50 protein-coding genes (1 of these 50 cut by a window edge) are annotated in these 55,504 nt (G+C 73.0%); 28 read left to right on the plus strand and 22 right to left on the minus strand.

Features of this window, described 5'->3' with window-relative positions:
• Positions 1-155: 155 nt before the first annotated feature.
• Entirely contained in the window at positions 156-1,460 is a 1,305-nt protein-coding gene (locus ABTX81_RS36285) for a SigE family RNA polymerase sigma factor (RefSeq protein WP_350554685.1), read from the minus strand.
• A gap of 1,341 nt (positions 1,461-2,801) precedes the next feature.
• Here ABTX81_RS36285 and ABTX81_RS36295 point away from each other — a divergent pair.
• On the plus strand, positions 2,802-4,226 hold the full coding sequence (locus ABTX81_RS36295; RefSeq protein WP_350554589.1) for a cell division protein PerM: 1,425 nt from the start codon (positions 2,802-2,804) through the stop codon (positions 4,224-4,226).
• A 6-nt stretch (positions 4,227-4,232) separates the two neighbouring features.
• Here ABTX81_RS36295 and ABTX81_RS36300 read toward each other — a convergent pair whose 3' ends face one another.
• Positions 4,233-4,889 carry a hypothetical protein gene (locus ABTX81_RS36300; RefSeq protein ID WP_350554591.1) on the minus strand — a complete coding sequence of 219 codons (657 nt, stop codon included), beginning with the start codon at positions 4,887-4,889 and terminating at the stop codon, positions 4,233-4,235.
• Positions 4,890-5,269: 380 nt separating this feature from the next.
• Between ABTX81_RS36300 and purN the strand changes: the two genes are divergently transcribed.
• Both purN and purH read left to right on the plus strand, forming a co-directional pair.
• Positions 5,270-5,929: a phosphoribosylglycinamide formyltransferase gene (purN, locus tag ABTX81_RS36305; protein WP_350554593.1), complete on the plus strand. Its 660-nt coding sequence runs from the start codon at positions 5,270-5,272 to the stop codon at positions 5,927-5,929.
• The gene (gene purH, locus ABTX81_RS36310) at positions 5,926-7,506 is read left to right on the plus strand and encodes a bifunctional phosphoribosylaminoimidazolecarboxamide formyltransferase/IMP cyclohydrolase (RefSeq protein ID WP_350554595.1); all 1,581 of its coding nucleotides are present in this window, start codon (positions 5,926-5,928) and stop codon (positions 7,504-7,506) included. Before purN ends, purH begins: the two co-directional genes overlap by 4 nt.
• A gap of 109 nt (positions 7,507-7,615) precedes the next feature.
• On the opposite strand, the gene ABTX81_RS36315 is transcribed toward purH, so the two are convergent.
• Positions 7,616-8,398 carry an RDD family protein gene (locus ABTX81_RS36315; RefSeq protein ID WP_350554597.1) on the minus strand — a complete coding sequence of 261 codons (783 nt, stop codon included), beginning with the start codon at positions 8,396-8,398 and terminating at the stop codon, positions 7,616-7,618.
• Positions 8,399-8,993: 595 nt separating this feature from the next.
• On the opposite strand from ABTX81_RS36315, the gene ABTX81_RS36320 reads away from it, so the two are divergent.
• The 6 genes from ABTX81_RS36320 to ABTX81_RS36345 all read left to right on the plus strand — a co-directional run bounded on the left by ABTX81_RS36320 (position 8,994) and on the right by ABTX81_RS36345 (position 14,636).
• Complete coding sequence (locus ABTX81_RS36320; RefSeq protein WP_350554599.1) at positions 8,994-9,848, plus strand: bifunctional methylenetetrahydrofolate dehydrogenase/methenyltetrahydrofolate cyclohydrolase; 855 nt, start codon at positions 8,994-8,996, stop codon at positions 9,846-9,848.
• A gap of 44 nt (positions 9,849-9,892) precedes the next feature.
• On the plus strand, positions 9,893-10,312 hold the full coding sequence (locus tag ABTX81_RS36325) for a DUF3017 domain-containing protein (protein WP_350554601.1): 420 nt from the start codon (positions 9,893-9,895) through the stop codon (positions 10,310-10,312).
• A gap of 246 nt (positions 10,313-10,558) precedes the next feature.
• Positions 10,559-11,551, plus strand: a complete 993-nt coding sequence (locus tag ABTX81_RS36330; RefSeq protein WP_350554603.1) for a malate dehydrogenase — start codon at positions 10,559-10,561, stop codon at positions 11,549-11,551.
• A 137-nt stretch (positions 11,552-11,688) separates the two neighbouring features.
• A complete protein-coding gene (locus ABTX81_RS36335) occupies positions 11,689-13,014 on the plus strand; it encodes a hemolysin family protein (RefSeq protein ID WP_350554605.1) in 1,326 nt (441 codons plus the stop codon).
• A 30-nt stretch (positions 13,015-13,044) separates the two neighbouring features.
• Complete coding sequence (trpS, locus tag ABTX81_RS36340; protein WP_350554607.1) at positions 13,045-14,085, plus strand: tryptophan--tRNA ligase; 1,041 nt, start codon at positions 13,045-13,047, stop codon at positions 14,083-14,085.
• Positions 14,082-14,636 (plus strand): 2'-5' RNA ligase family protein, encoded by a 555-nt coding sequence (locus tag ABTX81_RS36345; protein WP_350554609.1) that lies wholly within the window; start codon positions 14,082-14,084, stop codon positions 14,634-14,636. The genes trpS and ABTX81_RS36345 overlap by 4 nt, the downstream gene beginning before the upstream one ends.
• On the opposite strand, the gene ABTX81_RS36350 is transcribed toward ABTX81_RS36345, so the two are convergent.
• Both ABTX81_RS36350 and ABTX81_RS36355 read right to left on the minus strand, forming a co-directional pair.
• On the minus strand, positions 14,621-17,161 hold the full coding sequence (locus ABTX81_RS36350; protein ID WP_350554611.1) for a CDP-glycerol glycerophosphotransferase family protein: 2,541 nt from the start codon (positions 17,159-17,161) through the stop codon (positions 14,621-14,623). The two genes, ABTX81_RS36345 and ABTX81_RS36350, sit on opposite strands and share 16 nt — an antisense overlap.
• 210 nt (positions 17,162-17,371) lie before the next feature.
• A complete protein-coding gene (locus tag ABTX81_RS36355; RefSeq protein ID WP_350554613.1) occupies positions 17,372-20,947 on the minus strand; it encodes a bifunctional glycosyltransferase/CDP-glycerol:glycerophosphate glycerophosphotransferase in 3,576 nt (1,191 codons plus the stop codon).
• Between the two features lie 149 nt (positions 20,948-21,096).
• On the opposite strand from ABTX81_RS36355, the gene ABTX81_RS36360 reads away from it, so the two are divergent.
• Together ABTX81_RS36360 and ABTX81_RS36365 are read left to right on the plus strand one after the other, a co-directional pair.
• Complete coding sequence (locus tag ABTX81_RS36360; protein ID WP_502892933.1) at positions 21,097-22,095, plus strand: glycosyltransferase family 2 protein; 999 nt, start codon at positions 21,097-21,099, stop codon at positions 22,093-22,095.
• Positions 22,096-22,150: 55 nt separating this feature from the next.
• Complete coding sequence (locus ABTX81_RS36365) at positions 22,151-23,119, plus strand: YihY/virulence factor BrkB family protein (protein WP_350554615.1); 969 nt, start codon at positions 22,151-22,153, stop codon at positions 23,117-23,119.
• A gap of 1 nt (position 23,120) precedes the next feature.
• On the opposite strand, the gene ABTX81_RS36370 is transcribed toward ABTX81_RS36365, so the two are convergent.
• Positions 23,121-24,338 (minus strand): D-alanyl-D-alanine carboxypeptidase family protein, encoded by a 1,218-nt coding sequence (locus ABTX81_RS36370; RefSeq protein WP_502892934.1) that lies wholly within the window; start codon positions 24,336-24,338, stop codon positions 23,121-23,123.
• Between the two features lie 146 nt (positions 24,339-24,484).
• On the opposite strand from ABTX81_RS36370, the gene ABTX81_RS36375 reads away from it, so the two are divergent.
• Together ABTX81_RS36375 and ABTX81_RS36380 are read left to right on the plus strand one after the other, a co-directional pair.
• Positions 24,485-24,742 (plus strand): SCO4848 family membrane protein, encoded by a 258-nt coding sequence (locus ABTX81_RS36375; RefSeq protein ID WP_350554617.1) that lies wholly within the window; start codon positions 24,485-24,487, stop codon positions 24,740-24,742.
• A 107-nt stretch (positions 24,743-24,849) separates the two neighbouring features.
• A complete protein-coding gene (locus ABTX81_RS36380; protein ID WP_350554619.1) occupies positions 24,850-26,508 on the plus strand; it encodes a hypothetical protein in 1,659 nt (552 codons plus the stop codon).
• A 63-nt stretch (positions 26,509-26,571) separates the two neighbouring features.
• Here ABTX81_RS36380 and ABTX81_RS36385 read toward each other — a convergent pair whose 3' ends face one another.
• From ABTX81_RS36385 to sdhC, 4 genes are read right to left on the minus strand one after another with little or no spacing between them, the layout of a single operon-like run.
• Positions 26,572-27,345 (minus strand): succinate dehydrogenase iron-sulfur subunit, encoded by a 774-nt coding sequence (locus ABTX81_RS36385; RefSeq protein ID WP_350554621.1) that lies wholly within the window; start codon positions 27,343-27,345, stop codon positions 26,572-26,574.
• Entirely contained in the window at positions 27,345-29,087 is a 1,743-nt protein-coding gene (sdhA, locus tag ABTX81_RS36390; RefSeq protein ID WP_350554623.1) for a succinate dehydrogenase flavoprotein subunit, read from the minus strand. The genes ABTX81_RS36385 and sdhA overlap by 1 nt, the downstream gene beginning before the upstream one ends.
• Before the next feature lie 54 nt (positions 29,088-29,141).
• Positions 29,142-29,633, minus strand: a complete 492-nt coding sequence (locus tag ABTX81_RS36395; protein ID WP_030300556.1) for a succinate dehydrogenase hydrophobic membrane anchor subunit — start codon at positions 29,631-29,633, stop codon at positions 29,142-29,144.
• Between the two features lie 8 nt (positions 29,634-29,641).
• Complete coding sequence (sdhC, locus tag ABTX81_RS36400) at positions 29,642-30,022, minus strand: succinate dehydrogenase, cytochrome b556 subunit (protein WP_093861779.1); 381 nt, start codon at positions 30,020-30,022, stop codon at positions 29,642-29,644.
• Positions 30,023-30,286: 264 nt separating this feature from the next.
• Between sdhC and ABTX81_RS36405 the strand changes: the two genes are divergently transcribed.
• Positions 30,287-31,075, plus strand: coding sequence for a hypothetical protein (locus ABTX81_RS36405; protein ID WP_350554626.1), 789 nt, complete (start codon positions 30,287-30,289; stop codon positions 31,073-31,075).
• A gap of 13 nt (positions 31,076-31,088) precedes the next feature.
• Here the strand turns inward: ABTX81_RS36405 and ABTX81_RS36410 are convergent, their stop codons facing one another.
• The 3 genes from ABTX81_RS36410 to ABTX81_RS36420 all read right to left on the minus strand — a co-directional run bounded on the left by ABTX81_RS36410 (position 31,089) and on the right by ABTX81_RS36420 (position 34,382).
• Positions 31,089-31,574 carry a 2-oxo-4-hydroxy-4-carboxy-5-ureidoimidazoline decarboxylase gene (locus ABTX81_RS36410; protein WP_350554628.1) on the minus strand — a complete coding sequence of 162 codons (486 nt, stop codon included), beginning with the start codon at positions 31,572-31,574 and terminating at the stop codon, positions 31,089-31,091.
• A 318-nt stretch (positions 31,575-31,892) separates the two neighbouring features.
• Positions 31,893-33,560 carry an alpha/beta hydrolase gene (locus tag ABTX81_RS36415; RefSeq protein ID WP_350554630.1) on the minus strand — a complete coding sequence of 556 codons (1,668 nt, stop codon included), beginning with the start codon at positions 33,558-33,560 and terminating at the stop codon, positions 31,893-31,895.
• A gap of 78 nt (positions 33,561-33,638) precedes the next feature.
• Positions 33,639-34,382, minus strand: coding sequence for an SDR family oxidoreductase (locus ABTX81_RS36420; protein WP_350554632.1), 744 nt, complete (start codon positions 34,380-34,382; stop codon positions 33,639-33,641).
• Between the two features lie 106 nt (positions 34,383-34,488).
• Here ABTX81_RS36420 and ABTX81_RS36425 point away from each other — a divergent pair, with 106 nt between their 5' ends.
• The 8 genes from ABTX81_RS36425 (at position 34,489) to ABTX81_RS36460 (ending at position 45,043) form a co-directional block, all read left to right on the plus strand.
• The gene (locus ABTX81_RS36425) at positions 34,489-36,117 is read left to right on the plus strand and encodes an acyl-CoA mutase large subunit family protein (protein WP_350554634.1); all 1,629 of its coding nucleotides are present in this window, start codon (positions 34,489-34,491) and stop codon (positions 36,115-36,117) included.
• Positions 36,118-36,349: 232 nt separating this feature from the next.
• Positions 36,350-37,603 carry an amidohydrolase gene (locus ABTX81_RS36430; protein WP_350554636.1) on the plus strand — a complete coding sequence of 418 codons (1,254 nt, stop codon included), beginning with the start codon at positions 36,350-36,352 and terminating at the stop codon, positions 37,601-37,603.
• Positions 37,604-37,874: 271 nt separating this feature from the next.
• A complete protein-coding gene (locus tag ABTX81_RS36435) occupies positions 37,875-38,936 on the plus strand; it encodes a BMP family lipoprotein (RefSeq protein ID WP_350554637.1) in 1,062 nt (353 codons plus the stop codon).
• A 349-nt stretch (positions 38,937-39,285) separates the two neighbouring features.
• A complete protein-coding gene (locus tag ABTX81_RS36440) occupies positions 39,286-40,812 on the plus strand; it encodes an ABC transporter ATP-binding protein (protein ID WP_502892935.1) in 1,527 nt (508 codons plus the stop codon).
• A 5-nt stretch (positions 40,813-40,817) separates the two neighbouring features.
• Entirely contained in the window at positions 40,818-41,999 is a 1,182-nt protein-coding gene (locus tag ABTX81_RS36445) for an ABC transporter permease (protein ID WP_350554639.1), read from the plus strand.
• Entirely contained in the window at positions 41,996-43,264 is a 1,269-nt protein-coding gene (locus ABTX81_RS36450; protein WP_350554641.1) for an ABC transporter permease, read from the plus strand. Before ABTX81_RS36445 ends, ABTX81_RS36450 begins: the two co-directional genes overlap by 4 nt.
• Entirely contained in the window at positions 43,261-43,659 is a 399-nt protein-coding gene (locus tag ABTX81_RS36455) for a cytidine deaminase (protein ID WP_350554643.1), read from the plus strand. The genes ABTX81_RS36450 and ABTX81_RS36455 overlap by 4 nt, the downstream gene beginning before the upstream one ends.
• A 106-nt stretch (positions 43,660-43,765) precedes the next feature.
• The gene (locus tag ABTX81_RS36460) at positions 43,766-45,043 is read left to right on the plus strand and encodes a thymidine phosphorylase (RefSeq protein ID WP_350554645.1); all 1,278 of its coding nucleotides are present in this window, start codon (positions 43,766-43,768) and stop codon (positions 45,041-45,043) included.
• A gap of 26 nt (positions 45,044-45,069) precedes the next feature.
• On the opposite strand, the gene ABTX81_RS36465 is transcribed toward ABTX81_RS36460, so the two are convergent.
• The 3 genes from ABTX81_RS36465 to ABTX81_RS36475 form a co-directional block, all read right to left on the minus strand.
• The gene (locus ABTX81_RS36465) at positions 45,070-45,624 is read right to left on the minus strand and encodes a Uma2 family endonuclease (protein ID WP_350554647.1); all 555 of its coding nucleotides are present in this window, start codon (positions 45,622-45,624) and stop codon (positions 45,070-45,072) included.
• Between the two features lie 39 nt (positions 45,625-45,663).
• Positions 45,664-46,344 carry an alpha/beta fold hydrolase gene (locus ABTX81_RS36470; protein WP_350554649.1) on the minus strand — a complete coding sequence of 227 codons (681 nt, stop codon included), beginning with the start codon at positions 46,342-46,344 and terminating at the stop codon, positions 45,664-45,666.
• A 287-nt stretch (positions 46,345-46,631) separates the two neighbouring features.
• On the minus strand, positions 46,632-47,957 hold the full coding sequence (locus ABTX81_RS36475; protein WP_350554651.1) for an MFS transporter: 1,326 nt from the start codon (positions 47,955-47,957) through the stop codon (positions 46,632-46,634).
• A gap of 106 nt (positions 47,958-48,063) precedes the next feature.
• Here ABTX81_RS36475 and ABTX81_RS36480 point away from each other — a divergent pair, with 106 nt between their 5' ends.
• The 3 genes from ABTX81_RS36480 (at position 48,064) to ABTX81_RS36490 (ending at position 50,888) form a co-directional block, all read left to right on the plus strand.
• Positions 48,064-49,017 (plus strand): LysR family transcriptional regulator, encoded by a 954-nt coding sequence (locus tag ABTX81_RS36480; protein ID WP_350554653.1) that lies wholly within the window; start codon positions 48,064-48,066, stop codon positions 49,015-49,017.
• A gap of 157 nt (positions 49,018-49,174) precedes the next feature.
• Positions 49,175-50,323: an adenosine deaminase gene (locus tag ABTX81_RS36485; protein WP_350554655.1), complete on the plus strand. Its 1,149-nt coding sequence runs from the start codon at positions 49,175-49,177 to the stop codon at positions 50,321-50,323.
• Between the two features lie 205 nt (positions 50,324-50,528).
• Positions 50,529-50,888 (plus strand): ATP-binding protein, encoded by a 360-nt coding sequence (locus ABTX81_RS36490; protein WP_350554657.1) that lies wholly within the window; start codon positions 50,529-50,531, stop codon positions 50,886-50,888.
• A gap of 76 nt (positions 50,889-50,964) precedes the next feature.
• Here ABTX81_RS36490 and ABTX81_RS36495 read toward each other — a convergent pair whose 3' ends face one another.
• Positions 50,965-51,147 carry a PspC domain-containing protein gene (locus ABTX81_RS36495; protein WP_350554659.1) on the minus strand — a complete coding sequence of 61 codons (183 nt, stop codon included), beginning with the start codon at positions 51,145-51,147 and terminating at the stop codon, positions 50,965-50,967.
• Between the two features lie 272 nt (positions 51,148-51,419).
• Positions 51,420-52,343 (minus strand): quinone oxidoreductase family protein, encoded by a 924-nt coding sequence (locus ABTX81_RS36500; protein WP_350554661.1) that lies wholly within the window; start codon positions 52,341-52,343, stop codon positions 51,420-51,422.
• A gap of 94 nt (positions 52,344-52,437) precedes the next feature.
• Here ABTX81_RS36500 and ABTX81_RS36505 point away from each other — a divergent pair, with 94 nt between their 5' ends.
• Entirely contained in the window at positions 52,438-52,872 is a 435-nt protein-coding gene (locus tag ABTX81_RS36505) for a MarR family winged helix-turn-helix transcriptional regulator (protein ID WP_350554663.1), read from the plus strand.
• A 3-nt stretch (positions 52,873-52,875) separates the two neighbouring features.
• Here the strand turns inward: ABTX81_RS36505 and ABTX81_RS36510 are convergent, their stop codons facing one another.
• Positions 52,876-53,706, minus strand: coding sequence for a MerR family transcriptional regulator (locus tag ABTX81_RS36510; RefSeq protein WP_350554665.1), 831 nt, complete (start codon positions 53,704-53,706; stop codon positions 52,876-52,878).
• A 122-nt stretch (positions 53,707-53,828) separates the two neighbouring features.
• Here ABTX81_RS36510 and ABTX81_RS36515 point away from each other — a divergent pair, with 122 nt between their 5' ends.
• Entirely contained in the window at positions 53,829-54,299 is a 471-nt protein-coding gene (locus ABTX81_RS36515) for an Lrp/AsnC family transcriptional regulator (protein ID WP_350554667.1), read from the plus strand.
• Between the two features lie 60 nt (positions 54,300-54,359).
• Here ABTX81_RS36515 and ABTX81_RS36520 read toward each other — a convergent pair whose 3' ends face one another.
• Genes ABTX81_RS36520 through ABTX81_RS36530 form a run of 3 tightly spaced genes read right to left on the minus strand, consistent with a single transcriptional unit; the run spans position 54,360 to position 55,077 of the window.
• A complete protein-coding gene (locus ABTX81_RS36520) occupies positions 54,360-54,482 on the minus strand; it encodes a hypothetical protein (RefSeq protein WP_350554669.1) in 123 nt (40 codons plus the stop codon).
• Positions 54,479-54,715, minus strand: a complete 237-nt coding sequence (locus tag ABTX81_RS36525) for a hypothetical protein (RefSeq protein WP_350554671.1) — start codon at positions 54,713-54,715, stop codon at positions 54,479-54,481. Before ABTX81_RS36525 ends, ABTX81_RS36520 begins: the two co-directional genes overlap by 4 nt.
• On the minus strand, positions 54,712-55,077 hold the full coding sequence (locus ABTX81_RS36530) for an ATP-binding protein (protein ID WP_350554673.1): 366 nt from the start codon (positions 55,075-55,077) through the stop codon (positions 54,712-54,714). Before ABTX81_RS36530 ends, ABTX81_RS36525 begins: the two co-directional genes overlap by 4 nt.
• A 212-nt stretch (positions 55,078-55,289) precedes the next feature.
• Here ABTX81_RS36530 and ABTX81_RS36535 point away from each other — a divergent pair, with 212 nt between their 5' ends.
• A protein-coding gene (locus ABTX81_RS36535) for a helix-turn-helix domain-containing protein (RefSeq protein ID WP_350554675.1) crosses the window boundary here: on the plus strand, positions 55,290-55,504 show its start. The gene runs 679 nt beyond the window's last position; the window shows 215 of its 894 coding nt (coding positions 1-215); it begins with the start codon at positions 55,290-55,292; its stop codon lies beyond the right edge, outside the window.

Below are 55,504 nucleotides of genomic sequence, written 5' to 3' on the forward strand. Positions count from 1 at the left end.
CTCCGGGTCGCTCCGGCCCGGTGCCGACGGTCGGCGGGCGCGGCGCCACCTCCTTCGTCGGCGGCTTGGCCCTTCTCCCTTTCGGCACCGGCGCGCCCCTTCGGCTCGGGGCGGTGTTGTTCGCCCGTTCGCCTCCGGGGCGCTCCGTGATCCGCTCAGTAGTCCGTCGCGCACGGGTGCAGCGCCAAGGGGGCGCAGCCGGGCCGGGGGGCGGCGGCCACCGTGCCCGGCGGGGGCAGCGCCTCGGCGGCGCGCCCGCCCGTCGGCGGGCTGTACGGCCCGCCGCCGGGCGGCGGAGGATCCACCACGACCGGTTCCAGCCCCGGTGTCGGCGAGCACCAGTGGCTCTGGATCCCCGACGGCGGCCCGTCCGGCAGCAGCGGCAGCAGCGCGTCCCGCGCGGTCACCAGGGTGGGGACCGGCGCGCAGAGCGCGGGCGGCGGCGGAGCCGGCGGCCGGAACAGCTTGCCCGGCCCTCCGCCCGCCAGCGTCGCCACCACCGCCCCGCCGACCGCGGCCGTCAGCAGCGCCGCCGCCCCCGTCCGGCCCGCGTTCACCAGCCCGTGCCGGGCCCGCAGCAGCGGCACCGGGGGCCGGTGCGGCTCCGGCGCCCCACGCACCGCCGCCCGGTGCATCAGCGCGCAGAGCCGGTCGGCGAACCCGTCCGCCGCCGGATCCGTCCCGACGAGCTCCGGCACCCACTGCGCCAGCGCCGCCCGGGCCGCCCACACCCGCCCCTCGGCGGCCGCCACCGTCGACTCCACCTCCAGCGCCACCGCGGCGGCCGGCACCCCCAGGCCGTCGTGCAGCACCAGCGCCCGGCGCTGCGGCCGGGACAGCCGCCGGAGCGCCTTGAGCAGCGCGCGGTCCCGGTCGGTGAGGCGGTCGTGGTCCGGCAGCACCGCCTGGGCCTCGTCCGCCGGCCGCACCTTGATCCGGCGGTGTGGCAGCCGCCACACATGGCTGCGCCGCGGCCCGCCCCGGTGCCACGGCGACAGCGCCAGCTCGAACGCCCGGGCCCGCACCCACGTCTCCGGCTCACCCCCGGCGACCACCTCCGCCCACCGCCGCCGCGCCTCCCCGAACGCCCGCCCCACGCAGTGCACGGCCCGGTGCTTGCACGCGGTGAGCAGGAACACCTGCTGCACCAACCGGGTGTGGGTGGCCTCGTACTGCTCCTCGAACCCCACCTCCCACCCCCCGCCGTCCCCCGGCACCGTCTCCCGCCCGTCGGCCGCCTCGGCTGCCCGCGCTGCGGGCGCTCGCCGACTGTCGGGCTCCGCCGGCACCTGCTTGGCGTCGAGTTCGGCGCGCTGCTTTGCCGCCCGGTTGCCGCAGTGGCCCGTGGCTGCTTGTCCGGTCGCCGCCTGGTCGTCGTCGGGTGCCGATGTAGTTGCCGGCCCGCCGGCCTTCTCGGCCGCTTGCTCCGTCGTCCGGCGGCTGTCGGGTCCCTTGGGCATCTGCTTGGCGTGGTGTCCGGCTGTGGCCTCTTCGCCGTTGGGCGCTGGGGCTGCCGGCTGTCCCGCTGGGGCCGTTTGCTGCGGCGTCCGGGGGCTGTCGGGCCTTGGGGGTTGGTGTGCCGTCCGGTTGCCGTGGCGTCCTGTGGTCGCCTTTCCGGTCGCTGCCTGGTTGCCGTCGGGTGCCGATGCCGGTCCGCCGGCTGCCTCGGTCGCTGCGGCCGCCTGCTCCGTCGTCCGGCGGCTGTCGGGTCCCGAGGCCGTCCGTGCGGCGGCGCTTTCGGCCGGCTGCTTCGCCGTCGCCCGTCGGCCACGGAGGTCTGTCGTCAGCCCGTCGGCCGTCCGCCGGTCGTCGTGGTCCGACCCGCGCTCGGCGCCGCTGCCGACGGCCTGATCCGCCGACGCCCGGTCGGCGGCCTGCGCTTCAGCCGACGGCGCTTGCGCACCAGCGTCGGCGGCTCGGCCGGCGCGCACGCCCTGCGGCCGGTTCACGCCGACGGCTGCCACCGGGCGGCGGACGGCCCCCTGCCGGGACGGCGGGGCCGCTGCGTTCGCATGATCGGCCTGCGGGTCGACCGGGGGCTGCTCGCCGCCGGCTGTGTTCGTCGCTGTGGCGGTCTGCTGCGGCGGCTGCGTCTTCGCCGGGCCAGCGTGCGGATCGCCCGGGAGCTGCTGGCCGTCGGCCGTGGTCGTCGTCGTGGTGGGTTGCCGCGAGGTTCGTGTCTCCGTCGGGTCGCTGGGAGGGCCGCTCGGTGGCTGCTGGCCACCAGCAGCCGTCACCGCAGCGGTCTGCTGCGGGGTTCGTGCCGTCGCCGGATCGGCGGGTCGGCCGTCGGTGGGCGGGGGGCCGGTGGGCGGCTTGGCCGCGGGGGCCTCCGGGGCGGGCAGTAAGGCGGCGAGGGCGGTGATCTCGTCCTGGGTGCGGATGCCGAGCTTGCGCAGGGCCCGGCGCTGGTGGCCGCGGGCGGTGGCGGGGGTGACGCCGAGGGCGGCGGCGGTCTCGGCGAGGTCGCGGCCGGCCGCGAGGTGGGCGACGGCCTCTGCCTCACGCTCCGTCAGGCGGTGCAGTGGTCCGGCGTCCTCGCCCTTCCCGGCGGCGGCCCGGCCGCCTCCGGTCCCGGCCTTGGCGGGGCGCCCCTTCCCGCTGCGGCGCTGTGTCGCGGGGGCGGGCTGGTTGCCAGGGTGTGCGGCGGTCGGGGGCTTGGTCATCAGACGCTCCTGGCCGGGTCGGTCGCGGCGGCGAGAGGGCATGGTCTGAAAATGCGCATAAGCCAATAATCTGGGACACCCCGGCGGTTTGCCTCTTCACGGAGCATGGCGAGTCGCCTTGGCACGATGTGGGCCATGACGCAGCTGACGGGTCGTCCGATTCTGGGAGCGCCGGGCGAACTGGGCGCCGGGCCCGTCGTGCCGGCCCTGCTCGTCGGGGTCCGGACGGCCCTGCTCGGGCTCTTCGTCATCGCCGTCCCGGTGCTCGGGCTCTGGGTGGTGACGCCGTACGCGGACGGCGGCGCGTCCGGGGCGCTGCGGCTGGTGGCGGCGCTGTGGCTGCTCGGGCACGGCGCGCCGGTGCTGCGCGGGGCGGCGGAGGCGCCGCTGTCGGTCACGCCGCTGCTGCTCGGTCTGCTGGCGGTGGGCCAGCTGTCCCGGGCGGCGGGCCGGGTGGCGGCGCGGGGTGCGGGACGGCTCCGGCGCAGCGGTGCGCCGGCGGTGTGGGCGGGGTACTGCGCGGTGGCCTGCGGGGTGGTGGCGCAGTGCGCGGGGGCGGGGGAGTTCCGGGCCCGGGTGCTGCTGGACCTCGCCGTGGTCGCGCTGGTGGCCGGGGCGGCGGTGGCGGTCGGGGCGCGGGGGCGCGGGGTGGTCCCGACGGTGACGGGGCTGCTGGAGCGGGCGCTGGCGCGGCTGCCGCGGTGGGCCCGGCCGACGGACGGCGCGGTGGTGGTCCGGGTGGCCGCGCTGGCGGCCGGGGCCGGGTTGCTGGCGGCCGGCGGAGTGGTGGTGGCGGGGGCGGCGGTGCTGGCCGCGGTGTCCACGAGCGGTGCGCCGGAGGTGTTCACGGGCGGGCCGGCGGCGGTGGCGGGGGCGCTGCTGGTGACCCTGGTGCTGCTGCCGAACGCGGTGCTGTGGGGCGCGGCGTACGCGCTCGGGCCGGGGTTCGCGGCGGGGGAGGGGACGGTGGTGTCGCCGGTGCGGACGGTGCTGGGGCCGGTGCCGGAGTTCCCGCTGTTCGCGCTGCTCCCGGAGCCGGGTGCCGGCGGCTGGCGGCTGGTGGTGTGCGCGCTGCCGGCGCTGGCGGGCGTGGTGCCGGGGCTGCTGCTGGGGCGGGCGGCCGCCGCCGGCGGCGGGCGGGCCGCCCGGCGGACCGGTCGGGCCGGGCCGTGGCCGGTGCCGGCGACCGCGGCGGCGGCGCTGGCGGCCGCGCTGCTGGTCGGGGCGGTGGCGGCGGGGTTCGGCGGGCTCTCCGGCGGGGCGCTGGCGGCGGGCCGGATGGCCTGGCTGGGGCCGGTGCCGTGGTGGACGGGGCTGGCCGCGGCGGCCTGGGTGGCGGTGGTGGCCGCCCCGGCCGCGCTGCTGGCCCGCTTCCGTTTCCTCCGTGCGGCCGACGGTCGCGCCCGGCGCGCATCGCTCGCATCGCTCGCGCCGACCGGGGCGCTCGCCCTGGCCGCACGCCGGGGCGCGCTCCTTCTGCGCGCCCGCGCCTACGGAGTCGTCAGCAGCCTCTCGGGCGGCGGCTCCGACGGCGCGGACGACGCCGGCCCGGCCCGCTGAGCGCGCCTACTCGCCCGCCCTGGTGATGTCCACGTACCACTGCGGCGCGAGCCGCTCGCAGCCGTCGGCGGCGCCGGCGGTGAGCGAGTCCTGCACGCAGCTGACGTAGTCGTTGTAGTAGAGCGCCAGGCCGAGCACGGCGGAGACGAAGACCACCGTCATGGCGCCGGTGAGGATGCCGGCCAGGGCGGCCGGGGTGAGCGGGTTCGAGGTGGTGGGGCCGGCGGCCGCGGCGGGTGGCGGGGTGCCGGTCGCGGCGTCGGCCGGGGCGGGCTTGGGGGCGCGCATGGCGGAGACGCCCCAGGCGATGGCGAGCGCGCCGAGGAACAGGGCGACGTAGTGCACCGCGGCGAAGGCGCAGACCAGGGCGCCCATGCCGGCCAGCGCGGCGTTGCGGGCCTTGCGCTGGGCGGGGTCGGTCGGGTCGAGCCGGGGCGGCTGCGGCGCGGGCGGGCGGGGGTGCCAGCCGCTGCCCTGGTAGCCGGGGCTCCAGGGGTGCGGCGGCGGGACGAGCGGGCGCTCGTCCGGGTCGCCGTCCTGGCCCTCGGGGCGGTCGGAGCCCTCGGAGGAGTGCGGAGCGCGCGGCCGCCACGGCTGGTCGGGGGCATCCGCCGGCGGCGGCGCGAAGGGGTTGCGCTCGCCGGTGTCGTCACCGCTGCTCATGGTTCAGCCATTCCTTCTCGGTCGGTGGGGCGGGTGCCCGCGCCACCCTATGATCCCGCAGGCCCCGGTGGGGGCTGCGGGCGCGTCCGGGATTGGCCGGTCGTCGGGCCGCCGCCGGGTCCGGTCGGGACCCGGTGACGGCCCGGGGACGGCCCGGCGAGATCCCGGTCTCAGCTACGCGCGTAGCCCGCGACGGTGTTTCGGAGGCCGTCCGACCAGCCGTTATGGTGGTGACGGTCAGCAGCTCCCACGGGTTCCCCGGGCGCCCGCGTCGCGGCGGGTTCTCCAGGAGTTCCCCCTCGCTCGACCTGCCGTTCGTAGTGGCCCCACCGCCGGTGGACGTACCAGCGCACGGCGCCCGACCTACGGAGAATCGCGCAGTGGCCGCCGCCCCCGCTCAGCTCTTCCCGCCCCGCACGCCCGGACCGGCCCGCCTGGTGGTGCTGGTCTCCGGCTCCGGCACCAACCTCCAGGCGCTGATCGACGCCACCGCCGACCCCGCGTTCGGTGCCCGGATCGTCGCCGTCGGCGCGGACCGTGAGGCCATCGCCGGCCTGGAGCGCGCCGAGCGCGCCGGCCTGCCGGTCTTCGTGCACCGGGTGAAGGACCACGCGGACCGCGCGGACTGGGACCGCGCGCTGACCGCCTCCGTGGCCGGGTACCAGCCGGACCTGGTCGTCACGGCCGGCTTCATGAAGATCCTCGGCCCCGCGTTCATCGAGGCCTTCGCCGGACGGATCGTCAACACCCACCCCGCGCTGCTGCCCTCCTTCCCCGGCGCCCACGGCGTCACCGACGCGCTGGCGTACGGGGTGCGGGTCACCGGCTGCACCGTCCACCTGGTCGACGCCGGCGTCGACACCGGGCCGATCATCGCGCAGGGCGTCGTGGAGGTCCTCGACGCCGACCACGCCGATGGCGGCGAGGCGCTGCACGAGCGCATCAAGACTGTCGAGCGCAAGCTGCTCGTCGACGTCGTGGGCCGGCTGGCCCGCGAAGGTCACCGCATCGAGGACCGAAAGGTATGGATTCCGGCATGAGCGCCGCTCCCACCACGCCCCCTGTCTCCGAGAACGTCCGGCCGATCCGCCGCGCCCTGATCAGCGTGTACGACAAGACCGGCCTGGAGGAGCTGGCCCAGGGCCTGCACGCCGCCGGGGTCGCCATTGTCTCGACCGGCTCCACCGCGGGCCGGATCGCCGCCGCGGGCGTCCCGGTGACCGAGGTCTCCGAGCTGACCGGCTTCCCCGAGTGCCTGGACGGGCGCGTGAAGACGCTGCACCCCCGCGTGCACGCCGGCGTGCTGGCCGACCTGCGCCTGGAGTCGCACCGCGCGCAGCTGGCCGAGCTGGGCGTCGAGCCCTTCGACCTGGTCGTGGTGAACCTCTACCCGTTCAAGGCGACCGTCGCCTCCGGCGCCACCCCGGACGAGTGCGTCGAGCAGATCGACATCGGCGGCCCGAGCATGGTCCGCGCCGCCGCCAAGAACCACCCCTCGGTGGCCGTCGTGGTCGACCCGGCCCGCTACCAGGACGTGCTCGCCGCCGTCCAGCAGGGCGGCTTCGACCTGCTGACCCGCAAGCGGCTGGCCGCCCAGGCCTTCGCGCACACCGCCGCCTACGACGTCGCGGTGGCCAACTGGTTCGAGGAGTCCGGCTACACCGGGAGCGAGGACGCTTTCCCGGCGTTCCTGGGCTCCGCGTTCGAGCGTCAGAACGTGCTGCGCTACGGCGAGAACCCGCACCAGGGCGCCGCGCTGTACACCGACGGCAGCGGCGGCCTGGCCGGTGCGCGGCAGCTGCACGGCAAGGAGATGTCGTACAACAACTACGTCGACACCGACGCCGCCCGCCGCGCCGCGTACGACCACGCCGAGCCGGCCGTCGCGATCATCAAGCACGCCAACCCGTGCGGCATCGCGACCGGCGCCGACGTCGCCGAGGCGCACCGCAAGGCGCACGAGTGCGACCCGGTCTCCGCGTACGGCGGCGTGATCGCCGTCAACCGCCCGGTCACCGTGGAGCTGGCCGAGCAGATCGCCCCGATCTTCACCGAGGTCGTGGTGGCCCCCGGCTACGAGGACGGCGCCGTCGAGGTGCTGGCCCGCAAGAAGAACCTGCGGGTGCTGCTCGCCCCCGAGGCCCCGGCCAACCGCCAGGAGGTGCGCCCGATCTCCGGCGGCGTGCTGCTCCAGGACGCCGACCGGGTGCACGCCGAGGGCGACGACCCGGCGACCTGGACGCTGGCCACCGGTGAGGCGCTCTCCGAGGCCGAGCTGGCCGAGCTGGCCTTCGCCTGGCGGGCCTGCCGGGCCGTCAAGTCCAACGCGATCCTGCTGGCCAAGGACGGCGCCTCGGTGGGCGTCGGCATGGGCCAGGTCAACCGGGTCGACTCCTGCAAGCTCGCGGTCGAGCGGGCCGGCGAGCGGGCCAAGGGCGCGTTCGCGGCCTCCGACGCCTTCTTCCCGTTCGCGGACGGCCCGGCGATCCTGATCGCCGCCGGCGTCCGGGCGATCGTCCAGCCGGGCGGCTCGATCCGCGACGAAGAGGTGATCGCGGCCGCCGCCGAGGCCGGGGTGACCATGTACTTCACCGGTACCCGTCACTTCTTCCACTGATCAGCGGATCTGCTGACCGGCTGATCCGCTGATCGGCTGACGGAACGACGCAGCGGCCCGGCTCCCTCCACCGAGGGAGCCGGGCCGCTCCGTTCGTCCGCCCCGCGCGTTACTTCTTGATCACCAGGGTGCCGGCGGCACGGTCGTGCCAGCCCTGCAGCTTCCCGGAGTTGTCGAAGAACGGCGACAGGTAGACCAGCAGCGCGCCGATGTAGCAGACGAAGGCGCCGACGACCGGGATGATGAAGCGGATGAAGCCGCCGCCCAGGCCCGGGGTCTGGCCGGTGTTCTCCTTGACCACGCGCAGGCCCATGGCCATCTTGCCCAGGGTGGCGCCGACGAAGGAGACCATCAGCCACTCGTAGAGCAGGTTGAACACCGACAGCACGCCGATCATGATCATCATGGTGGCGAAGATGCCGGCTGCGGCGTCGTTCTGCTGCTGGATGCAGTCGCTGTAGCTGATGCTCCCGTAGGAGTACTGGGAGCAGTCGTCGGTGTCCTTGACGATGCCGAGCGTGCCGGCCAGGCCGAGCGCCATGACCAGGGCGATGACCGCGCCGACCGCCAGGCCGTCGATCAGCCGGGCCAGGAAGCGCTGGCCCATGGAGGCGAGCTTCACGGTGCCGAGCTGGGCGATGTTGATGTAGCCGTTGTTCGCCTGGAGGGTGCCCGGCATCGCCTGGTACCCGTACGCCTGCTGCGGCGGCACGCCGTAGGCCGGCGGCTGCTGCTGCGGGTAGCCGTAGCCGGGAGCGGCCGGGGGCTGCTGGGGGTAGCCGTAGCCGGGAGCGGCCGGCGGCTGCTGCGGGTAGCCGTACGCCTGCTGCGGCGGCTGCTGGGGCTGCTGGGGCTGCTCGTACGGGTTGTTCGGGTCGGGCGGGTAGCTCATCGATGCCTCCGGGCAGATGGGGACAAGTGGGGACGGGACAGAGGACCCGGAACGGACCGGCGGGTCGGGCGGCCGGTCGGACGGGACGTTAGCGGAGCGCACTGACACCGGCAGGTGCGACCGGGTGCGCGCCTCCGCTCAGGGCCGTGGGAAGCGGGCCGACGGCATTCGGGACGGCCGGTCGGCGAGGGGCGTGCCGCGGCGGCGGCGGACGGTCGTCGGCGCGGTGCGGTCTGGTCGGCTCACTTCGTTCTTCCCCCGGGTACGCCCCCGCCGGGTCTGTCCGTCGGCCCGTCACCGGGCCGGATGCGGCGGGGAATGCCCGCTTATCGTCGGACGCCCGGCCGCGCCGTGTCCAGCCGCGTCCGCGCGTCGCGCCGGACTGTGGCGCAACCGCAATACGACCCGAACGTTCCGTACCCGTTCGTCCACCCCCTCCGCACCGGCCGCCACCGGTCTCCCCGCCGCTCCGGCCACCTCCCGCCGCCGTCCCGCCGCCGTCCCGCCGCCCTCCCGCGGCCGTGCCGCCGTCGTCCCCCTCCGGCCCCGGGGACCGGTGGCGCGGACGCCGGTCCGGATCCGGGAGAATGGGGTCATGACTGCCCAGATTCTCGATGGCAAGGCCACCGCGGCCGCGATCAAGTCCGAACTCGCCGCCCGCGTGGCGGCCCTCCAGGCGAAGGGCGTCGTGCCCGGCCTCGGCACCGTCCTGGTCGGCGACGACCCGGGCAGCCGCTGGTACGTCAACGGCAAGCACCGGGACTGCGCCGAGATCGGCATCGCCTCGATCCAGCGCGAGCTGCCCGCCACCGCCACCCAGGAGGACGTCGAGAACGTCGTCCGCGAGCTCAACGCCGACCCGACCTGCACCGGCTACATCGTCCAGCTGCCGCTGCCCAAGGGCCTCGACCAGAACCCGGTCCTGGAGCTGATGGACCCGGACAAGGACGCGGACGGCCTGCACCCGACCTCGCTCGGCCGCCTGGCGCTGGGCATCGAGGGCCCGCTGCCCTGCACCCCGCTCGGCATCGTCGAGCTGCTGCGCCGCCACGACGTGCCGATCGACGGCGCCGAGGTGGTCGTGGTCGGCCGCGGCGTCACCGTCGGCCGCTCGATCGGCCTGCTGCTCACCCGCCGCAGCGAGAACGCCACCGTCACGCTCTGCCACACCGGCACCCGTGACCTCGCCCACCACCTGCGCCAGGCCGACATCATCGTGGCCGCCGCCGGGGTGCCGCACCTGGTCAAGCCGGAGGACGTCAAGCCCGGCGCGGCCGTGCTGGACGTCGGCGTCAGCCGCAGCGAGGGCAAGATCGTCGGCGACGTCCACCCGGGCGTGGCCGAGGTGGCCGGCTGGATCTCCCCGAACCCCGGCGGCGTCGGCCCGATGACCCGCGCCATGCTGCTGAACAACATCGTGGTGGCGGCCGAGCGCCGCGCCGGCGTCTGATCCGCCCCCGACCGACGAACGACGATCCCGAAGGACGGGAAGCCATGACCGAACCGCGGCGGACCCGGCGCAGGCCGGTCAAGACCACCGGCACCCTGCCGCCCGAGGGCTCGTCGGCCGCGCTCGGGCGCGACCACGCGCTGCCGGTCCGGCAGTGGCCGATAACGGTGGTCCTGCTGGTGGTCGGCGCAGGCCTCGCGGTCACCTGGTTCGCCGACTTCCAGGACGGCTTCAAGTACGGCCTCCTGATCGTCGGCGGCGGGGTGCTGCTCGGCGCGCTGCTGCGGCTGGTGCTGCCGGAGGTCGGCATGCTGGCCGTGCGCAGCCGGTTCACCGATGTGATCGTGCTGACCTTCCTGGGCGTGTCGATCACGCTGCTGACCCTGATGGCCCAGCCCAACCCGTGGCTGGAGTTCCCGGTGCTGGACAACGTCGGCCAGCTGATCGGCCGTCCGCGCCGGTAGCCGGTAGCCGGTAGCCGGTAGCGGCCCAGCCGGTGGCGTCGGCCCGCAGGTCGGCGAACGGCCCCCGCCCGAGCGTCCCGGGCGGGGGCCGTCATCGTCTGTGACCAACCAGTCACGACCTCGCCCGAGGCGTACGCTTCCCTTTGCGATACCCTGACGCCGGTTCTCTCGATGTCGAGAGACCGTCCTCGGCTCCAGCGCGCCGACGTGCCTGGGGCACCTGGCGATTTGCTGGAGAAGGTAGAAATGACCCGCACCCCCGTCAACGTCACCATCACCGGAGCCGCCGGCCAGATCGGCTACGCGCTGCTCTTCCGCATCGCCTCGGGCCACCTGCTCGGCGCCGACGTCCCGGTGAACCTGCGCCTCCTGGAGATCCCGCAGGGCCTCAAGGCCGCCGAGGGCACCGCCATGGAGCTCGTCGACTGCGCCTTCCCGCTGCTGCGCGACATCACCATCACCGATCAGCCGAACGTCGCCTTCGACGGCGCCAACGTCGCGCTGCTGGTCGGCGCCCGTCCGCGCACCGCGGGCATGGAGCGCGGCGACCTGCTGCAGGCCAACGGCGGCATCTTCGGCCCGCAGGGCAAGGCCATCAACGCCCACGCCGCGGACGACATCAAGGTCCTGGTCGTCGGCAACCCGGCCAACACCAACGCCCTGATCGCCCAGCGCAACGCCCCGGACGTGCCGGCCGAGCGCTTCACCGCGATGACCCGCCTGGACCACAACCGCGCCGTCGGCCAGCTCTCCGCCAAGACCGGCGCCCTGGTCTCCGACATCAAGCGCGTCACCATCTGGGGCAACCACTCCGCCACCCAGTACCCGGACATCTTCCAGGCCGAGGTCGCCGGCAAGCCGGCCTTCGAGGCCGTCGGCAGCGACCAGGCCTGGCTGGAGAACGACTTCATCCCGACCGTGGCCAAGCGCGGCGCCGCCATCATCGAGGCCCGCGGCGCCTCCTCGGCCGCCTCGGCCGCCAACGCCGCCATCGACCACATGTACACCTGGGTCAACGGCACCGCCGAGGGCGACTGGACCTCCATGGGTGTCGTCTCCGACGGCTCCTACGGCGTCCCGGCCGGCCTGATCTCCTCCTTCCCGGTCACCACCAAGGACGGCAAGTTCGAGATCGTCCAGGGCCTGGAGATCTCCGACTTCTCGCGCGCCCGCATCGACGCCTCGGTCAAGGAGCTGACCGAGGAGCGCGACGCGGTCCAGGAGCTCGGCCTCATCTGAGTCCGACCCCCGGCGTTTCCCACGGCGGCCCGTCGTCCCCTCCCCGGGGACGGCGGGCCGCCGTGCGACCGGCCGGCACGTGGGGGGCGGCGCCGCGACGTCACCCTCCACGTGCCGGCCGGTCCTACACTCCCGCTGTGAACGAAACCCTCGAGGACGCCGCGCTCGTCCTCGTCTTCATCGTCCTGGGCGGCCTGTTCAACGTCGCCGAGATCTCGCTGATCTCGCTGCGCGAGGGCCAGATCCGGACGCTGGAGGCCCGCGGTACCCGGCGGGCGGCCCGGGCCGCGCACCTCGCGGCCGACCCGAACCGCTTCCTGGCGGCCGTCCAGGTCGGCGTCACCTGCATGGGCTTCCTCTCCGCCGCCTTCGGCGCCGACACGCTGGCCGGCAAGGTCGCCCCGCTGTTCGTCCGGGCCGGGCTCTCCGCGGGCGTCGCCGACGCCACCGCCCTGGTCGGCCTCACCCTGGTGATCAGCTACATCTCGCTGGTGCTCGGCGAGCTCACCCCCAAGCGGATCGGCCTCCAGCGGGCCGACTCCATCGCCGTGCTGGCCGCGCCGGTGGTGGACGTCATGTCGGTGGTGCTGCGCCCGGCGATCTGGCTGCTCGGCCACTCCACCGATCTGATGGTCCGGCTGCTCGGCGGCGACCCCACCGCCGGACGCGGCTCGATGAGCTCCGAGGAGCTCCGCGGCCTGGTCGCCGCCAGCACCGAACTCGGCAGCGACGAAAGGGCGTTGATCGCCGACGTGTTCGCCGCCGGGGAGCGCCAGCTGCGCGAGGTGATGGTCCCGCGTACCGAGGTGACCTTCCTGGACGCCGAACGCCCGCTCACCGAGGTCCGCGCCCAGGCGGACTCCTCGCCGCACTCCCGCTACCCGGTGATCGAGGGCAGCTACGACGCGGTGACCGGCTTCGTGCACGTCCGCGACCTGTACGGCGCGCGCGGCGAACGGGCCGCCAAGGTCCGCGACCTGGCCCGTCCGGTCAAGCTGCTGCCCGGCACCAAGCGGGTGCTGGAGGCGATGGGCGAGATGCGCCGCGAGGGCCACCACCTGGCGATCGTGGTCGACGAGTACGGCGGCACCGCCGGCATCGTCACCCTGGAGGACCTCGTGGAGGAGGTGATCGGCGAGATCCGCGACGAGTACGACACGCCCGAGCCCGCCCCCACCCGGCGGCTGGCCGGCGGCGGTGTGGAGCTCGACGGCCTGCTCAACCTGGCCGACTTCGCCGAGGAGACCGGCGTCACCCTCCCCGAGGGCCCGTACGAGACGGTGGCCGGCTGCCTGGTCGCCGCGCTCGGCCGGCTGCCCGCCGACGGCGACCGGGTGCGGATCCCGGCGGGCCCCGGCGAGGAGGTGCTCCTGACGGTGGCCAGGCTGGAGGGCCGGCGGATCGCCCGGGTCGGGGTGAGTGCGGTCACACTGGCGCGACCGCCGGGGCCGGAGGTTTCCTGACCGGTCGGTGGAGCTGGAACAATGGCCCGCATGGTCAACGCAGCGGTCACTGGTCCGGTCAAGGACCGTCCCCGGGTGCTCTCCGGGATCCAGCCCACCTCCGGCTCGTTCCACCTCGGCAACTACCTGGGCGCGGTGCGCCAGTGGGTCGACCTGCAGAAGGAGAACGACGCCTTCTACATGGTCGTCGACCTGCACGCGATCACCGTCGAGCAGGATCCGGCGACGCTGCGCCAGAACACCCGGATCTCCGCCGCCCAGCTGCTCGGCGCGGGCCTGGAGCCTGAGCACTGCACGCTGTTCGTCCAGTCGCACGTGCCCGAGCACGCGCAGCTCGGCTGGGTGATGAACTGCCTCACCGGCTTCGGCGAGGCCTCCCGGATGACCCAGTTCAAGGACAAGTCGGCCAAGCAGGGCGCCGCCGGCACCTCCGTGGGCCTGTTCACCTACCCGATCCTCCAGGTCGCCGACATCCTGCTGTACCAGGCGGACGCCGTCCCGGTCGGCGAGGACCAGCGCCAGCACGTGGAGCTCACCCGCGACCTCGCGGAGCGCTTCAACACCCGCTACAGCCCGACCTTCACGGTCCCCAAGCCGTACATCCTCAAGGAGACGGCCAAGATCCAGGACCTCCAGGATCCGGCCATCAAGATGAGCAAGTCGGCGTCCTCCACCAAGGGCCTGGTCAGCCTGCTCGACGAGCCGAAGGCCAGCGCCAAGAAGTTCAAGAGCGCCGTCACCGACACCGGCACCGTGGTCTCCTACGACGAGCAGGAGAAGGCCGGCGTCTCCAACCTGCTGCGGATCCACTCCGCGCTGAGCGGGCAGTCGATCGAGCAGCTGGTGGCGCACTTCGAGGGCAAGATGTACGGGGCCCTGAAGACCGAACTGGCCGACCTGTTCACCGAGTGGGTGACGCCGTTCCAGGAGCGCACCAGGAGCTTCCTGGACGACCCGGCCGAGCTGGACCGCGTCCTCGCGCTGGGCGCCGAGAAGGCCCGCGCGGTGGCCTCCGAGACGCTGGCCCAGGTGTACGACCGGATCGGCTTCCTCCCGGCCGCCAAGCGGTGACTCCGCTGACGAGCCTGCCCGGTGGTGACCGCCTCCCCGAGGTGGTCACCATCGGCGTGTCCGTCAGCGTCCCGGATCCGTACGGCGCGGCGATCCAGGACGCGCGGGCGGGGCACGGCGATCCGCTGGCCCGGTCGATACCCACGCACGTCACGCTGCTGCCGCCCACCGAGGTGCCGGCCGAGGCGCTGCCGAAGATCGAGGAGCACCTGGCCGCGGTGGCCGTCGCGCACCGGCCGTTCCGGATGGTGCTGCGCGGCAGCGGCAGCTTCCGCCCGGTCTCCCCGGTGGTGTTCGTCCGGGTCGAGGAGGGCGAGCGGGAGTGCCGGCTGCTGGAGGCGGACATCCGCTCCGGCCCGCTGGCCAGGGAGCTGGCCTTCCCGTACCACCCGCACGTGACGGTGGCGCACGGGCTCTCGGACGACGTGCTGGACCAGGCCCACGAGCAGGCCCGGTCCTTCCACGCGGCCTTCCCGGTGCCCGGGTTCGGCCTCTCCCGGTTCGACGCCGACGAGGTCTGGCGTCCCTGGCGGACCTACGGCTTCGGCTGACCGGCGCGCCCGGCCGGGCGGCCGAGCTCCAGCATCCGGTCGACCACCCGGCGGGCGGCGGCGCCGTCGTCCAGCGCGCAGTGCACCTCCTGGAACCGCCGGTAGCGCTCGGCGTACCCGGCGGGCACGGCGCCCCCGCCGTCGGCGAGTCCGCGCAGCGCGGTGACCAGCGCCGCCGAGTCCTCGAGCAGCGGGCCGGGGGCCTGCGCCTCGAAGTCGAAGGCGAAGCCGCGCAGCTCGTCCCGGTAGTGCGCCAGGTCGTAGGTGAAGAACAGCACCGGGCGGCCGGTGACGGCGAAGTCGAACAGGATCGACGAGTAGTCGGTCACCAGGACGTCGGCGACCATCAGCAGCTCCTGCACGTCCGGGTAGTCGGCGCAGTCGACGGCGAAGCCGTCCCCGGTGCCGGTCAGCGGCTCGCGGACGTGCGCGTGCGGCCGCAGCAGCAGGACGTGGTCCTCGCCGAGCGCCCGCCGGGCCCGGTCGAGGTCGAGCCGCAGGTCGAGCCGGAAGCCGTCGCCGTCCGGGCACGGCCGGTCCTCCCGCCAGGTCGGCGCGTAGAGCACCACCCGCCGGCCCTCGGGGATGCCGAGCCGGTGGCGGACGGCGGCCGCCCGCCGCGGGTCGGGGCGGGCCAGCACGTCGTTGCGCGGATAGCCGGACTCCAGGATCTCGCCCCGGTAGCGGAAGGCCCGGCGCAGGATCGGGGTGGCGAACGGGCTGGGGGAGACCAGCAGGCTCCAGTGCGGGGTCTCCCGGTCGAGGGCGGCGAGGTAGCCGTTGTCGGCGAGCCAGGGGTTGTCGACGTCGTGGGCGATCCGCTTGAGCAGGGCGCCGTGCCAGGTCTGGACGACGACCTGGCCGGGCCGGCGCTGCAGGAAGTCCGGGAAGTGGGTGTTGCCGACCAGGTAGCGGCTGGTGGCCAGCGCCCGGTACCACTCGGGGCTCCACACCCGCACGGCGCGCACCCCGGGCGGCAGCTCGGCCTGGGCGTCGTCGACCACCCACAGGTGCTCCAACGGCGTACCGCGGCGGGCGAGTTCGGTGTGCACGGCGCGCGGTGAGTCGGCGTAGCCGCGGCCGCCGAAGACGTCGTACAGCACGGCCTCGCGCAGCGGTTCGCGGCGGGCGGCGGGGTAGCCGGCGGTGCGCTGGCGGGCCTGGGTCCAGGCGCTGCGCTCGGTGGCGCTGAGGACGGGCGTGGAGTCCAGCAGCAGGGTGTCGTGCCAGCGGCGCTCCAGCACGATCCGCTTGCCGCCGGCCTGGGTGGAGGTGGGCAGCGCGGCCAGCACGGGGGCCGCGGCGGTCAGCGGACGGGCCGGGCCCGCCCCGCCGACGGGCTGCAGCGCGGCCTCCCAGAGGCCCTTGCGCAGCGGCAGCGCGGTGCCGTCGGAGCCGGTGCGGGTGACGGGCAGCCGGACCGTGAACCGCGCGTCGGGGCCGAGCTCGACCGGGTGGCGGACCTCGGTGCCGCTGCCGCTGTGCCGCAGCACCAGCTCCAGCGGGCCGGGCGCGGGGCAGCGGCCGGTGAGTTCGAAGGCGCCGGCCCGGGCGGTGAACCGCTCGACCCAGCCGGCGGCGGGCCGCACGCACAGCTGGAGCCGGCCGTCGGCGAGGTGCTTGAGGTGCAGCACCCGGTCCTCGACGCCGGGCAGCGGGTGCTGGCCGGCCACCGGACCGGTGCGCTCGTCCAGGACCAGCGGTTCGACGGCGCCGTCCGGGTCGACCAGGTCGACGTCCCAGTGCTCCAGCTCGCCGGTGCCGCGCCCGTCGGCGGTGAACAGCGGGTACGGCAGCCGGGCGGTGACGGTCCGTCCGGTGCGGGTGGCGGGCTCGGTGAGGACGGCGCCGCTCTCCCGGTGGCGCAGCCGCAGCACGGTGCGGGCCTGGCCGGGGTCGGCGGTGGTGAGGTGCAGGCCGATCCCGTCGGGGGCGGGTTCGGCCCGGTCGAGGCGCACGGCGGGGCGTTCGAGCCGCAGGACCAGCCGGCCGTCGGCGAAGTGCGGCTGGAGGCGGATGTCGTGGTCCACCCAGCGCGCCGGCGGGTACTCGCCGGAGCCGCACCAGTGCGGGGCGAGGCCGCCGTACTGGCGGCGCAGCCGGGTGGGGCGGCCGACGGTGAACAGGGTGGCCTCGATCCGCCAGTCGCCGAGCAGCCAGCCGTCGGCGCCGCGCAGCCGGCGCGGTTCGACGAGGGCGGTGAAGCCGGCCCAGTCGTGGTTGTGTTCGGGCTGGGCGCTGTCGTCGGTGATCTCCGGGAACCGGCGGGGCCGGGTGGGGACGTGGACGGGCTCCTGGCGGTCGTCGAGGCGCAGGGTGAGCCAGGTCCAGGCGGAGCCCGGGTGGGCGGTCGGCCGGTCGTCGGGGCGGGCGAAGCCGGTGAGTTCCAGGCCGCGGCCGCTCCAGCGGGCGCGCAGCAGTCCGAAGGCGGCGTTCTCCTCCTCGCTCGGCAGCGGGGCGCCGAAGCGGGCGTCGCCGAAGCGGGGCGCGGCGTGCGGGAGGACGAACCGGGTGAGGACAGCCATTTCCACGGACCTTTCTCGGCGAGAATTTCCATCTCACCCGGAAAAGCATCCGAGGTCAATTTGGGAATGTCATTGTCATTAGCTGAAAAGTTCCCCGGAGAAACGCCAGTTCGAAATTCCGGAATGTCGTGCGAGAACGGTCCGGAAAACGCCGGAGGCGCCCGGCGCGGTATTCGCGTCGGGCGCCTCCGGCACCGGCGGGGCGGCCGGTCAGGCCTCGCGGCTCAGCATGGCGTCCACGGCCCGGGCGGCGGCGTGGCCGTCGTCCAGGTCGCAGTACTTGGCGCGGAACGCCGCGTACTTCCCGGCGTACTCGGCGGAGACCTCGTCCACCCGGCCGAGCGCCGCGACCAGCTCCTCGGAGGTGGCCAGCAGCGGGCCGGGCGCGTCCGCCTCGAAGTCCAGCGAGAAACCGCGCAGGTTGTCGCGGTAGTGCGCCAGGTCGTAGGTGAAGAACAGGATCGGCTTGCCGGTCGCGGCGAAGTCGAAGGTCGACGCCGCGTAGTCGGTCACCAGTACGTCGGCGACCAGCAGCAGCTCGGCCATGTCCGGGTAGCTGCTGACGTCCCAGACGTAGCCGTTGCCGGCCTCGGCGATCTGCTCGCGGACGTTGGAGTGCCGGCGGACCAGCAGCACCTGGTCCTCGCCCAGCGCGGCCTGCGCCGCCGCCAGGTCCAGCTGGAGGTTCAGCTGGTAGCCGCCGTAGTGGCGGCGCCGGTCCTCGCGCCAGGTCGGTGCGTACAGCACGACCTTCTTGCCCTCGGGCAGGCCGAGCCGCTCGCGCACCCGCTCGGCGGTCTTCTCCTTGTCGGCGGAGAAGAACAGGTCGTTGCGCGGCAGGCCGCTCTCCAGGATCTCGCCCTTGAAGTCGAACGCGCGGCGCAGCACCGGCGCGGCCCAGGTGCTGCCGGCCAGCAGGATGCTCCAGTTCGGGACCTCCTTGGTGAGGCCCTTCAGGTAGTGCGCGTCGGTGAACCAGACCTTCTCGAAGTCGTGGCCGAGCTGCTTGAGCGGCGAGCCGTGCCAGGTCTGCAGGACGATCTGGCCGGGCCGGCGGACGAAGAAGTCCGGCAGGTGGGCGCTGGTGACCACGTACTTCGCGGTGGCCAGCGCCTCGAACCACTCCGGGCTCCAGAGCCGGACGGAGCCCGCCGACTGCGGCAGGTCCGCCTGCAGGTCGTCGGTGCCCCACAGGTGCTCCAGCGGCAGGCCGCGGCGCACCAGCTCCTCGTGGATCGCCCGCGGCGAGTCCGCGTAGAGGCCGCCGAGCGCGACGTTGTAGAGCACGGTGTCGCGCAGCGGCAGCCGGCGGGCGGCCGGGTAGTCGACCGTCCGCAGCTGGCGCTGGCGCCAGCCGCTGCGCTCTTCCGGAAGCAGTATGTTCTCCGCCTCCAGCTGCAGGCCGTCGTGGTGGCGGCGCTCCAGCACGATCCGCTTGCCGCGGGCCTCCGCCTCCAGCGGCAGCGAGTCCCAGCACTCGGGCGCGATCAGCACGTAGGAGGCCATGTCCGGGTGGAAGGCGGCGCCGACCGGGCGGAACGAGACGTTCCAACCGCCCTGGGCCAGCGGCACGTTGCCCGCGAAGGACGCGGTCGGCACGGCCGGCAGCGCGGTGCGGAAGCGGCCGTCGGCGATCTCCACCGGGTAGATGTGCTGCTCCTCGCCCCAGTGGTGGCGGACCACCAGCTCCCAGCGGTGGGTGCCGGGCAGCGGGAAGGTGCCGCTGAGCAGGAAGCCGTCCACGCCGCGCGCGGTGACCTCGTGCACTATCGGCTGCAGCAGCTGGTCCAGGAACTGCAGGTAGCCGCCGGGGGAGGGCTTGGTGTAGAGGGCGCGCCGCTGCTCCGGCGCGGCGTCCGCGTTGAGGACCAGGTTGAGCTGCTCCGGCGCGTTGCGGTCGTCCCAGGCGAGCGGCACGACGGTGCCGTCGGCCAGCACCAGGCTGGTGTCCCAGCGGTCGCGGGCGCGCTCCACGGCGATCGGGTCCAGCTCGGCCCAGCTCTCGCGGACCTCGGTCAGCTCGGAGGCCGGGAAGGAGGCGCGGAACGGCTGCAGGCTGCCGACCGGGGTGCCCGCGGAGACCGGGAAGAACAGCTCGCGCTCGGACTCGACGTGGGTCATCCGCAGCCGGGCCCCGGCCAGCCGGACGCCGGAGCGGGCCGCGCCGGCCACCTCCACGTTGTCGCCCTGCGCGGCGAGCCCGGTCACCCGCACCCGCACGTTCTCCACCCGCAGGTAGACGCTGCCGTCGCGGACGAACGGCACGATCCGCACGTCCGGCTCGACCCAGTGCGAGGGGAGGTAGATCGCGCTGTCGGCCCAGCCGGCCCAGATCCGGCCCTTGTAGACGCCGCCCTTGCCGGCGCCGGCGACCAGGACGCGCCAGTTGCCGTCCTTCCACTGGCCGCGGTGCTTGAGCTTCTCCGGGTCGACGGCGACGGTGAAGCCGGCCCAGTCGCAGTTGTAGAGGTCGTGGTGGTTGGTGGCGGTGGCCTCGGGGCTGTACACGGTCTTCATCGGCACGGCGATGACCCGGCGGCCCTTGGCCTCGCGCAGCACCAGCGTGCGGACCATGTCGTGCTTGTTGGCCGCGCCCAGCTGCTCCGGGTACGCGTGGCCGGTCAGCCGCAGCCGGCCGCCCTCCCAGCGCGACTCGTAGAGCCGGCTGCGGATGACGGTGGAGTTGCGCAGGCTGAGCAGGCCCGCCGGCACGCTCTTGCGGCCGCCGCGCAGGAACGGGTAGTCGGCGTACGGGCGCAGCAGGCCCTTGGCGATGACGCCGCCGTTGCTCTCGCCCTCGTACTTGATCTGCTCGACGAACTCGTCGATCCGGCCCTGCAGGGTCAGGTGGTACTTCAGGCGCAGCGGCGCGCGCAGCTTCTTGACCTGCTCCGGACCGATCGCGCGCAGCAGCCGGCTGACGCAGCGGATGTAGGCGTCCCGGTACTCCTTGTCGCCGTCCACGACGGACCAGAAGAACATCGGGATCTCCTCGACGAGGGTGTTCTCGTCGTAGGACCTCAGGTACTCGGCGAAGCGCGGCTCGGTCTGCTTCTTCAGCCAGCCGCGGACCAGCTCGACCGAGGTGACGCGGTCGATCAGGCCCTTGGGGTTGGTGCGCATCTGGGTGATCGACATCTCGCCGACCTCGCGCTCGCGCCAGTGGTAGATCGGCTCGGAGAGCACGTCCACGCTCTTGGCGAGGTAGTGGTGCGGCACGCTGACCGGGGCGTCCTCGTACAGGATGCCCTCGGGGTAGAGGATGCCGGCCGCGTCGAAGAAGGAGCGGCGGTACACCTTGTTCCACGCGGTGCGGTCGGTGACCAGCGACGGGATCTCGGTGATGTGGGTCTTGAGCACGGTCTTGGCGAACGGGCGGCTGTGGCCGCCGGACTGGTAGTAGCCGATCGCGCGGAACCGCAGCACATTGCCGGTGGCGAAGTCCGAGCCGGTCTCGTCCAGCGTGTTGATCATCAGCTCGTACGCGCTGGGCGGCATCGAGTCGTCGCTGTCGACGAAGCAGAGGAACTCGGAGTCCGGGTCGATGTGCCGGATGCCGGTGTTGCGGGCCGCGCCGAGGCCCTTGTTGACCTGGCGGACCAGCCGGAACCGGGAGTCCTTGGCGGCGTACGCCTCGGCGAGGGCCGCACTGGTGTCCTTCGAACCGTCGTCGACCATGACGCACTCGAAGTCCGTGAAGGTCTGGGCGGCGATCGAGTCGAGGCACTCCACGAGGTAGCGCTCGACGTTGTAGATCGGGACGACGATGGAGAGGCGGGGAGCCATCGGCTACGCAGGCCTTTCTCTGGAGGAGCGTGGCAGCCCGGTTCGGGGTCTGACCGCACTTTGATCGGTGCGTACGTGCCTGTTGATCCTACCGTCCGGCCCAAGGACCCCCGGGGCCCCCGGTCCGCCCTCCCCACTACCCTGGGGCCATGCCCCGCTTCAGTGTGATCGTCCCGGTCTACGGCGTCGAGGACTACCTTCCCGAATGCCTCGCCTCGGTGCTCGGCCAGGACGGCCCGGACTTCGAGCTGATCGCGGTGGACGACCGCTCCCCGGACGGCTGCGGAGCCCTGCTGGACGAGGCCGCCGCCCGCGACTCCCGGGTGCGGGTGCTGCACCTGGCGGAGAACGTCGGCCTCGGCCGGGCCCGCAACGCCGGCCTGGAGGTCGCCACCGGCGACTACGTGGTCTTCCTGGACAGCGACGACACCCTGACCCCCGGTCTGCTCAAGGCGGTGGACGACCGGCTCGCGGCCGGCGGCGACCCGGACGTGCTGGTCTACGACTACGCCCGCACCTACGCCGACGGCCGGATCGTCCGGGCCGCCTCGGCCAAGGTCTTCGGCGCCCCCTCCCGGGACGTCTTCGACCTCGCCGACCGCCCCGACCTGCTCGAACTGCTCCAGGTGGTCTGGAACAAGGCCTACCGCCGCGACTTCGTCACCGCCCAGGGCCTGACCTTCCCGGCCGGCTACTACGAGGACACCCCCTGGACGTACCCGGCGCTGCTCGCCGCCCGGAGCATCACCCTGCTCGACCGGGTCGGCGTCCACTACCGCCAGCGCCAGGAGGGCGGCAACATCCTGGCCACCGCCGGCCGCAAGCACTTCGACGTCTTCGGCCAGTACGACCTGGTCTTCGCGTTCCTGGACGGCCGCCCCGACCTGGACCGCTGGCGCCCGGTGGTCTACGGCCGGATGCTGCACCACCTCAACACCGTGGTCTCCCGGCCGGGCCGGGTCCCGCCCGGCGACCGCCGGGAGTTCTTCCGCCGCGCCGCCGAGCACTGCGCCCGGCTGCGCCCGGCCGGCTACCGGCCGGGCGGCGGGATGGCCGGGCTGCGCACCGAACTGCTCGGCCACGGCCGGTACACCGCCTACCAGGCGGTCCGGGCGCTGGCCCGGGCCCGGCGGATGGTCCGCCGCTGAGCACGTCCGGCCGAGCCTGACGGCCGTTCGGGGGACGTGCGGGTATAACCGGACGGTGGACTTCCTGACCCGTCTTCCGGTGATCGGCCCGCTCGTCTCGCGGGTGCTGCGCAGCCGCCCGTACCGCGCCTACCAGCACTTCGCCGCACTGCGCGGCAACCGGCTGGCCGGCGCGGTCACCTTCTTCGGTTTCCTCGCGCTCTTCCCGCTGCTGACGGTCGCACTGGCGATCGCCGTCGCGACCCTCAGCGACAGCCGGGTCGAGGACATCCAGCACCGGATCTCCGACCAGCTGCCCGGCATCTCGGACGCCCTGAACCTGCCCTCGCTGGTGGCCAACGCCGGCGCGGTCGGCCTGGTCAGCGGGGTGCTGCTGGTGCTGTCCGGGCTCGGCTGGGTGGACACCATGCGGACCTCGATCCGGGACCTGTGGCAGCTGCCCGACGAGGAGGGCAACCCGCTGCTGCGCAAGGCCTGGGACTTCGTGGTGCTCGGCGGCCTGGGCGTGGTCTCGCTGGTCTCGCTCGGCGCCTCGGCCGCCGGCACCACGCTGGCGGGCCGGATCGCCGACTGGATGGGCCTGGGCTCCGCCGGCTACCTGCTCACCGCGGCCGGCCTGCTGATCGCGGTGGGTTCGGACATGCTGCTCTTCGCCTACCTGCTGGCGCCGTTCCCGCGGATCGGCCACCAGCGCCGGCGGGACGTCCTGCAGGCCGCGCTGATCGGCGCGGTCGGCTTCGAGCTGCTGAAGATCCTGCTCTCCTCGTACCTCGGCTCGGTCGCCGGGCGGAGCCTCTACGGCGCCTTCGGGGTGCCGGTGGCGCTGCTGCTCTGGATCAACTTCGTCTGCCGGCTGCTGATGTACTGCGTGGCCTGGACCGCCACCGCCGATCCGGCGGCCGCCCGGAACCGGGCCCGGGAGCGCGCCCGGGCCCTGGTCGAGGCCGCCGACGAGGAGGCCGCCGAGGCGGCCGGCGGGGAGTCCGCCGCACCGTCCCGGGACACCGCGCGGCCGAAGGAGTAGCTCACCCGCCGGCGCGCCGCCGGCTGAGCAGCAGCAGGACGCCCGCGCCGCCGGCCGCCAGGGCCAGCCCGACGGCGACCCAGCCGGCCGGCCCGAGCTCGCCGCCGCCCCCGTCCGCGCGGGCGGCGGCCGGGGCCGGAGCGGCCGGTTCGGCGGCGCTCGGCGCGGGGTGCGGCGGCGGGGCGGGCGCCCCGGCGGTGCCGCCGGCCTGGCCGGTCGGCGCCGGCGCGAGGACCTCGCCCTCCTCGACCAGCTTCCCGACCGGGGTGACCTTGCCGGCGGCCGCGAAGCCCCAGTCCAGCAGCGCGGCCGTCTCGTCGTACACCTTCTGATAGCTGGACGGGTGCATGACCGTCACCAGCAGGGTCCGCCCGCCGCGTTCGGCGGCGCCGACGAAGGTGGAGCCGGCGTTGGTGGTGAAACCGTTCTTCACCCCGATCAGGCCGGGGTACTTGCCGAGCAGCCGGTCGGTGTTGGCGATCCCGAAGCTGCCGCGCTGCCCGGTGTTCTTGTCCACCGCGCCCGGGAACATCGCGTCGCGGGTCGCGCAGTACATCCGGAAGTCCGGGTTGCGCAGCCCCGCCCGGGCGAACAGCGTGAGGTCGTACGCCGAGGAGACCTGGCCGTCGGAGTCGTAGCCGTCCGGCGAGACCACCTTGGTGTCCCGGGCCTGGAGCGCCTCGGCCCGCGCCTGCATCTCGGTGACGGTCCGCTGCAGCCCGCCGTTCATGTGCGAGAGGACGTGCACCGCGTCGTTGCCGGAGCTGAGGAACACCCCGCGCCAGAGGTCCTCGACCTTGTAGTCCAGGTCCTCCTTGATGCCGACCAGGCTGCTGCCCGCGCCGATCCCCTGGATCTCCTCGGGCGCCACCTTGTGCACCGTCTCGCGGTCGAACTTGGGCAGCACGGTGTCCGCGAACAGGATCTTCAGGGTGGACGCCGGGGCGAGCCGCAGATGCGCGTTGCTGCTCGCCAGCACCTCTCCTGACGCCGCGTCGGCCACGATCCAGGACTGCCCGGTGAGGTCCCCCGGCAGCGCGGGGGCGCCCGCCAGCGGGCTCACCTGGGCCCCCGGGAGCCCCAGCCGCTCCCCGCCGACCACCACCGGCGGTGGCGGCGGCTCGGCCGGGGCCGCGACGGCCGCCGGGGCGGCGATCAGGAACGGGAGTGCCGCGACGGGCGCGGCGAGCAGACGTGCGAGCTTCGAGCGAGTGGGCACCACCAGACGGTACCCAGTCGGCGCCCCCGCCGTCCGCCCCTTGCCCCGCCGGACCGCAAGGAGGACCCCACCGTACGCCGAACGGACGCCCCCGCATACTGGGAGGGCACACCGTCTTCACCTCCCCGCCGCACCGAGGACCACCCATGAAGCTCAGCCGCCGCACCTCCTGGTTCCTGACCGCCTTCGGCGTCTGGTCCATGATCATCTGGACCACCTTCGTCAAGAACCTCTGGAAGGACTCCGGCGGCCAGGCCTTCACCGGCGGCGACCACTCCCAGCCCACCGCCTTCTTCTGGGTGCACCTCCTGCTCGCCGTGACCTCCTTCGCCCTCGGTGTCGCGATCGGCGCCATCGGCGTCCGGGGCCTGCGCGCGACGCGGCGGGAAACCGCCGCCGGCTGACGCGTTTTACCTGGTTGCCGGGGTGCGGGGCGCCCTGGAAGGATCCCTGTCGATCGACCGCGATCGAATCTTCATTCGATCGCGTTGACGACACAGGGGGTTACTTCGTGAAGCCTGTCCACCTCCGCCGGCTCGGCGGCGCCGTCGCCGTCGCGCTGACGGCCGGCCTGTTCGCCGCACCGGCCGCCGTCGCTGACGGTACCGGCCCGCGGGTCACCGGGACCACCGCCTCCCCGCAGCCCCGCGACCTCTCCGCGGGCACCGCCGGGGACGCCTGCGACGAGACCACCGCGCCCGGCTGGATCGGCCTGACCTCCGGCGGTCCCACGCTGCGCGCGGACGTCGCCTCGGACGTCTACGGTCCTCTCTCCGCCGCCTTCTCGGTGCGCGACCTGACCACCGGCACCGCCGCCTTCGACGGCACCGGTCAGGCCTACGGCGGCACCGCGACCACCACCGTCCCCGGCCTCGCTGACGGCCACGCGTACGCGTGGAACGCCCGCGCCCTCCAGGGCACCGAGACCTCCGCGGCCTCCCCGGACTGCCACTTCAAGCTGGACCTGAGCAGCCCCCAGGCCATCGTCTCCTCCACCGACTTCCCGCCCTCGGGATCGGGTCAGACGTCGACCAAGTACGCGGGCCAGACCGGCGCTTTCGTCGTCGGCGGCACCGACCCGGTTCCGGCCGGCGGCGAGGCCTCGGGCATCGCCTGCTTCCTGTACGCCTTCGACGCCTACCGGCTGGGCAGCGGCTGCGCCGCCGACAGCGTGAAGCCCGGCCCGGACGGCAGCGCCACCATCCGCGCCAAGGTGCGCCAATGGGGCACCAACACGCTCTGGGTCGTCGCGGTGGACAACGCGGGCAACCAGAGCTCCAGGGTCGGCTACACCTTCTACGCCCCGTCCAACCCCAACCCGCCGAGCGCGCCGGGCGACGTGGACGGGGACGGTGTCGTGGACATCCTGCTGCCGGACGCGCAGGGCAACCTGCAGTACATCAGCGCCTCGGCGAACGACACCACGCCGAACTGGACCGTCCGGGCACTGGCCGCGCCGAACGCGCAGCGCAACTGGACGCCGCTCCAGGTCGCCCACCGCGGCTGGGACTCCTCCGCCCACGCGCCGATGGACGACCTGTTCATCCACGAGCCGGGCAGCGGCTGGCTGAGCATGTACCGGAACTCCGACTACGGGGCGTTCGAGAGCTACACCACCGGGGCGAACCGGCCGGAGGAGTGCGAGGACGCCACCGGGGCCGTCGTCCCCTGTCCGGCGGACTTCGCGGCCAACTGGTCGAAGGCGGACCAACTGCTCGCATTCGGGCCGCTGGGCGACGGTCCGGAGCCCTCGCTGCTCACCCTGGAGGGCGGTGACCTCTGGCTGCACACCGGCGACTTCGCGTACTCCTTCGACCTGCGGAGCCGCAAGCTCACCACCGGCGGCTCCTGGACCGGCTACGACCTGGTCGCCCCCGGCCGCGACGGCGCCGGCAACCTCGCCCTGTGGGCGCGCGAGCGGGCCACCGGCGCGCTGCACGCGTACGCGATCCCCAGGCTCGCGAACGGCACGTTCGACTTCGCCGCCCTCGCCGACCCGACGGCGGGTGTGGTCGCCACCGGCTTCACCGTGGACGCCTACCCGGTGCTCGGCAGCTCCGGTGACGGCGACGGCGACACGGTGCCCGACCTCTGGGCCGTCACCGCCGACCGGCACCTGCTGACCTACCGGGGCCTCGCCGACCCCAAGGACCTCGGCGTCCTGAACTGAGCAAGCCCGAAAGCCCCCGTCCGGAACGGACGGGGGCTTTCGTCGTGCGGGACCGCTCCGGGATCAGAAGCGGCGGGTGACCAGCGCCCGCTTCACTTCCTGGATCGCCTTGGTGACCTCGATGCCACGCGGGCAGGCCTCCGAGCAGTTGAAGGTGGTCCGGCAGCGCCAGACGCCCTCACGGTCGTTCAGGATCTCCAGCCGCTGCTCCGCACCCTCGTCGCGCGAGTCGAAGATGAAGCGGTGCGCGTTGACGATCGCGGCCGGGCCGAAGTACTGGCCGTCGTTCCAGAACACCGGGCAGGACGACGTGCACGCGGCGCACAGGATGCACTTGGTGGTGTCGTCGAACCGCTCGCGGTCCTCGGCGGACTGCAGGCGCTCGCGGGTCGGCTCGTTCCCCTTGGTGATGAGGAACGGCATGACGTCCTTGTACGCCTGGAAGAACGGGTCCATGTCCACGACCAGGTCCTTGAGGACCGTCAGGCCCTTGATGGCCTCGATCGTGATCGGCTTCTCCGGGTTGACGTCCTTGATCAGGGTCTTGCACGCCAGCCGGTTGCGGCCGTTGATCCGCATGGCGTCGGAGCCGCAGATGCCGTGCGCGCAGGAACGGCGGTAGGTGAGGGTGCCGTCCTGCTCCCACTTGATCGTGTTGAGCGCGTCCAGGACGCGCTCCTTCGGGTCCATCTCCAGCTGGTAGTCGACCCACACCGGCTCCGGGTGCTCCTCCGGGTTGAACCGGCGGATCCGGAAGGTGACGGTGATCAGCTTGGTGCCACCGGCCTCGACCGCGTCCAGAGCGGCCGAGTGCTTCTCCACGGTCGGAGTGCTCATCAGTACTTACGCTCCATCGGCTGGTAGCGGGTCTGCACGACCGGCTTGTAGTCAAGGCGGATGGAGGTGCTGCCGTCCTCGGCGACCTCCTGGTACGCCATGGTGTGCTGCATGAACTTCACGTCGTCACGGGTCGGGAAGTCCTCGCGGTAGTGACCGCCGCGCGACTCCTCGCGGGCCAGCGCGGAGACCGCCAGGACCTCGGCCAGGTCGAGCAGGTTGCCCAGCTCGATGGCCTCCAGCAGGTCCGTGTTGTAACGGAAGCCCTTGTCCTGGATGGAGACGTTCTTGTAGCGCTCCTTCAGCGCGGCGACGTCCTCGACGGCCTGCTTCAGGGTGGCGCCGGTGCGGTACACCATCGCGTTGGTGTCCATGCTCTCCTGCAGCTCCTTGCGGATCTGCGCCACGGACTCGGTGCCGGTGGCCTCGCGCAGGCCGTCGACCATGTTCTGGACCAGCTGCTCGGGGTTCTCCGGCAGCGGCACGAACTCGTTCGCCTCGGCGAACCCGGCGGCGGCGATGCCGGCGCGGCGGCCGAACACGTTGATGTCCAGCAGCGAGTTGGTGCCCAGGCGGTTGGCGCCGTGCACGGACACGCAGGCGACCTCGCCGGCCGCGTACAGGCCCGGGACGACGTCGGTGTTGTTGCGCAGCACCTCACCCTCGACGTTGGTCGGGATGCCGCCCATGGCGTAGTGCGCGGTGGGCTGGATCGGGATCGGGTCCGTGTAGGGCTCGATGCCGAGGTAGGTGCGGGCGAACTCGGTGATGTCCGGGAGCTTGGCGTCCAGCTGCTCCGGCGGCAGGTGGGTCAGGTCCAGGTAGACGTGGTCGCCGTCCGGACCGCAGCCGCGGCCCTCGCGGATCTCGGTGTAGATCGCGCGGGAGCAGACGTCACGGGACGCGAGGTCCTTCATGACGGGGGCGTAGCGCTCCATGAAGCGCTCGCCGTCCTTGTTGCGCAGGATGCCGCCCTCGCCGCGGGCGCCCTCGGTGAGCAGGATGCCCATGCGCCAGATGCCCGTCGGGTGGAACTGGAAGAACTCCATGTCCTCCAGCGGCAGGCCGCGGCGGTAGGCCACCGCCTGGCCGTCACCGGTGAGGGTGTGGGCGTTCGAGGAGACCTTGAACATCTTGCCGGTGCCGCCGGAGGCGAACACGACGGCCTTGGCCTGGAAGACGTGGATCTCGCCGGTGGCCAGCTCGTAGGCGACGACGCCGGCCGTGCGGCCCTCGTTGATCAGCAGGTCGAGGACGTAGAACTCGTTGAAGAACTCGACGCCGTGCTTGACGCAGTTCTGGAACAGCGTCTGCAGGATCATGTGGCCGGTGCGGTCGGCCGCGTAGCAGGAACGGCGGACCGGGGCCTCGCCGTGGTTGCGGGAGTGACCGCCGAAGCGGCGCTGGTCGATCCGGCCCGCCTCGGTGCGGGAGAAGGGCAGGCCCATCTTCTCCAGGTCGAGGACGGCGTCGATGGCCTCCTTGCACATGATCTCGGCGGCGTCCTGGTCGACCAGGTAGTCACCACCCTTGACCGTGTCGAAGGTGTGCCACTCCCAGTTGTCCTCCTCGACGTTGGCGAGGGCGGCGCACATGCCGCCCTGGGCCGCGCCGGTGTGGGACCGGGTGGGGTAGAGCTTGGTCAGGACGGCGGTGCGGCTGCGCTGCGTCGACTCGATGGCGGCGCGCATGCCGGCACCGCCGGCGCCGACGATGACGGTGTCGTACTGGTGAATCTGCATGGGGGTTCTAACTCGCCTCTGGCCTCTGCCGATGTCCGATTGGATGCTGTCGGCTCAGATGTTGGGGTCGAAGGTGAAGATCACCAGGGTGCCGAGCAGCACGGTGAAGACCGTGGCGGTACCCATGAGGCCCTTCAGCCAGAGCCGGGTGGAGTCCTTCTCGGCGTAGTCGTTGATCACCTGGCGCATGCCGTTGGCGCCGTGCAGCATGGCCAGCCAGAGCATGGTGAGGTCCCAGACCTGCCAGAACGGCGAGGCCCAGCGGCCGGCCACGAAGGCGAAGCCGATCTTGGAGACGCCGCCGTCGAGCACCAGCATGATCAGCAGGTGGCCGAGGATCAGCACCACCAGGACGATGCCGGACAGGCGCATGAACAGCCACGCCAGCATCTCGAAGTTGGTGCGGGTGCGGCGGGGGGTCTTCTTGGTCCGCTGGCGGGCCGGCTCGATCACGAAGGCGTCGGCCGGGTTTCCGGTGCCGAGGCCCTTGCCGGTGTGCGCCTGCGCGGAGGGGACCACCACAGCGTCGGAGATTTCCGTGGACATGTCTCAGATCACTTCCCGAACCAGGAGGTCAGCGTGTGCTGCAGGATCGGGTAGAAGGCGCCGGCCATGAGGACGACCCAGACTCCGACCACGGACCAGAGCATCTGCTTCTGGTACTTCGGGCCCTTCGACCAGAAGTCGACGGCGACGACGCGCAGGCCGTTGAGGGCGTGGAACAGGATGGCGGCCACCAGGCCGTACTCCATCAGGTTCACGAGCGGCGTCTTGTACGTCTGGATGACGGTGTCGTACGCCTCGGGCGACACCCGCACCAGGGCGGTGTCCAGGACATGGGCGAACAGGAAGAAGAAGATGAGGACGCCGGTGACTCGATGAGCCACCCAGCTCCACATGCCTTCCCGGCCGCGGTACAGCGTTCCAGCCGGCACGGAAAAACCCTCCGGAAGCGATTGGGGGCTCGGCCGGCTTCGGTGTCGGTCAGCCCGGCCGGGTACGGTCCACCGGCCGCGAGCATCCTATCGACGCGTTGTCGGGAACCGCCTCCGGGGGCCCGAGGTGTGATCAAACAGGCACTTCTGGCCTAGCTGGGCGGGAACCGGAGAGTGATTTGCGACGGAGAGTGACGATTCCGTTGCGTGAAGTCGCGCTACCGTGGGCGACCCCGTCCGCGCCGACACCCCGCCGAGGCCCCCGTGCCGCATCCCGCTCCGCGCCCGCCCCGCCCCCTGCTGCTGTCCGCCGTCCTGCTGCTCGCCGCGGGCTGCGCCGCCCCGGCGGGCGGCTCGGCCGACCGGGCGCCCTCCGGCGCCCCGCCCCGCGAGCTGTCCGCCGCCGAGCTGAGGGCCGCCGCGGTGACCGACGCCGACCTCGGCCCCGGCTTCACCGTGACGGTGATCGTCCCCGGTCACGGCGAGAGCGGCCCGAGCGGCGGTCGGGAGGCCGCCGACAAGCCGGCCTGCCAGCCGCTGCTGGACGCGGTGGCCCCGGCGTCGGCCGCCGGCCGGTCGGGCGTGTCGGCCTCCGCCGGGCCGGTCCCGGCGGTGCCGTACGCGGAGACCGGTCTGAGCGTGGCGCCGGCCGCCGACCCGGCGGGCAGCCTCTACGGCGGGCTGCTCGGCTACCGGGGCGACCGGGCAGCCCGGCTGCTGACCGAGCTGGAGGGGCTGTTCGGCCCGTGCGCGGAGTTCACCTCGACGGCGCCGCCGCCCCCGGCGGAAAAGGGCCGGGGCGCGACCCGCACCACGCACCGGCTGAGCCGCGACGACACGCCCACGCCCGGGGGAGCCGACGCGGCGACGGGTTTCACCCTGACGAATGAATCGGGTTCGGTGGTGCTCGCCCAGCGCGCCGTCCTGACGCGGGTCGGTCCGGCGCTGGTGGTGTTCAGCACGGTGGGCGTCGGCGCCGAGCCGGCCCCTGCGCCGGACGAGCGGGTCGTCCGGCGGCAGGTGGCCAAGCTGAGCGCGGCCCAGCGGGGCTGAGCGCCCCGCGGGGTCAGCGGGCCCCGGCCCCCGAATGGGTGGCGACCAGGTGCTCCAGCCGGGTGAGGGCGATCCGGCGCAGCTCGTCGGCGGCGACCAGACGCTCCTCGTCGGGATCGTTGGCGAGACGGGTGCGGATGGAGCCGAGGACGGTGTCGAGCATCTCCTCGGGGTCGATGCCCTCCAGGCAGACCACGAAGACGTGGCCGAACCGGGCCTCGTACGCCGCGTGGGCCGCCCGCAACGCGGTGTGCGCCGCCTGGCTGCCGGGCGCGCGCATGCCGAGGAGCGGCTGCGGCATCCAGCTCTCGTCCGCCAGCGCCTCGGCCAGGTCGGCCGGACGCAGGTCGTACGAGGCCTCGCTGGCGGCGGCGCGCAGGGACTCTATGTCGGGGTAGGGCCGGTGCGCGGTGAGCCGCAGGGCCCACCGGTGGCTGCCGCAGCAGGCCAGCAGGGCCTCCTCCGCGGCTCCGGCGTCGGCCTCGTTGAATCGGTGCAACCCGAGGAGGGTCGGCTCGTCCCGGGGATCGAGCCTCGGTGACGGGATGTCGCTGGCCAGCGGGTCCTCCTCGTGAGGGCGGGAAGGTGCCGGTGAAGGGGGCGAGTGGAGTGTGGGGTGAAGCGGCGGTGAAGCCGGCTGAAGGATGAGGCTGCGGAATGGCGTCCAATGCCCGTCCGGCTGTGGCTCAAAGGTAGTTGAGCGCTCATCAGTTGGGGAGGGCGCGCGCGGATTTCATCCGAACGAGCTATCAAGTTGTGACGTTGACACCTCGGCGTCAGCGCCCTCCCCGTCTTCGCGACTACGGCGCGCGACGCGTCACTCGCACTTCGTCCCGGCGGCCGGCAGCGTGCCCTCGGTGAGGTAGGCGGCGTAGGCGGCGTCGATGCAGCCGTTGCCCTGGCCGAAAGCGCCGTGGCCCTCGCCCACCCGGGTCAGCAGCGTCGCGTTGGCGAAGCCCTTGGCCAGCGACTCGGCGGCGGCGTACGGGGTGGCCGGGTCGCCGGTGGTGCCGACGACCAGGATCGGCGCGGCGCCCTCGGCCCGGACGGTGTGCGGCTTCTCGGGGGTCTTGAAGGGCCAGTTGACGCAGGAGCCCTCGCTGAAGTCCTCGACGGTGACGCCCTTGGCGAGCAGCGGGGCCTCGGTCTGGAGCTTCTGCACGGCCTGCTGGGCCTGCTCCGGGGTGGGGGCCGGGGAGGCGCCGTCGGCGCAGCGGATCGCGACCAGGGCCTCCGACTCGGGGGAGTAGTGGCCCTTCTCGTCCCGGCCGTTGTACATGTCGGCGAAGCCGAGCAGGCCGTCGCCCTGGTTGGCCTTCATCGCCAGCATCAGCGACATCCGCAGGTACTGCCACATGGTCTTCTCGTCGCCGTACAGCAGGGCGGTGACGCCGGTCCAGCCCAGGTCGCTGCCGACCTTGCGGCCGTCCTTGGTGGGCAGCGGCTTGTCGCGCAGCCCGTCGAGGAAGTCGGCGGCCTTCTTGGCGGCCTTCTCCTTGCTCTTGCCGAGCGGGCACTCGTCGGGGTGGTTCTCGACGCAGTCGACGGCGAAGCGCTCGAAGGACTTCTCGAAGCCGATGATCTGGCTGAGGCTGGTGTCCAGTCCCTGCGCGGCGGGGTCGACGGCGGCGTCGAGGATCAGCCGGCCGACGTTCTTCGGGAACTCCTCGGCGTAGAGCGCGCCGAGGTAGGTGCCGTAGGAGATGCCGAGGTAGTTGAGCTTCTGGTCGCCGACGGCGGCGCGCAGCACGTCCAGGTCGCGGGCGGTGTTGCGGGTGCCGACGAAGGGCAGCAGCTTGCCGGACTTGGCCTGGCAGGCGGCGATGAAGTCGGCGGCGTGCTTCTCCGACAGGGCCTTCGCCTCGGCCTGGTCGAGCGGGCCGTCCTCGGCGTTGAGCGCGTCACGCTGCTTGTCGTCCAGGCAGGCGACCGGGGAGCTCTCGCCGGTCCCGCGCGGGTCGAAGCCGACCACGTCGAAGCGGTTGTGCAGGGTGCCCTCGAACTGCGTCTCGCCGTACTTGACGGTCTCCACGCCGGAGGCGCCGGGGCCGCCGGGGTTGATGATCAGCGAGCCGAGCTTCTGGTCCTGCTTGGCGGCGGGGTTCTTGATCAGCGCGAGGTCGATCGCCTCGCCCGACGGGTTGGTGTAGTCGAGCGGGACACGCAGCTTGCCGCACTTCATCAGCGAGATGTCGATCTTCTGCTCGGCGGCCTTGGCGTCCGGCGGGCAGGCGGCCCAGGTGATCTGCTGGCCGTAGAACGGCTTGAGCGCCGGGTCGTCGGCGCCGGTGGGCTTGACCGTCGGGGTGGGCGTGGGCGTCGCGGTCGGGGTGGCGGCGGTCTCGGCGACGGCGCTCGACGGTGCGGAAGCGGCCTGGTCCTGGGCCGGCTTCTTGTCTCCTCCGCAGGCGGTCGCGAGGAGCAGGCTGCCGGCCGCGAAAGCGGCCAGCAGAAGGCGCGGGCGGGTGGCCCGGTGAGTGTTCATCGCACGTATGTACCACTCGGGGGTGACAGTTCGGATACTGACCCCCTGTCGGGGCACCGCCCGCGCCCTGCCGGTACCTCAGAGCTCCCGGTGCACCTTGTGGTTGGCGGCCTGTGCGCGCGGGCGGACCACCAGCAGGTCGATGTTGACGTGCGACGGCCGGGTGACCGCCCAGGCGACGGTGTCGGCGATGTCCTCGGACGTCAGCGGTTCGGCGACGCCCGCGTACACGGCGGCGGCCTTCTCCTCGTCGCCGCGGAACCGGGTCACCGCGAAGCCCTCGGACTTCACCATGCCCGGGGCGATCTCGATCACCCGGATCGGCTCCCCGCACAGCTCCAGCCGGAGCGTCGCGGCGATGGTGTGCGCCGCGTGCTTGGCCGCCACGTAGCCGCCGCCACCCTCGTACGCGGCCAGCGCGGCGGTCGAGGACATCACCAGGACGGTGCCGTCGCCGCTCGCCCGCAGGGCCGGCAGCAGCGCCTGGGTCATGTGCAGCACGCCCAGCACGTTGACCTGGTACATGGCCAGCCAGTCGGCCGGGTCGCCGGTCTCGACGCTCTCCGCGCCGATCGCCCCGCCGGCGTTGTTCACCAGCACGTCCACCCGGCCGAGCTGCGCGGCGAAGGCGTCCACCGCGGCCCGGTCGGTGACGTCCAGGGAGTACGCGCGGCCGCCGGTCTCCTTCGCCAGCGCCTCGATCCGCTCGGTCCGGCGGGCGGTCAGCACCACGTCGAAGCCCTCGGCCGCGAGCCGGCGGGCGGTCGCCGCGCCGATCCCGCTGCTCGCACCGGTGACGACGGCCACCTTCTGCTCGGTCATTGCCACTCCTGAGATATGCCGGTCGGTTCAGCCGATCATCTCAAGGCCTTCGGCGCTACATTGCGAAAAGGAGTGGACCCGACCGCCGACCCCCGCGGAGGACCCCATGACCGCCGAACCGTCCGAGGTGCCGCCCGGCGAACCGCGCCGCACCGAGTCCGGCCTCCCGTTCGCGCCGGTGTACGGCCCCGAGGCCCTGGCCGGCTGGGACCCGGACGAGCGGCTGGGCCGCCCGGGGGAGTACCCGTTCACCCGGGGGATCCACCCGACCATGTACACCGGCCGGCCGTGGACCATGCGCCAGTACGCCGGCTTCGGCACCGCCGCCGAGTCCAACGCCCGCTACCGGCGGCTGATCGCCGGCGGCTCCACCGGCCTCTCGGTCGCCTTCGACCTGCCCACCCAGATGGGCTACGACTCGGACGCCCCGCTCGCCGCCGGCGAGGTCGGCAAGGTCGGGGTGGCGATCGACAGCGTGGAGGACATGGCCGAGCTGTTCGCCGGCATCCCGCTCGGCGAGGTCTCCACCTCGATGACCATCAACGCCCCGGCCGCCGTGCTGCTGCTGCTCTACCAGCTGGTCGGCGAGGCCCAGGGCGTCCCGCCGGCCCGGCTCACCGGCACGGTGCAGAACGACGTGCTGAAGGAGTACATCGCCCGCGGCACCTACATCTTCCCGCCGCAGCCCTCGCTGCGGCTGGTCGCCGACCTCTTCCGGTACTGCCGGGCCGAGGTCCCGCGCTGGAACACCATCTCGATCTCCGGCTACCACATGGCCGAGGCCGGGGCCACGCCCGCGCAGGAGATCGCCTTCACCCTGGCCGACGGCATCGCGTACGTGCGCGCCGCGCTGGCCGCCGGGCTGGCGGTGGACGACTTCGCGCCCCGGCTCTCCTTCTTCTTCGTGGCCCGCAGCACCCTGCTGGAGGAGGTCGCCAAGTTCCGCGCCGCCCGCCGGATCTGGGCCCGGGTGATGCGCGAGGAGTTCGGCGCCCGGGACCCGCGCTCGCTGCGGCTGCGCTTCCACACCCAGACCGCGGGCGTCCAGCTCACCGCCCAGCAGCCCGAGGTGAACCTGGTCCGGGTCGCGGTGCAGGCGCTCGCGGCGGTGCTCGGCGGCACCCAGTCGCTGCACACCAACTCCTTCGACGAGGCGCTGGCGCTGCCCACCGAGAAGGCCGCCCGGCTCGCCCTGCGCACCCAGCAGGTGCTCGCCCACGAGACCGATGTGACCGCCACCGTCGACCCGTTCGCCGGCTCGTACGCGGTGGAGGCGCTGACCGACGAGGTGGAGGCCGCCGTGCTCGGCCTGATGGCGCGGGTCGAGGACCTGGGCGGGGCGGTGGCCGCGATCGAGGCCGGCTACCAGAAGGCGGAGATCGAGCGCAGCGCCTACCGGATCCAGCGGGAGACCGAGGCGGGCGCGCGCACCGTGGTCGGGGTCAACCGGTTCCGGCTGGAGCCGGGGGAGTTGGCCGTGGAGGAGCCGTACCGGCCGCTGCGGGTGGACCCGGCGATCGAGGCCCGGCAGGCCGGCCGGCTGGCCCGGCTGCGGGCGGCGCGGGACGGCGCCGCGGTGCGACGGGCGCTGGACGCGCTGCGCCGGGCCGCCGAGGGGCCGGAGAACGTGCTGTACCCGATGCGCGGGGCGCTGGCCGCGCGGGCCACCGTCGGCGAGGTCTGCGACGCGCTGCGCGAGGTGTGGGGCCGCCATGTCCCGGTCGAACGCTTTTGAGCCAATGTGCCGGGCGTCCGGAACCCGTACGGAGCCGTCCGGGCGGGCGTCAACCGGCCGGTGGAGTCCGCCGTGACCTTGATCGTCGATGGTCGTTGCACAGGGCAGGCACCATGGGGAAGGCGGCTGAAACAAGATGTCATACCCACCAGCGCGGCCGGTATGCGCCCATCCGGGGACTTCTTTGCGGGAAGTCGGGCCAAATCCCCCCAACAGGCCTACCCTTGTTGAGATGAACCGTCGTGAGTCCGCCCAGTCGGCCGTCACCCTCACCGCTGCCCGCCCCGCCGCCGGTCTCCGCGACCGGGTACGGGAGCTGGAGCCCGAGCTGATCGCCTTCCGGCGGGACCTGCACCGGCACCCGGAGCTGGGCCGCCAGGAGTTCCGAACCACCGGCCTGCTGCGCGACCGCCTGGTCGCCGCCGGCCTCGCCCCCCGGATCCTCCCGGGCGGCACCGGAATGCTCGTCGACATCGTTCCCGAGTCCGCCCCGCCCGGCGCGGAGTTCCTCGCCTTCCGCGCCGACATCGACGCCCTGCCGATCGACGACGCCAAGACCGACGTCCCCTACCGTTCGAGCGTCCCCGGCCGGGCCCACGCCTGCGGCCACGACGTGCACACCTCGGTGGTGCTCGGCACCGCGCTGGTGCTCGCCGAGTCGGCCCGCTCGGGCGAGCTGCGGCGCCCGGTCCGGATGGTCTTCCAGCCCGCCGAGGAGGTCATGCCCGGCGGCGCGCTGGACGTGATCGCGGCCGGCGGGATGGAGGGCGTCGGCCGGATCTTCGCCGTGCACTGCGACCCCAAGGTGGAGGTGGGCCGGGTCGGCCTGCGGGTCGGGGCGATCACCTCGGCCTGCGACCGCCTGGTGCTCCACCTGGACGGCCCCGGCGGCCACACCGCGCGTCCGCACCTGACCACCGACCTGGTCACCGCGGTCGCCCGCACCGCCGCCGAGCTGCCGGGCGCGCTGGCCCGCCGGATGGACCCCCGCTGGGGCGTCTCGCTGGTCTGGGGCCGGATCGCCGCCGGCTCCGCGCCGAACGTCATCCCGCAGCACGCGGAGCTGGAGGGCACCGTCCGCTGCCTGGAGCTGGCCGGCTGGCGGGAGGCGCCGGACCTGCTGCACGAGCTGATCGCCCGGCTCGCCGAGACCTACCGCGCGAAGTGGACGCTCGACTACCACCGGGGCGTGCCGCCGGTGGTCAACGAGGCGGTCTCGGTGGGGCTGCTGGAGGCCGGCATGACCGCGCGCTTCGGCCGGGACGGCGCCGAGGTGGTCGAGGACACCGAGCAGTCGCTCGGCGGGGAGGACTTCTCCTGGTACCTGGAGCACGCCCCCGGCGCGCTGGCCCGGCTCGGCGTGCGGGCCCCCGGTGACACCACCGTCCGCGACCTGCACCAGGGCCGCTTCGACGTGGACGAGCGCGCGATCGCGATCGGCGTGGAGCTGTTCACCGCGCTGGCGCTGGAGCCCGGCACGCTCTGACCCCGTCACCGTGCGCGGCGATCGGAACCGGACACCCGTCAAAGGTGTCCGGTTTCGCCGTGAATACACCGTTTATTCAGGGTTCCGTACACTGGGCTGCGCCAGTTCCCAGCACCGTCCGCGTACGGGAAAGGGGCGTCGGAGCGGCCGCGAGACCACGGTTTGATAACAACCCGAATGCTCCGGCGGCCCGTAACACAACCGTGTTCTACGCGCGTTACGGTGGCGTCCGACCACGCTAAACGGGTGCGTGTGAGAAGGAGAAACTCCCTTGCGCCGTTCTACTAAGCTCGCCGCGGTTGTGCTCTCGGGTTCCCTGGGCATCGCCTCGCTCGCCGCTTGCGGCGCAAAGAGCAACGACACCACCGCCTCCTCCGGCTCGTCCGAGGGCGGCCTGAAGGTCGGCATGGCCTACGACATCGGCGGCCGTGGTGACCAGTCCTTCAACGACTCCGCGGCCCGCGGCCTGGACAAGGCCAAGAGCGAGCTGGGTGTCGCGGTCACCGAGGCCGACGCCAAGACCGGTGAGGCCGAGGCCGACAAGGAGACCCGCCTCAAGAACCTGGTCTCCGCGGGCTACAACCCGATCATCGCCGTCGGCTTCGTCTACCAGGCCGCCGTCGAGAAGGTCGCCAAGGAGAACCCGGGCACCAAGTTCGCGATCATCGACTCGGCCTCCGAGACCCAACCGGCCAACGTCACCTCGCTGACCTTCTCGGAGCAGGAGGGCTCGTACCTGGCCGGTGTGGCCGCCGCCCTCAAGTCCAAGAACAAGCACGTCGGCTTCATCGGCGGTGTGCAGTCCGAGCTGATCAAGAAGTTCGAGGCCGGTTACCGCGCGGGCGTCAAGTCCGTCGACCCGAACATCCCGGTCGAGGTCACCTACCTGTCGACCCCGCCGGACTTCTCCGGCTTCGCCGCCCCCGACAAGGGCAAGGAAGCCGCGCAGGGCCAGCTCGACAAGAAGGCCGACGTCATCTACACCGCCGCCGGCTCCTCCGGCAACGGTGCCATCGAGGCCGTCGCCAACGCCGGCGCCCTGGCCATCGGCGTCGACTCCGACCAGGCCGCCCAGCCCGCCCTGGCGAAGTACAAGAACAGCATCATGACCTCGATGGTGAAGAACGTCGACAAGGCCGTCTTCGCCTACATCGAGTCCGCCAAGAAGGGCGAGGTCTTCACCGGTGTGAAGAACTTCGACCTCAAGGCCGACGGTGTCTCGCTCGCCACCACCGGCGGCAAGATCGACGACATCAAGGGCAAGCTCGACGAGGCCGCCAACGCCATCAAGAACGGCCAGACCACCGTCCCGACCGACCCGTCGAAGCTGTAAGGCTCCAGGGTTCGACCGGACGTCGCTGCCGCTGCCGCCTGCCCGGCAGCGCCATGATGGACGCAACATAGGGAGGGGCCCGGAAGGGTGCGCTCAGTGCGTACCCCCGGGCCCCGTCCCGTCCCCCCATCCTTTTCCGCTTTTGGCCCTCCAGCGCAACGACGCGCCTCCAGACCACCAGGAGACCGCCATCACCGCATCCGACCCCGCCCCGACCACGGGCGGTAACCCCAGCGCGGGGACGGCGACACCGGCCGTCGAACTGCGCGGCATCACCAAGCGCTTCCCCGGCGTCGTGGCCAACCACGACATCAACCTCACCGTCCGCACCGGCACCGTGCACGCCCTCATGGGCGAGAACGGCGCCGGCAAGTCGACGCTGATGAAGATCCTCTACGGCATGCAGAAGCCGGACGAGGGCACCATCGCGATCAACGGCGAGCAGTGCGAGTTCAACACCCCGGGTGACGCCATCGCGCGCGGCATCGGCATGGTGCACCAGCACTTCATGCTCGCCGACAACCTGACCGTCCTGGAGAACGTCGTCCTCGGCGGCGAGCACCTGTACGGCATCGGGGCCAAGGCCAAGCAGAAGATCAAGGAGATCTCCGACCAGTACGGCCTGGGCGTGCGCCCGGACGCCCTGGTCGAGGACCTCGGGGTGGCGGACCGCCAGCGCGTCGAGATCCTCAAGGTGCTCTACCGCGGGGCCAAGATCCTCATCCTCGACGAGCCCACCGCCGTGCTCGTCCCGCAGGAGGTCGACGCCCTGTTCGACAACCTGCGCGAGCTGAAGTCCGAGGGCGTCACCGTCATCTTCATCTCGCACAAGCTGCACGAGGTGCTCTCGGTGGCCGACGCGATCAGCGTCATCCGCCGCGGCACCACCGTCGGCGACGCCGACCCCGAGCGCGTCACCGCCCGCCAGCTCGCCGAGCTGATGGTCGGCGCCGAACTGCCCTCCCCGGAGAGCCGCGAGTCGACCGTCACCGCCGACGAGATGCTGCGCGTCGACGGCCTGCGGATCGCCAAGACCGACGCCGAGGGCATCGAGCGCGTCGTCCTGGACGACATCTCGCTGCGCATCCACAAGGGCGAGGTCCTCGGCATCGCCGGTGTCGAGGGCAACGGCCAGGCCGAACTGGTCGAGGCCATCATGGGCATGCTCCCGCTGGACGCCGGCAGCGTCAGCCTGGACGGCAAGAACCTCTCCGGCAGCCTCACCCGGGCCCGCCGCGAGGCCGGCATCGGCTACATCCCCGAGGACCGCCACCGGCACGGCCTGCTGCTGGAGGCCCCGCTCTGGGAGAACCGGATCCTCGGCCACGTCACCGAGCGCCCCAACTCCAAGGGCGTGCTGCTCGACCCGGCCGCCGCCCGCAAGGACACCCAGCGGATCGTCGAGGAGTACGACGTCCGCACCCCCGGCATCGAGGTCACCGCGGCCTCCCTCTCCGGCGGCAACCAGCAGAAGCTGATCATCGGCCGCGAGATGAGCCACGAGCCCAAGCTGCTGATCGCCGCCCACCCCACCCGCGGTGTGGACGTCGGCGCCCAGGCGCAGATCTGGGAGCACATCCGGGTCGCCCAGCGGGCCGGCCTCGCCGTGCTGCTGATCTCCGCCGACCTGGACGAGCTGATCGGCCTCTCCGACACCATCAAGGTGATCTACCGCGGCCGGCTGGTCGCCGACGCCGACCCGGAGACCGTGACCGCCGAGGACCTCGGCACCGCGATGACCGGCGCCGCCAGCGGCCACATCGAGTCCGAGCCGGAGGCCCTCGCGCAGGCGCAGGCCCTCGCGGCCGAGGGCACCGAGGCCGCGCCGTCCGACACCCCCACCGACACCGCCGACGACCAGCAGGCGGGGGAGTAGCCCACATGACCAGTCCCAAGCCCGCTCCCGCCGAGGCCCCCGCCAAGAGCGGCCTGGCGCAGCGGTTCAGCGGCGAGAAGATCGTGCTCGCCCTCGCGGCGCCGGTGCTCGCCGTCGTGCTGTCCGTCGTCATCTGCTCGCTGCTGCTGGCGACCTCCGGCAAGAACCCGTTCGACGCCTGGAACGTGATGATCACGTACGGCACCAAGTCGGACGGCCAGGTGGCCATCATCAACCGGTCCACCACGTACTACCTCGCCGCCGCGGCCGCCGCCTTCGGCTTCCGCATGAACCTCTTCAACATCGGTGTCGAGGGCCAGTACAAGCTCGCCGCGCTGTTCGCCGCCTTCGTCGGCAGCCAGGTCGACCTCCCGGCGATCATCCAGATCCCGCTGCTGCTGGTGACCGCGATGCTGGTCGGCGGCATGTGGGCGGCGGTCGCCGGCCTGCTGAAGGTCTACCGCGGCGTCAGCGAGGTCATCTCGACCATCATGCTGAACTCGATCGCCACCGCGGTGGTCGGCCTGCTGCTCGTCCCCGGCATCTTCGCGCCGGAGAAGGGCACCACCAGCAACGCGATCCAGACCACCCCGATCTCGGAGTCCAGCCGCTTCTTCTCGATCGACACCGACGGCGGCCCGCTCTGGGGCTTCGTCGTCATCGCGATCCTGGTCGGCGTGGCGTTCCAGTTCACCCTGAACCGCACCCGCTTCGGCTTCGACCTGCGCGCCACCGGCCGCTCGGAGACCGCGGCCACCGCGTCCGGCGTCAACGTCAAGCGCATGGTCGTCACCTCGATGGTGGTCTCCGGTGCGCTGGCCGGTCTGATCGGCCTGCCCGAGCTGATGCAGAACTCGTTCTACTTCGGCCAGAGCTTCCAGGCCGGCCTCGGCTTCCTGGGCATCTCGGTCGCCCTGCTCGGCCGCAACAGCCCGATCGGCATGGTCTTCGCGGCCCTGCTCTTCGCCTTCCTCGACGCCACCGGCTCCCAGCTGCCGCTGCCGCAGAACGGTGAGTTCCCGTTCGAGATCGTCGACGTCATGAAGGGCACCATCGTCATCTGCGTCGTCGTCGCCTACGAGCTGGTCCGCCGCTACGGCCTGAAGCGCCAGCAGCAGAAGGTCGGCGCCGAGCTCGCCGCCCAGGCTGCCGCCGCGGCCGCCCAGAAGAAGGAGGTGTCGGCATGAGCACGGCTACCGCTGTTCGCGCCAAGACGCCCGGCGGCGCGCCCGCCAAGAAGCGCAAGCTGTCCTGGCCGGTGGTGCTGCTGCTGATCGCGGGCGCCCTCGTCCTCTTCTCCGCCGTCGGCATGATCACCGACAACCACTCGCTGACCTCCTCCGGCCAGATCACCGCGGCGCTCGGCGCGGCGGTCCCGATCGGCATGGCCGGTCTCGGCGGTCTCTGGTCCGAGCGGGCCGGCGTCGTCAACATCGGCCTCGAAGGCATGATGGTCGCCGGCACCTTCGCCGGCGCCTGGGGCGGCTACCTGTACAACCCGTGGGTCGGCCTGCTGGCCGGCATGCTCGGCGGCGCGCTGGGCGGTCTGCTGCACGCGGTCATCACGGTGACCTTCGGCGTCGACCACATCGTCTCCGGCGTCGGCATCAACCTGCTGATCCCCGGCATCTGCGCGTACGTCAACCGGATCTACTACAAGGACTACATCGCCTTCGGCGCCGGGGCGAACCAGTCCCCGCCGGCCGATCCGCTGCCGTACATCACCGTCCCCGGGCTGTCCTCGTGGCTGAAGGACATCGAGTCCCACCACTGGTTCCTGGTCTCCGACGTCGCCGGCGTGCTGGGCGGCCTGGTCACCAACCTCTCGGTGGTCGTCGTCCTGGCCGGCGCGCTGATCGTGGTCAGCTACTTCGTCCTCTGGCGGACCGTCTTCGGCCTGCGGCTGCGCTCCTGCGGTGAGAACCCGACCGCCGCCGAGTCGCTGGGCGTCAACGTCTACAAGTACAAGTACCTGGCGGTCATCGCCTCGGGCGCCTTCGCGGGCCTCGGCGGCGCGTACCTCTCGCTGGTCGCCGCGCACTTCTACAAGGACGGCCAGACCCTGGGCCGCGGCTTCATCGGCCTCGCCGCGATGATCTTCGGCAACTGGATGCCGGGCGGCCTCGCCGTCGGCGCCGGCCTGTTCGGCTTCACCGACAGCCTCCAGCTGCGCGACCCGGAGTCGGTGCACGTGCTGATCCTGGTGGTCGCCATCGCGATGGTGCTGCTGGCGGCCTGGCACCTGTACCGCCGCAAGCTCACCTCGGCGCTGATCTCCGCGGTGGTCTCCGGCGGCCTGTTCGTCTGGTACTTCACCACCGACGAGGTGCAGCGTCCGCTGATCGTCGCCACGCCGTACGTGATCACCCTGGTGGTGCTCTCGCTGGCCTCGCAGCGGCTGCGGCCGCCGAAGGCCGACGGCCAGATCTACCGCAAGGGGCAGGGCAAGTGACGCCGGGCGCCGAGACGGTGGACTGGGTCGCGCTGCGGACGGCGGCGCGCGAGGCGATGAGCCACGCGTACGCGCCGTACAGCAAGTTCCCGGTCGGGGCCGCCGCGCTGGTGGACGACGGCCGGGTGGTCACCGGCTGCAACGTGGAGAACGCCTCGTACGGGCTCGCGCTTTGCGCCGAGTGCGGTCTGGTCTCCGCGCTGCACGCGAGCGGCGGCGGCCGGCTGACCGCGTTCACCTGCGTGGACGGGACCGGGGCGCTGCTGATGCCGTGCGGCCGCTGCCGCCAGCTGCTGTACGAGCACGGCGGGCCCGACCTGCTGATCGAGCTGCCGTCCGGGGTGCGTCCGATGAGTGACGTCCTGCCCGACGCGTTCGGGCCGGAGCGGCTCTAGTACTGGCGTTTGTTACGCGCGTAGAGTGTCGCGAGCGGGGCCTTCGCCGGCCCGCTCGCGACACTCTTCGCTTTTCTGAACCACTTCTGGAAGCAATGGAGCAACCATGGACGCCATCTCCGTCATCAGGACCAAGCGCGACCGCGGAGAGCTGAGCGACGCTCAGATCGACTGGGTCATCGACGCCTACACCCGCGGCGAGGTCGCCGACGAGCAGATGTCCGCCCTGGCCATGGCCATCCTGCTGAACGGCATGAACCCGCACGAGATCAGCCGCTGGACGGACGCGATGATCCGCTCCGGCGTCCGGATGGACTTCTCCTCGCTGGCGCAGCCCACCAGCGACAAGCACTCCACCGGCGGCGTCGGCGACAAGATCACCCTGCCGCTCGCCCCGCTGGTCGCCGCCTGCGGCGCCGCGGTCCCGCAGCTGTCCGGCCGCGGCCTCGGCCACACCGGCGGCACCCTCGACAAGCTGGAGTCCATCCCCGGCTGGCGCGCCCTGCTCTCCAACGAGGAGATGCTGCAGGTCCTGCGGGACACCGGCGCGGTCATCTGCGCGGCCGGCGACGGCCTCGCCCCGGCCGACAAGAAGCTGTACGCGCTGCGCGACGTCACCGGCACCGTCGAGGCGATCCCGCTGATCGCCTCCTCGATCATGTCCAAGAAGATCGCCGAGGGCACCGGCGCGCTCGTCCTCGACGTGAAGGTCGGCTCCGGCGCCTTCATGAAGAACATCGACGACGCCCGCGAGCTGGCCCGCACCATGGTCGGCCTCGGCACCTCGGCCGGCGTCAACACCGTCGCCCTGCTCACCGACATGTCCACCCCGCTCGGCCTCACCGCCGGCAACGCGCTGGAGGTCCGCGAGTCGGTCGAGGTGCTGGCCGGCGGCGGCCCGGCCGACGTCGTCGAGCTCACCCTGGCGCTGGCCCGCGAGATGCTCGCCGCCGCGGGCGTGCACGGCAAGGACCCGGCCGACGCGCTGCGCGACGGCTCCGCGATGGACCACTGGCGCCGCATGATCGCCGCCCAGGGCGGCGACGTCGACGCCCCGCTGCCGGTCGCCCGCGAGCGGCACGTCATCCCGGCCCCGGCCTCCGGCGTGCTCACCCGGCTGGACGCCTACGCGGTGGGCGTCTGCGCCTGGCGCCTCGGCGCCGGCCGCGCCCGCAAGGAGGACCCGGTGCAGGCCGGCGCCGGCGTCGAGATGCACGCCAAGCCCGGCGACACCGTGGTGGCCGGCCAGCCCCTGCTGACCCTGCACACCGACACCCCCGAGCGCTTCGAGTACGCGATCGAGGCCCTCACCGGCGGCATCGAGGTCGCCCCCGCCGGCACCCCGTTCACCCCCACCCCGATCGTCCTCGACCGCATCGCCTGACAGCCGCTCCTGCGTACGTACGCTGCTCAGGCGTACGTACGCAGGACGCCGGTGTCGAGATTCCACGGGCCGACGGTGACGGTGTCGCCGAAGGCGAACTCCTTGCGCGAGGTGTAGCCGGGCTCGTCGTGGACGATGCCGGTGCCCTTGCGGGGATCGACCAGCAGGTAGAGCGGGATGCCCATGCCCGCGTAGTCGCGGACCTTGTTGTGGTAGTCGTTCTCCGGATTGGATTTCGAGACGATCTCCACGACGAGCAGTACTTCGTGGGGGAGGAGCGCCGGCTGCTCGTCGTCGAGGGCTGCGAGGGGGAACACCATCAGGTCCGGGTTCCGCAGTCTGCCCATGCCCGCGTCCTCCAGGTCCGCGCCTCCGTGGGCGATGTAGCCGGGATGCGTCTGCGGGAGCTGGGCGTTCAGCTGCTGGGCGATGCGGACGACGGCGAGCTCGTGGCGCTTCACCGGGGACATCATCATGACGATCTCGCCGTCGGCGATCTCGATCTTCCCTATCCCCGGCACCTGCGGAAGCTGATCGGCGATCTCGCGCAACCGGGCGTACACAGCAGGATCGGTGCTCATGTTTCGGAGTGTATCGACGGTCGCGGACAGGTGAGCCGGTCAGCCGGTGGCGGTGAGGGTGAGCTTCAGGAACTCCTCGGGGGCCTCGCGGACGAGGTCGTGGCCGGTGCGGAGGGTGTGGACGGTCCAGGCGGGGTCGGTGCGCAGGCGGGCGACGGTGCCGAGGAACGGGGAGTCCTCGAACTCCGCGGCGTGCAGGTAGACCCGGGGGACCTCCAGGGCGTCGGCGGCGCCGGTGAGGGCGGCGGGCTGGAGCAGGCCGGCCAGCGGGTGGACGGTGGCGCGCGGGTCGAGGAAGGGGCTCAGGCCGAGCAGGGTGTGCCCTCCGCCCGCCGCGGCGCCCGCGAGGTAGCGGCGCCGCCACACGTCGTTGGCGATCGCGTACGCCGACTCGCCGTCGCGCGGCACGAAGGCGTCCGCGTACACCAGCCCGGCGATCCGCGCCGGCGCCCGGTCGGCGACTGCGGAGGCCACCATGCCGCCGTAGCTGTGCGAGACCAGCACGGCGTCGGTGATCCGCTCCGCCTCCAGCAGCCCGAGCACGTCCCGCGCGTGGACGTCCAGGTTCACCCCGCCCGCCGCCCCGACGTGCCCGCGCTCGCTCACCCCGGTCAGCGTCACCGGGTACACCACGTGCCCGGCGGCCCGCAGCCCCTCGGTGACCGGCCGGTACCACCAGCCGCCGTGCAGTGCGCCGGGGATGAGGACGAAGGCGGCCATGGTGTGTTCCTCCGTTCGCCGTACCGGTGGGACAGCACGAAAGCTACGGCGGATACCTGACAGCGAGCGTCAGGTATCCGCCGCGGCGGGAACGGGAACGGCAGGCCTCAGGGGCGGCCGGGGAGCGCGCACTCGACCACGTGCCCTGCCTCCCCCCGGCCGGGGGCTTGGTCGACCTCGGCCTCCTTGCCCTGCCAGGCCGGACTCCAGAACCGACCCTGCTCCTGTGCCGGTGCGTTCGGTGGGCGGCGGTGACGGCGGTGCCTCCGGTCTTTCGCGGGGCGGAGCTACCGGGCGGAGAGTCCGCCCGCCAGGGACTCGCCCCGGCGGGTGGTGTGGGCCTGGTGGGTGGCGTAGAGGGTGACGGCGGCGGCGAGGGTCATGGCGGTGAGGCCGATGGTGGCGGCGCCGGGCCAGCCGGTGGCGTGGTAGGCGTCGGCGCCGATGGTGCCGCCGAGGCTGTTGCCCAGGTAGTAGGCGATCAGGTAGAGCGCGGAGGCCTGGGCGCGGCCCTCGGTGGCGGTGCGGCCGACGGCGGCGGAGGCGGTGGCATGGCCGGCGAAGAAGCCGGCGGTGATCAGCACCAGGCCGAGCAGGGCGAAGACCAGGGAGTCGGCGAGGGAGAGCAGCAGACCGAGGGCGGTGGTGCCGATGGCGACGTACAGCGCGCCGCGGCGGCCGAGCCGGGCGGCCAGCCGGCCCGCGGCGGCGGAGGTGCCGGTGCCGACCAGGTAGACCACGAAGATCGAGGCGGCGATCGACTCCGGCAGGTGGAACGGCGCGGCGATCAGCCGGTAGCCGACGGTGTTGTAGACCGCGCCGAACACGGCCATGAAGAGCAGCCCCAGCGCGTACAGCCGCAGCAGCAGCGGGTTGCGCAGGTGCCGGCCGACGGTGCGGGCGAGGGCGCGGGCGTCCACCGGGGCCGGGGTGAAGTGCCGGGCGGCGGGGATCAGCAGCCGGAAAGCGAGGGTGGCGAGCAGGGCGAGGGCGGCGGAGGCGGCGAGCCCCCAGCGCCAGCCGAGGCCGGCCGCGACCCAGCCGGAGAGCAGCCGCCCGCCCATGCCGCCGATGCTGTTGCCCGCCACGTACAGGCCCATCGCGGAGGCCAGCGCGGAGGGGTGGACCTCCTCGGCGAGGTAGGCCATCGCGGTGGCGGGCAGTCCGGCGAGCGCGGCGCCCTGGAGCACCCGGAGCACGACGAGCGTGGTGAGGTCCGGTGCGAACGGCAGGGCGAGCGCGAAGGCGGAGGCGGCGAGGGTGGAGGCCGTCATCACGGCGGTGCGGCCGTACCGGTCGGAGAGCGCGCTGGCGGGAAGCAGGGCGAGGGCGAGGCCGAGGGTGGCGGCGGAGGCCGTCCAGCTGGCCTGGCCGGGGGTGAGGCCGAGGTCGTCGGAGAGGACCGGCAGCAGGCCCTGGGTGGAGTAGAGGAGGACGAAGGTCGCGATGCCCGCCGCGAACAGGGCGAGGTTGGCGCGGCGGAAGGAGCGCTGGCCGGGGCGGTGGCGGTCGTCGGCGCGGGGCATCGGCGCCGGCGTCGGGGTCGGCATCGGGGTCGGCTGGGCGAGGGCGTCCGGCACGGTCGCGGACGCCCCGGTACTGGAGGGCTGCATGACGTCGACGTTAGAACCGGCCGGGCTGATGCGTCCAATGCATCAACCACCGATAATCCATGCACAGGCGTATGAGCACAGCGTGTGGCGACGACGGGAGATCACGATGGCCACTGGTGCGGAGCCGGTCCGGCTCGCGGAGCTGGGACCGGAGCTGCCGGCGGTGCAACTCGCGCCGCTGCTGGCCCAGTTCGCGGCGGTCGCCCGGCTGGAGCACGTCACGCAGGCGGCGGCGCTGCTGGCGATGCCGCAGCCGACGCTGTCCCGGGCGGTGGCCCGGCTGGAGGCGGAGCTGGGCGTCGACCTGCTGGCCCGTCAGGGCCGGACGGTCCGGCTGACCCGGGCCGGCCGGCTGCTGCTGGCCTCGGTGGAGCGGGCGCTGGCCGAGGTCGAGCGCGGCGCCGAGGCGGCGCGGGCGGAGGCCGATCCGGAGACCGGCCGGGTGGCGTTCGGCTTCCTGCACACCATGGGGACGGACGCGGTGCCCGCGCTGCTGCGGGACTTCCGGGCGGCGTACCCGCTGGTGCGGTTCCAGCTGGTGCAGGACTACGTGGGCGCGATGCTGGACCGGCTGCGCGCGGGGGAGCTGGACCTGTGCCTGGTCGCACCGGTCCCGGACGACGATCCGGCGCTGGCCGCCCGCCGGCTGGACGAGCAGCGGCTGCACCTGGTGGTTCCGGCGGACCACCGGCTGGCCGGGCGCCGCCGGATCCGGCTGGCGGAGGTGGCCGAGGACCCGTTCGTCGGGCTGGAGCCCGGCTACGGGATGCGGGCGATCACGGACGGCTTCTGCGCGGAGGCCGGGTTCGTGCCGCGGATCGCGTTCGAGGGGGAGGAGACGGAGACGCTGCGCGGGCTGGTGGCGGCCGGGCTCGGGGTGGCGCTGCTGCCGCCGGCGCTGGTGCCGCGGCCGGGGGTGGTGGAGCTGGAGGTGACGGCGCCGCGCACCCGGCGGGCGATCGGGCTGGCGTGGGCGGCGGGGCGTCCGCTGACCCCTCCGGCGGCGGCTTTCCGGGACTTCGTGCTGTCGCGGCGGGGCCGGCTGCTGGCGCACGACTGAGTGCGGCGCATTCGCCCGGGTCACGGGGCGGCGCGCGCGGGGCCGACCGGCGGGTAGGTTGCCCGGCTCGTCCCTTTGGTGGAATTCCCGGTGGACATTGGATGATTCGCCCTCCGGACGGTGGCCTGTCTACGCGCGTAGGAGCTACACTCCCGCAATGGAGAAGCAGAATCCCGTCACCACCGCGGGCACCGGCCCCCGGATCCCCACCCCCGACCAGATCGCCCGCGCGCCCAAGGTGCTCCTGCACGACCACCTCGACGGCGGTCTGCGCCCCGAGACCGTGGTCGAGCTGGCCGCCGCCGTCGGCTACGAGGGCCTGCCGACCACCGACCCCAAGGAGCTCGGCGCGTGGTTCCGCGAGGCCGCCGACTCCGGCTCGCTGGTCCGCTACCTGGAGACCTTCGCCCACACCTGCGCCGTCATGCAGACCCGTGAGGCCCTGATCAAGGTCGCCGCCGACTGCGCCGAGGACCTCGCCGCCGACGGCGTGGTCTACGCCGAGGTCCGCTACGCCCCCGAGCAGCACCTGGAGCGCGGCCTGACCCTGGACGAGGTCGTCGAGGCCGTCCAGGAGGGCTTCCGGCTCGGCGAGGCCAACGCCCGCGCCGCCGGCAACCGCATCCGGATCGGCACCCTGATCACCGCGATGCGGCACGCCGCGCGCTCGTCGGAGATCGCCGAGCTGGCCAACCGCCACCGCGACGCCGGCGTCGTCGGCTTCGACATCGCGGGCGCCGAGGCGGGCTTCCCGCCCACCCGCCACCAGGCCGCCTTCGACTACCTCAAGGGCGAGAACAACCACTTCACCATCCACGCGGGCGAGGCCTTCGGCCTGCCGTCGATCTGGGAGGCCCTGCAGTGCTGCGGCGCCGACCGGCTCGGCCACGGCGTGCGGATCGTCGACGACATCACGGTCGAGGAGGACGGCACCGTCAAGCTGGGCCGGCTCGCCGCGTACGTGCGCGACAAGCGCGTCCCGCTGGAGATGTGCCCGACCTCCAACCTGCAGACCGGCGCGGCGACGTCGTACGCCGAGCACCCGATCGGGCTGCTCAGCCGGCTGAAGTTCCGGGTCACCGTGAACACCGACAACCGGCTGATGAGCGGCACCAGCATGAGCCGCGAGTTCGCGCACCTGGTCGAGGCCTTCGGCTACACGCTGGGGGACCTGGAGTGGTTCACCGTGAACGCGATGAAGTCGGCCTTCCTGCCGTTCGACGAGCGGCTCGCGATGATCAACGACGTGATCAAGCCGGGCTACGCCGAGCTCAAGGCCGAGTGGCTGTTCAGCGCCGGCGTCTGAGCGCCCCGCTGTGGTCGGATGAACGCCACTGTCCGCCAACGGAGTTGGCGTTCATCCGACTTCTCGCTCGGGCGGGTGAATCGCGTTGATCCCCGCCCGATCGCCTCACTACGGTGTGCGCGTCAATGCTGACAGGCCGTGGCGGCGGGTCCCGTCGCGCCGGCCGCGTGTGTCGGCCACCGGACGAGGACCCAAGGGGAACCACATGAAGCAGGCCACTCTCAAGGCCGCCGGCACCGCCGCGCTCGGCATCGCGATCGCCGCGGTCGGCGCCGGCGGCGCGTCCGCCGCCCCCGCGACCGCCACCGGTGGCCTCGGGCTCCCGACCAACCTGCTGACCAACCCGGCCGCCACCAGCGCCCTCACCGACGCCGCGGGCAAGCTGCCGGTCGCCGACAAGGTCAGCAGCACCCTCGGCAGCCTCGCCCCGACCGCGGGCCAGGCCACCGCCCCGGTCGCCGGCGCCACCGGCAACCGGGGCGCCCTGCCGACCGTGCCGGGCCTCGACAAGACCCCGCTCGGCTCGCTCACCCAGACCCTCCCGCTGCCGGGCCTCACCGGCTGACCCGTCCGCGCCGCCGCACGGCACGGCCGAAGGGGCCGCCCGCTCCCGTCGGGGAGCGGGCGGCCCCTTCGCCGGGTCACGGCTCCTGGGGGAGCAGCAGCCAGAGCGCCAGGTAGATGAGGAACTGCGGGCCGGGCAGCAGGCAGGAGGCCAGGAAGATCACGCGCATGGTCCACGGCGTGAGCCCGAAGCGCTCGGCGAGCCCGGCGCAGACGCCGGCGATGACGCGGTTGTGGCGGGGGCGGGCGAGGCGGCTCATGGCGGACTCCATTGCTGTGGTGACGCCGTTGGCCGGTCCCTCCGGCTGGCGTACTTCCATGCTCCGCCGCCGCCCCGCCGAAAGCCTCACCCCGCAAGCCGATCCCGCCCCCGACCTGCGTCCTGACCGGGCACGACCCCCTCTCAGGGTTCCGCTCAGGGTCGGCCCGGAGATTGCCGGCGCCCGGGAAGGGGAAGCCGGCCCGTCCGCCGTCCCGTGCCCGGCCGTTCGATCTCCGGAGTCCGGGCCGGGGCCGTTCCCGGCGTTCCGGGTCACGGCACCAGGACCACCTTGCCGAGGTTGCGGCGCTGCTCGACGAGGGTGTGGGCGAGGGCGGCGTCGGCGAGGGGGAGGGGGGTGTGGACGGCGGGGCGCAGGGTGCCGGCGGCGCGGCGGTGCCAGAGGTCGTCGCGCCAGCGGGCGTAGAGCTCGGGGCGGCCGGTGGCGAGCGCGCGGATCTGGAAGCCGATCACCGAGGCGCCGCGCAGCAGGAGTTCGTACGCCTCGACGGTGCCGCCGCCGGAGCTGTAGGCGACCAGCCGGCCGCCGGGGGCGAGGGTGCGGACGGCGGGCGCCAGGAGGTCGCCGCCGACGCCGTCGAGGATCGCGTCGTACGGGCCGCTCCGGTCGAGGTCCCGGTAGAGCACGACCTCGTCGGCGCCGAGGGAGCGGACGAGGCCGGCCTTGGCGGCGCTGCTCACGGCGGCGACGACGCGGCCCGCGCCGCCGGCCGTGGCGAACTGGAGGGCGAGCGTGCCGACCCCGCCGGCGGCGGCGGTGACCAGGACGGACTCGCCCGGCTCGATGCGCGCCGCCTCGTGGGCGCCCCGGGCGACGAGGCCGCTGCGGACCAGGGCGACGGCCTCGACGGCGGTCGCGTCGTCGGGTACGTGGGAGGCCATCGCGGTGGGCAGGACGGCGAACTCGGCGTAGGCGTCGGCGAAGCAGAGGCCGGTGACGCGGTCGCCGACCGCGAAGGCGGTGACGCCCGGGCCGGTGGCGACGACGCGGCCGGCGATCTCGCCGCCGAGGGGGAGCGGCTCGCGGCTGTCGCGGAGGCGGCGGACGGTGGGCAGGGTGACGCCGATGGCCTCGACCCGGACGAGCAGTTCCCCGGCGCCGGCCTCGGGCACCGCGGCCTCCTCGGCGCGCAGCAGCCCGGACGAACCGTCGACCTCATGGCGGACGCGCAGCACAGGGCCTCCCCGATCCGGTGGATTCATTGGACATCCCAACGGTAATGGGAGAACCGTTGGGATGTCCAATGAAAATCGGAGTAGGCTGGAGGCCATGACCACGCCCCTCCAGCACATCCAGACCCTGCCGAGCTGGCTCGTCGGGCGCGTCGCGGCGCGTGGCCGGGGTCTGGTCGCCGACGCGATCGCGGCCGAGGGCCTGAGGCTCCTCCAGCACGCCGTGCTCGCCGGTGTCGCCGAGTTCGGGCCGGTGGCGCAGGCGGAGTTGGGGCGCCGCCTCGCCGTCGACCCCAAGGACATGGTCGGCGCGCTCAACCACCTCCAGCAGGCCGGCTACGTCCTGCGCGCGCCGGATCCGGCCGACCGGCGCAAAAACGCCGTCACCGTCACCCCGGAGGGCGTCGCCGTGCTCGCCCGCTGCGCGGAGCTGGCGGAGGCGGCCAACACGGAGCTGCTGGCGCCGCTCAACCCCGACGAGCAGCGGCAGTTGATGGCCCTGCTGGGGCGGTTGCGCCAGGTGGAGGTGTAGGCGCTACCCGTCCGTGCGGGGGCGGAACGGGACGGTGACGTCCGCGGTGTGCTCGTGCGGCTCGGCGGTCCCGAAGTTCGGGTAGTACACCTCCCGGTTGCCGCCGGCGCGCTCGTACCCCCGCTCCTCGACCCATGCGCCGACGGCGTGGTGGATCGCCGCCACCGTCGCGAAGTCCTTGTGCTCCTTGGTGAGTTCGGTGTACGCCTCGCGGTGGGCGGGGTGGATCCGTACGGCGATCCGGCCGGTCGGCCCGACGGCGTCCACCGTCGGGGCGCACACCTCGACGAGGCCGTCCGACTCCTCGCTCACGTACCCGTGGAAGACGCTGAAGATCGGCCCGGAGAGGCGGGCGCCACTCGACTCCAGGTGGGCGACGAGCTGCTCGCCGGCCTCGTTGAGGAAGCGGACGAGAGTGGCGCCGTTGACGGTCCGCTGGATGCAGAGCACCTTCTGTTCGGGGACGTCGCGTTCGGCGATCCGGTACATGGTCGATTTCCCTCCGATGACGACTGTCCGGGCGTAGCCCACCGCCTGTCGGCGGGCCCGGTGCGCGGCCTCCTGCTCGTCCCAGTAGGCGTCGAGCAGGCGCGCGGACTCGTCTCCACCGGCGTCGAGCACGGCCGCGATCCGCGCCAGCGGCATGCCGACTGCGCGCAGCAGCGCGATCCGGCGCGCCCGTTCGACCTGGGCGAGGCCGTAGCGGCGGATCCCGGTGTGCGGGTCGACGCCGGCGGGCGTCAACAGCCCGCGCTCCCCGTAGAGGCGCAGCGCCTTGGGGCTGAGCCGGGTGAGGGTGGCGAGCTCGCCGATGGTGATCAAGTCCTTGTGCACGGGGCCCACTCTGCGCCCTGCCCCTGGGGCAGGGGCAAGCGCGGGTGACGGCCGGATTGACGGATGTGACATCTACCGGCCGAGGGGTTGTTCGGCCGTGGAATCACCGGCAATCTGGGCTCATGACCGAGATTCTCGATGCGACGGACTGGGCGATCCTGGCCGAGCTCCAGGAGGACGGGCGGATCGCGTTCACCGAGCTGGCCCGGCGGGTGAACCTGAGCGCGTCGGCGACGACGGAGCGGGTGCGGCGGCTGGAGACGGCGGGGGTGATCACCGGTTACCGCGCCGAGGTGGACCTGGAGCGCACGGGCTACCCGGTGGCGGCGGTCGTGCGGCTGAGGTACCCGGGGCCGGCGGCGCGGCACGAGCCGCTGCGGCGGCTGCTGGAGGAGCGATCGGAGATCCTGGAGTGTCTGCGGACCACGGGGGACGACTGCTACGCGCTGAAGATCGCGACGACATCGATGAGGCACCTGGAGGAGATCGTCGACGAGCTGGCGCAGTTGGGGAACACCACGACCCATCTGGTCCTGAGTCGCCCCCTCGCACCCCGCGGCCCCGCAGTGCCCCGACCGGGGGCCGCAGAGTAGGAGTAGCAACGCTGCTCCCATTTGCGTTGGCGGCGGCCGGGGCGGCGGCCGCCGTAACGTTCAGCAGTTGTGCTCGTTTTCCTCGTTGCCATGGACCTTGAGCGCGGTGATGACGCCAGTGATGACCGTGGCGATGGCGAGGGCGAGGAGGACGGCGAAGGCCGCACCGATGAGGAAGTTCACGAGGTCCTGAGCTCCTCGCGGAGGAGAGCGAGCAGGTTGAGCAGGGTGGCGACGGAGGTGTCGCCGAAGGAGATGAGGAGTCGGCCGTCGATGGTCGATCCGTTGACGGCGGCGGAGCCCCACTGGATCCCGAACGGCTTCCCGCGCTCGTGCAGTTCACGGATCAGAGCGGTGACCTCGGGCTCGGTGTAGGTGCGCAGGATCTTGTCGTGGGGTTCGAGAGGGGTGTTCACGCGGTGGCCTCCAGTTCGAACCAGACCACTTTGCCGTGCTTCGCGGGCTCGGCGCCGAAGCGGTCGGTGAGCGCCTGGACGAGGTGGAGCCCACGGCCGGAGAGCGCGTAGGGGTCGGCGCAGGTGCGCAGTTCGGGCAGGTCCGGGCTGTCGTCGCAGACCGAGACCCGCAAGGTGCGGGGGCAGAGGGCGGCGATGACGTGGGGCGCCTGGGTTCCCGCGTGCTTCCAGGCGTTCACGAACAGCTCGTGAAGGGCGAGTTCGGCGTCGTGGATGGCGTCCGGGCGCCAGCCGGCCGCGGTGAGGAGGGTGCGCAGCTCGTGGCGGACGACGAACCAGTCGGGCGGGGTGGGGGCACGCATGGGGGACCTCCGTGAGGTGGGGAGGAATGACTCACCGACGGAGGGCCGAGGACTGATTGACGATCCGTCATGTGACCGGTGCAACACCGAGAGTAGAGTGAAGAGTCAAAACGTTGCAACTGACAAGACAAGGTTGACCCTTGTGGGTGATGCTTGGCCGGTGGCATTGGGTCTGGCCGATGCGGAACACTCGGGGAGAGGGAAGGAGCGCTGTGGGGCTCAGGGGAGAGATCAGCCAGCGGCAACGCCGCTTCGGCGAGGAGTTGCAGCGCCTGCGGTTGGCGGCGGGATTGTCGGCACCGGAAGCCGGCGCACTCGTGGGGATGAAGAGTCCGGCCGTCAGCCATACGGAAGCGGGTCGAACGGGCCTCAATCAGGAACGGTTGGGGGTCTGGCTCGACGCGTACGGCTGCGATGATCCGGTCTA

It is taken from the genome of Kitasatospora sp. NPDC097605, from assembly GCF_040302725.1.
GTDB lineage: Bacteria > Actinomycetota > Actinomycetes > Streptomycetales > Streptomycetaceae > Kitasatospora.

What these genes read in the sequence shown, in the direction of transcription:
- ABTX81_RS36285 (WP_350554685.1), bottom strand. Translation starts at nt 1,460, where the DNA reads ATGCCCAAGGGACCCGACAGCCGCCGGACGACGGAGCAAGCGGCCGAG.
- ABTX81_RS36295 (WP_350554589.1), top strand. Translation starts at nt 2,802, where the DNA reads ATGACGCAGCTGACGGGTCGTCCGATTCTGGGAGCGCCGGGCGAACTG.
- ABTX81_RS36300 (WP_350554591.1), bottom strand. Translation starts at nt 4,889, where the DNA reads ATGAGCAGCGGTGACGACACCGGCGAGCGCAACCCCTTCGCGCCGCCG.
- purH (WP_350554595.1), top strand. Translation starts at nt 5,926, where the DNA reads ATGAGCGCCGCTCCCACCACGCCCCCTGTCTCCGAGAACGTCCGGCCG.
- ABTX81_RS36315 (WP_350554597.1), bottom strand. Translation starts at nt 8,398, where the DNA reads ATGAGCTACCCGCCCGACCCGAACAACCCGTACGAGCAGCCCCAGCAG.
- ABTX81_RS36320 (WP_350554599.1), top strand. Translation starts at nt 8,994, where the DNA reads ATGACTGCCCAGATTCTCGATGGCAAGGCCACCGCGGCCGCGATCAAG.
- ABTX81_RS36325 (WP_350554601.1), top strand. Translation starts at nt 9,893, where the DNA reads ATGACCGAACCGCGGCGGACCCGGCGCAGGCCGGTCAAGACCACCGGC.
- ABTX81_RS36330 (WP_350554603.1), top strand. Translation starts at nt 10,559, where the DNA reads ATGACCCGCACCCCCGTCAACGTCACCATCACCGGAGCCGCCGGCCAG.
- trpS (WP_350554607.1), top strand. Translation starts at nt 13,045, where the DNA reads ATGGTCAACGCAGCGGTCACTGGTCCGGTCAAGGACCGTCCCCGGGTG.
- ABTX81_RS36350 (WP_350554611.1), bottom strand. Translation starts at nt 17,161, where the DNA reads ATGGCTGTCCTCACCCGGTTCGTCCTCCCGCACGCCGCGCCCCGCTTC.
- ABTX81_RS36355 (WP_350554613.1), bottom strand. Translation starts at nt 20,947, where the DNA reads ATGGCTCCCCGCCTCTCCATCGTCGTCCCGATCTACAACGTCGAGCGC.
- ABTX81_RS36360 (WP_502892933.1), top strand. Translation starts at nt 21,097, where the DNA reads ATGCCCCGCTTCAGTGTGATCGTCCCGGTCTACGGCGTCGAGGACTAC.
- ABTX81_RS36375 (WP_350554617.1), top strand. Translation starts at nt 24,485, where the DNA reads ATGAAGCTCAGCCGCCGCACCTCCTGGTTCCTGACCGCCTTCGGCGTC.
- ABTX81_RS36385 (WP_350554621.1), bottom strand. Translation starts at nt 27,345, where the DNA reads ATGAGCACTCCGACCGTGGAGAAGCACTCGGCCGCTCTGGACGCGGTC.
- sdhA (WP_350554623.1), bottom strand. Translation starts at nt 29,087, where the DNA reads ATGCAGATTCACCAGTACGACACCGTCATCGTCGGCGCCGGCGGTGCC.
- ABTX81_RS36395 (WP_030300556.1), bottom strand. Translation starts at nt 29,633, where the DNA reads ATGTCCACGGAAATCTCCGACGCTGTGGTGGTCCCCTCCGCGCAGGCG.
- ABTX81_RS36415 (WP_350554630.1), bottom strand. Translation starts at nt 33,560, where the DNA reads ATGAACACTCACCGGGCCACCCGCCCGCGCCTTCTGCTGGCCGCTTTC.
- ABTX81_RS36420 (WP_350554632.1), bottom strand. Translation starts at nt 34,382, where the DNA reads ATGACCGAGCAGAAGGTGGCCGTCGTCACCGGTGCGAGCAGCGGGATC.
- ABTX81_RS36425 (WP_350554634.1), top strand. Translation starts at nt 34,489, where the DNA reads ATGACCGCCGAACCGTCCGAGGTGCCGCCCGGCGAACCGCGCCGCACC.
- ABTX81_RS36430 (WP_350554636.1), top strand. Translation starts at nt 36,350, where the DNA reads ATGAACCGTCGTGAGTCCGCCCAGTCGGCCGTCACCCTCACCGCTGCC.
- ABTX81_RS36440 (WP_502892935.1), top strand. Translation starts at nt 39,286, where the DNA reads ATGGGCGAGAACGGCGCCGGCAAGTCGACGCTGATGAAGATCCTCTAC.
- ABTX81_RS36445 (WP_350554639.1), top strand. Translation starts at nt 40,818, where the DNA reads ATGACCAGTCCCAAGCCCGCTCCCGCCGAGGCCCCCGCCAAGAGCGGC.
- ABTX81_RS36450 (WP_350554641.1), top strand. Translation starts at nt 41,996, where the DNA reads ATGAGCACGGCTACCGCTGTTCGCGCCAAGACGCCCGGCGGCGCGCCC.
- ABTX81_RS36460 (WP_350554645.1), top strand. Translation starts at nt 43,766, where the DNA reads ATGGACGCCATCTCCGTCATCAGGACCAAGCGCGACCGCGGAGAGCTG.
- ABTX81_RS36465 (WP_350554647.1), bottom strand. Translation starts at nt 45,624, where the DNA reads ATGAGCACCGATCCTGCTGTGTACGCCCGGTTGCGCGAGATCGCCGAT.
- ABTX81_RS36470 (WP_350554649.1), bottom strand. Translation starts at nt 46,344, where the DNA reads ATGGCCGCCTTCGTCCTCATCCCCGGCGCACTGCACGGCGGCTGGTGG.
- ABTX81_RS36475 (WP_350554651.1), bottom strand. Translation starts at nt 47,957, where the DNA reads ATGCAGCCCTCCAGTACCGGGGCGTCCGCGACCGTGCCGGACGCCCTC.
- ABTX81_RS36480 (WP_350554653.1), top strand. Translation starts at nt 48,064, where the DNA reads ATGGCCACTGGTGCGGAGCCGGTCCGGCTCGCGGAGCTGGGACCGGAG.
- ABTX81_RS36485 (WP_350554655.1), top strand. Translation starts at nt 49,175, where the DNA reads ATGGAGAAGCAGAATCCCGTCACCACCGCGGGCACCGGCCCCCGGATC.
- ABTX81_RS36490 (WP_350554657.1), top strand. Translation starts at nt 50,529, where the DNA reads ATGAAGCAGGCCACTCTCAAGGCCGCCGGCACCGCCGCGCTCGGCATC.
- ABTX81_RS36495 (WP_350554659.1), bottom strand. Translation starts at nt 51,147, where the DNA reads ATGAGCCGCCTCGCCCGCCCCCGCCACAACCGCGTCATCGCCGGCGTC.
- ABTX81_RS36505 (WP_350554663.1), top strand. Translation starts at nt 52,438, where the DNA reads ATGACCACGCCCCTCCAGCACATCCAGACCCTGCCGAGCTGGCTCGTC.
- ABTX81_RS36515 (WP_350554667.1), top strand. Translation starts at nt 53,829, where the DNA reads ATGACCGAGATTCTCGATGCGACGGACTGGGCGATCCTGGCCGAGCTC.
- ABTX81_RS36530 (WP_350554673.1), bottom strand. Translation starts at nt 55,077, where the DNA reads ATGCGTGCCCCCACCCCGCCCGACTGGTTCGTCGTCCGCCACGAGCTG.